Below are 56,137 nucleotides of genomic sequence, written 5' to 3'. Positions count from 1 at the left end.
ATAGGGCCGCCCACCGACAGCCCGCGGGGCGCGGGTGGCAGGTCGCCGGTCTCGTGCCGGGACGGCCCGCGCGGCGGACAATGGCCGGATGAGACGAGTGCTGGGCAACACGCGCAGCGGCGGGGCGCGCGCCACGGGAGCGCGGGCGACAGGCGCGGCAGCCACGGGAGCGCGGGCGGTGGGTTCGGCGGCGCTCGGGGCGCTGGCGGTGGGGGCGCTGGCCGGCGGGGCCGCCGCCGTTGGGGTGCTGGCGATCGGGCGGCTCGCGATCCGCCGGGCCGTCATCCGGGAGCTGCGCATCGGCAGGCTGGAGGTCGACGAGCTGGTGGTGCGCGACCGGTCGGCCGACGACGGATAGCGGACAGCGTCCACTGTGGCGTGCGCTCGCCCCGGCCCGCTACGAATAGGGGCATGACCCAGCGGACCGCGGCCCTGGCGCGTACAGTGGTGGCGCGCGTCGCCCCCGACGAGTTACCCGCCTTCGACCTGCTCTCCGCGCCGTACCTGACCGGCGTGGACACCTCCGTCGAGGGCGATCGGCTCCAGTTCGGCGTCCTGGAGGCCGTGGCCACGGTGACGCCGGTGGTCACCCTGGTCTGCGCGACCGTGACCGGCGCCCTGCTGCGCGGCGCCGAGGGTGAGCTGGAACAACTCGGCGGCCGGGCCACCCGGGGGTTGTTCGGGGCGTTGCGCCGCCGCCCGGCACCCGCCCCGCCGGCGAGTGCGGCCTGGACCCGCGAGCAGCTCGCGGCGGTACGCGAGGTCGCCGTCGCGCGGGCCGCCGCGCTGGGCGTCGAACCGGTCCTGGCCGGGGCGATCGCCGACGCCGTGGTGGGAGCCCTGCTGCTGGAGGAGCCGGAGGCCGGCCGGTGACGTCGCCGCGGGCGGCGCCCCCCGGCCGCCCCGCCGACACCGGCTTCCTGCTGCTGCCGCTCGCCGCGCTGGTGTTCAGCACGGCGGTGCTGCTGGGGGTGGTGTTCGGTCTGACGGTGCTGGCCCGCCCGGGCTGCGGGCTGGGCGACGTCCTCGGCTACCCGTGCAGCGAGATGCTCGTCCGGATGTCCAACTTCTTCAACCTGATCGCGGTGCCCGGGACGTACCTGTTCCTGTGGCAGTCCCGGCTGCACCGGCGGCAGACCCGGCCGCTGGACCGGGCGACCTTCCCCGCCGCCGCCACCGTTGTCGACGAGGTGCTCGCCTCGGTGCGGCTGCCCCGCGAGGTCGCCGTGGTGCTCGGGCCGCGACTGGGCCGGCGGGCGTTCACCGGGGGCACGGGTCGCAGGCCGTACGTGGCGCTCGGCCCCGAGCTGCTGATGCTGCCGACCAAGGGCGCGGCCGGCCGGGACGTCTTCGAGGCGGTGCTACGCCACGAGCTGGCCCACGTGCAGAACCACGACCTGCTGCGTCTGCAGTTCGCCACCGCGCTGCGCATCAGCACCCGCACGGCCGCGCTGCTCACCGCTGCGCTGCTGCTCGCCCTGCTGAACTGGTCGGCGGATCCGCCGGCGGCCGGCGCCGCGGTCGGTATCGTGCTCCGCGCCGGGCTGCTCGCGCTCGCCGCCGAGCTGGTGACCCGGGCCTTCCTCCGGGCCCGCGAGCACGAGGCGGACCTGCGGGCCGCCGGCGGCGGCCCGGCCGGGATCCGGGCCGCGCTGCACGGCGGCGTGTCCCGCCGGGCCGGCCCGGCGGAACGGCTGCTGGCCCGGCATCCGAGCGCCGCGGCCCGACTGGCCGGTCTCGACGACGGCGGCGCCGTGCTGGCCTTCCCGGTCGGTCAGGTGCTGGCCGGCGGCGTCTTCACCGCGGTCGCGCTCAGCAACGCCCAGCTCCTCGTCGGCCTGCTGCACCAGGACGGCGTGCTGGCGCCGCTCGCCGAGCACGACGTGCCGTGGGTCGAGCTGGGCGTGCTGGCGATGCCCGCCGTCGCGTCGGCGGTGTTCCTGGTACGCGGGCTCTGGCGCGACGTGCGGGGCCGGCTGGTCTCGGGCCGCCGCCCCCGTCCCGCCCTGGTCGGGGTGGTGTTCGCCCTCGGCCTGCTGGTCGGGCTGCCGCTCGCCCCCTATCCCGCGCTGCTCTACGGGGTCTTCCCACCCGGCCCGCCGCTGTCGACCGTCCCGGTGGCGCTCGGCGCGGGCCTGGTGGCGCTCTGCTGCTGGCTCGCGGCCCTGGCCCCCGGCGGGCCGGACACCGGCGAGGACACCGGCGAGGACACCGGCGGCCCCGCGCGGCCCGCCGCCGGGCGAGGGCCCGGAGGTGGGCCGCTGGCGTCCGCCCTGACGGTCACCGTCGGCCTGCTCCTGCTGTGCTGGCTCTTCGCCGGCTGGGCCGAGGCCAGGGCCGCCCGGTGCGCGGTCGTCGACTGCGCCGCCCTGGACAACCCGCGGGTGCTCCTCGTCCTGCTGGGCCAGCCCTGGGCGGCGGCCACGGTGGCGCTGGCCGGCGGCACCCTGCTGGCGGCCGGGCTGCGCCGCCCCCGCCGCCGGGCCGACCTGCGCCGGGCGGCACTGGTGGCCGGAGGTGGCGTCCTGGTCACGCTGCTGCTGCCGCGGCTGCCGATCGCCGGGGCGGTGACGGTGGACTGGTCGCCGCTGCACCCGGAGCTGGTCGGCGGGACGTTGGTGGTCACCCTCCAGGCCGCGCTGCTGGTGGCCGTGGCAACGGTCGCCGTGGTGTCCCGTTCGCTCGCCGGCCCGTTCGCCGCGGGTGGCGCGCTGCTGGTGGTCGTGGTCGGCCTGGCCGCCCGGCTGGTCGAGATCACCGGCTGGTCGACGGGGGCACGCGCCGAGGAGGTGCGCTGGGCCGCCCGGCTCTTCCTCGGGCAGGCGTACCCGCTGGCCCTGCTGGCCGGCGCGGCCGGCCTCGCGGTGCGGCTGCTCCTCGCCCGGGTGCGTACGCCCGGACGGTCGACGGCGGGCGCGGGCCCGGCGGCGGGCGGCGGGTCGGACCGGGCGGTCCCCGCCGGGCACGACGGGGCGGGTCGGGCCGGTCAGTCGGCGGGCGGGGCGTCCGCCGGGTAGCCGTAGAGGTCCAGCAGCCGGCCCCGGGCCGCGTGCAGGCGGTCCACCACGACGCCCATGAAGCGGGTGGTGAGCTGCCGGCCGAGCGCGTCGTCGGACTCCATCAGCCGGCGCACCCCGTCGGCGGTGAACTCCACCGCCGTGCTGCGCTGCGCGGCGACCGCCCCGAACTGCCAGCGGTACGGCGGGAAGAGCCACGACCAGCCCAACGTCGCGCCCGCGCCGATCGTCTCGATCTCCACGTCGCCCCGGCCGGGCACCGTGAGGTCCAGCGCCACCAGCCCGGAGCGGACCAGCCAGAAGCGCTCGGCCGGCTGGTCGGCCCGGAACAGCCGGTGCCCGGGATGCCAGACCACCGGCCGGGCGTGACCGGCCAGCCGGGGCAGCCACGGTTCCGGCAGCCCGACGAGGAACGGATGTGCGCGCAGCACGTCGAGAGTGGTCATGCGGTGCCCCTTTCGTCGGCCGAGCCGGCGGCGCCCGGGTGCCTTCGACGGTCCCCTGCCCATCCCAGCGCGTGACGGGCACGGGCGGCAGGGCCGTTGGTCCCGGCCCGGGAACCGTCCGGGCGGGTGGGCGGCGCCACTCGCGGCGTCGGCCCGGTACGCGGGACCAAGGTCCCGCAGGTGGGGGCGATCTGCTCTGGCCGGTAACGTGCGGACCGAGCAGGCTGAAGGCGTACGAAGGAGGAGTCAGTGACCATCAACACCGGTGCCCCCGTCATGGTGGGGGTGGACGGCTCGGCCGCCGCGCTGGACGCGGTCCGGGTGGCGGCGCGCGAGGCCGCACGGCGGCAGCGCCCGCTACGGGTCGTGCACGCCTTCATCTGGCCGCTGACCCGCGCGCCGCTGGGCGCCGCGGAGGGCGCACCGGCGGGCGCCGGCCTGCGCAACCAGGCCGAGCGGTTCGTCGCCGAGGCGATCGCCGAGGCGACCCGGGTCGCACCGGACGTGCCCGTGAGCGGTGTGGTGATCGACGGCGCGGCCACCCCGGTCATGCTCGACGCGTCCCGTGACGCCGCCCTGCTGGTGCTCGGCCATCGCGGCCTGGGCGGTTTCGCCGGGCTGCTGCTGGGCTCGGTCACCGTGCAGGTCTCCGCCAACGCGCAGGTCCCCGTCCTCGTGGTGCGCGGCGAGCAGCGCGCGGAGGGACCGGTCGTGGTGGGCGTCGACGGCTCCGAGTGCTCCCAGGAGGCGGTCGCGTTCGCCTTCGACGAGGCGAGCCGCCGGGGTGCCCCGCTCGTCGCGGTGCAGGCCTGGCTCTATCCCACGCCGGTCGGTCCGGGTGACATCCTGCCCCTGGCGTACGACCTGGACGCCCTCGCGGCCGATGAGGAGCGCGCACTCGCCGAGTCCCTCGCCGGTTTCGTCGAGCGCTACCCCGACGTGCCGGTACGGCACCGGCTGGTCCGTGGCTCCCCGGGCGGGGTGCTGGTCGAGGAGTCGAAGAAGGCCCAGGTGGTGGTCGTGGGCGCGCGCGGCCGGGGCGCGCTGGGCGGGCTGCTGCTCGGCTCGGTCAGCCACGCGGTGCTGCACCACGCGCACTGCCCGCTGGTGATCGTGCGGACCCCGAAGCGGGCCGCGGGCGCCTGACCCGGTCACCGCACCGCGGCGCCGTCGCGCCCGCCCGCTCCCCCGGGCCGGCGCGACGGCGTACCGGTAAATGCCGGTGGGTCGGCGGTACCGAGTCGACAATGACCTGATCGACCTCTGGGAGGGCTGATGAACCGACCCGTGGTGGTGGGTGTGGACGGATCGACGGCGAGCCTGGTGGCGGCGGAGCACGCCGCGCGGGCCGCCGTGCTGCGGTCGCGTCCGCTGCACCTGGTGCACGGCTACCTGCACCCGCTCGGCTACGGCGTGCCGATCAACCCGTACGACGTGGGGTTGCCGGCGCCGAGCGAGGAGGCGCAGAAGATGCTCGAACGCACGGCCGCCGACCTGGTCGGGCGCTGCCCGGGGCTGGCCGTCGAGGTCCGCCAGGTGGCCGGCGGGCCAGGTGCGACGATGGTCGAGGAGTCCCGGCGCGCCGAGCTGGTGGTGGTGGGCAGCCGGGGACTGGGCGGCTTCGCCGGGTTGCTGCTCGGCTCGGTCGGCACCCAGGTGGCCGCGCACGCGCACTGCCCGGTGCTGGTGGTGCGCCCCGTCGAGGAGCCCATCCCGGTCGCCGGGCCGGTGCTGGTCGGGCTGGACGGTTCGGAGCCCGCCGCGCTGGCGGTCGGCTGTGCCGCCGACGAGGCGGCCCGCCGCGGCGACGGGCTGGTGCTGGTGCACGTCCAGCCACCCGACGGCGGCCGTCGGGGGGCGGACGAGGTGACCGAGACCCAGGTCGCCGCGGACGCGGAGGCCGCCGAGCTGCTGGCGGTCGCCGCGGCCACGGTCCGCGAGCGCCACCCGGGGCTGGCCGTCGAGGGGCGGGTGCTGCGGGCGGCGAAGGCGGAGCAGGCCCTCGTGGAGGCCAGCCGGAACGCGGCGCTGATCGTGGTCGGCTCCCGGGGCCGGGGCGGGTTCGCCGGGTTGCTGCTCGGCTCGGTCAGTCAGGCCCTCGTGCAGCACGCGCACTGCCCGGTGCTGGTCGCCCACCCGGTCGGGCGCTGAGGCGCCCGGTCCCGCCGGCCCCGGGTGGGGGCCGGCGGGACCGGCGTTCAGCGGTCCCGGCCGCCGAGCAGCTCGTCGAAGCTGGTGGTGAGGGCGAACGGGTCGGCGGGGCCGGTGGACGGCGTGCGCCGGTGGATCTGGTCGGCCAGCTCGCCGCCGGCGCGGGTGACCCGCGCGCCCAGCGCGCCGTCGACGGTGCCGCCGGACCAGTCCTCGGCGGCGGCGAAGACCGCTGTGGGTACCACGACCGCCCGCAGGTAGGAGAACATCGGGCGGACGGCGTGCTCCAACGCCAGCGAGTGCCGGGCCGTTCCCCCGGTGGCCGCGGCCAGCACCGGCCGGTCCGCCAGCGCGCCGGGCTCGACCAGGTCGAAGAACGACTTGAACAGCCCGTTGTACGAGGCGTGGAAGATCGGCGTGACGGCGACCAGCCCGTCCGCGCCGGTGACCGTGTCGAGCACCTCCCGCAGCGCCGGCGACGGGAAGCCGGTCAGCAGGTGGTTGACGATGTCGTGGGCGTGCTCGCGCAGCTCGACCGGGCGAATGTCGACGTCGTCGCCGTGCCGGGCCAGCGCGTCGCGGGTGGCCGTGGCGAGTTGGTCGGCGAGCAGCCGGGTCGACGAGGGCTGCCCCAGCCCGGCCGAGACCACGGCGAGGGTACGGCGGGTCATCGGGCCGTCTCCGTCCCGGCGCGGTCGGCCGCGTCGCCGCGGCCGGCGGCGCCCCGGCTCGCGGTGTCGCCGGCGGCGGCGAGCAGGGCGGCGTGGGTGGGCGCGGCGGGCACGTGCGCCGGGCGCAGCGACTCGAACTCCTTGCGCAGCACGGGTACGACCTCCTCGCCGAGCAGGTCGAGCTGCTCCAGCACGGTCTTGAGCGGCAGGCCGGCGTGGTCCATGAGGAAGAGCTGGCGCTGGTAGTCGCCGACGTAGTCGCGGAAGCCGAGCGTGCGGTCGATGACCTGCTGCGGGCTGCCCACGGTCAGCGGGGTCTGCGCGGTGAACTCCTCCAGCGACGGGCCGTGGCCGTAGACGGGGGCGTTGTCGAAGTATGGCCGGAACTCCCGGACCGCGTCCTGCGAGTTGCGCCGCATGAACACCTGCCCGCCGAGGCCCACGATGGCCTGGTCGGCGGAGCCGTGACCGTAGTGCGCGAAGCGCTGCCGGTAGAGGGCGATCATCCGCTCGGTGTGCTCCTTGGGCCAGAAGATGTGGTTGGCGAAGAAGCCGTCGCCGTAGTAGGCGGCCTGCTCGGCGATCTCGGGGCTGCGGATCGAGCCGTGCCAGACGAACGGCGGCACGCCGTCGAGCGGACGCGGCGCCGACGTGAACGACTGCAGCGGGGTGCGGAAGCGGCCCTTCCAGTCGACGACGTCCTCGCGCCAGAGCCGGCGCAGCAGGTCGTAGTTCTCGATGGCAAGCGGGATGCCGTTGCGGATGTCCTGGCCGAACCACGGGTAGACCGGCCCGGTGTTGCCGCGGCCCATCATCAGGTCGACCCGGCCGTCGGCGAGGTGCTGGAGCATCGCGTAGTCCTCGGCGATCTTCACCGGGTCGTTGGTGGTGATCAGCGTCGTGGAGGTGGAGAGCAGCAGCCGCTCGGTGCGGGCCGCGATCCAGCCCAGCATGGTGGTCGGCGACGACGGCACGAACGGCGGGTTGTGGTGCTCACCGGTGGCGAAGACGTCCAGGCCGACCTCCTCGGCCTTGAGCGCGATGGCGACCATGGCCTTGATCCGCTCGTGCTCGGTCGGCGCGCGGCCGGTGGTCGGGTCGACCGTGACGTCGCCGACGGTGAAGACTCCGAACTGCATGACCGGCTCCTCGCGTTGTTCTCCGCCGGGGCCGCTGCGGCTCCCGGACGCCCGGCACAACATATTTGACGAGTCAACTATTCCGCCGTCCGGGGCGTCCCCGGGGGCCCGCCCCACCTCCCACCGGTCGCCACCGGTTGAGGCCGCCGGGGCTCCGGTGAATAATCTCCACCATGATCATCCGCGACCGCCGCCCGGCGGATCTCGGTCGTTGTGTCGAGGCGCTCGCCGTCGTGCACGATGCCGACGGTTACCCGCTGAACTGGCCGGCCGACCCGCCCGGCTGGCTGCGTCCCGCCGGGCAGTGGCACGCCTGGATCGCCGAGGACCCCGCCGGAACGCTCGCCGGCCACCTGGCCGTCGACCGGGTCGCCTCCGCCCCCTCCGCGCCGCCGACCAACCGGCCGACCGCCGAGGTCAGCCGGCTCTTCGTCGTGCCCGCGTACCGCCGGCGGGCTGTCGGCCGGCGACTGTTGGCGCGGGTGCGCACGTGGGCCGCGACCCGGGGACTGGACCTGATCCTGGAGGTCGTCGACGACGGCAGGCCCGGTGCCGTCGCCACGTACGAGGCCACCGGCTGGCAACTCACCCACCTCAGCCACGCGGACTGGAGGGGCCCCGGCGGCGAGCCGGTCCGGCTGCGCCACTACCGGCTTCCGCCGCCGGACGACAGCGGCGTCACGACCGCCGACGGGGGACGTGCCGGCGGTAGGCGCTGACCGTCGGGTCGCCCGCGATCCAGAAGCGCCACGGCACGTCGTGCGCGCCGGTCACGCCCACGCGGGGCCCGGCGGCGACCTGCTGGTCGTACACCGGCACATCGGCCGGGCGCAGCCGGAGCGGGCCCTCGCCGAGCAGGTGACGACCGTAGGCGTCGCGGTCGACGCCGAGCGCCGCGCAGAGCCGGGCGGGCCCGCGGGCGAGGTCGACGTCCCGGCGTACGGCGGGACGCCGCGCCCGGGCCACGTCGACGCCCTCGACGACCTCGCCGGCGCGCAGCAGCACCGCCGCGGCCTCCCCGTCGGGGCCCGTCACCACGTTCATGCACCAGTGCATGCCATAGGTGAAGTAGACGTAGGCGTGCCCCGCCGGCCCGAACATCACGGCGTTGCGCGGGGTACGGCCCCGGTGCGCGTGCGACGCGGGGTCCCCGGCCGTGCCGGCGTACGCCTCGACCTCGGTGATCCGGACGGTGACGTCGCCGGCGGTGAGCCGGCAGCCGAGCAGACCCCGGGCCGCCGGCACCACCGGGCCGGCGAGCAGGTCGGCCAGCCCCGCGAGGTCGGCGGGACGGCCCTCGGAGTACGCCACCACGGCGACGACCCTATCCGCCCGCGCGGCGGGCCGCCGGTCGGCGTCGGCACGACACGGCCCCACCTTTCAACGATTCGTTGACAACGGAGCGTTGAAGCGTTGGAATGGTGGCATGACCGACTCCTTCACCGCCCCCGACGCCGACGAGTCCCGGGCCCGCCGCACCTACGGCGCGCTGTACCGCATAGCCGAGCGGCACGCCGGCACCGAGGCACGACGCCGCCGGCACACCAACCCCTACCTGCCGGACGCCTACGAGGCGGTCGCGCTGGTCACCGCCCTCGCCGCCGGCGGGGCCGAGACCGAGCCCGGGGAGGACCCCGTCGACGACGCGGACCTGGTCGCGGCGCTCACCCTGATGCCGCACCTGCGCGCCGAGATCGACACGATGGAGGCGGGCCTGCTCACGCTGGCCCGCAACCGCGGGCTGACCTGGCAGCAGATCGCGTTCGGGCTCGGGCTCGGCAGCGCACAGGCCGCCAAGCAACGCTTCGAACGCCTCTGCACCCGCACCGCCGCCACCGACTGACACCGCGACGGATCAGACTGGGCACGGCCGCGGTGCGAGGAGGACGCGATGATGCGCTGGCGAAGCCCTGCCGTACCTCGGGCGCTTCGGCTGGAACAGCCTGCGCCTGGCCGGCGGCATCGCCGTGGAGGAGCTGACGGAGGCCGTCGACGCCTCGTACGACGCGGTGGTCGCCAAGCTGCCGAAGCGGGAACGCCCGACGGGCTGAGCCCCGCGCGGCACCGGCGGCGCCGCGCGGGGTAGCGGCGACCTCAGCGGGGCACGACGACCTCGGCGGCCCAGCCCCGCCAGCCGGCGAGCTGGTCGACGGCGGCGGCGAGCTGGTCGGCGACGGGTCCGGGGCCCGTCGAGCCGGGCGTGGTCCGGGCGGCGAGCGCCGAGCGGACCGAGAGCACGTCACGCACCGACGGGTCGAGGTGCTCGCTGACGGCCGACAGGTCGGCGTCGGAGACCTCGTCCAGCGCGCAGTCGCGGGCCACGCAGAGCGCCACCAACCGCCCGGTGATCTCGTGCGCGTCGCGGAACGGCACGTTGCGGCGCACCAGCCAGTCGGCCACCTCCGTCGCGAGGGAGTAGCCGACCGGCGCGGCGGCGACGAGACGGTCGACGCGTACCGTCATCGTGGAGATCATCCCCGCGAGCGCCGGCAGCAGCAGCTCCAGGGTGTCGACCGCGTCGAAGGCCGGTTCCTTGTCCTCCTGCATGTCCCGGTCGTACGTCATCGGCAGGCCCTTGAGCATGGTGAGCACGCTCATCAGCCCGCCGACGAGCCGGCCGGACTTGCCCCGGGCCAGCTCGGCGATGTCGGCGTTCTTCTTCTGCGGCATGATCGACGAGCCCGTCGCGAACCCGTCGTCCAGCTCCACCCAGCCGAACTCGTGCGACGTCCAGAGCACCACCTCCTCGCCCAGGCGGGACAGGTGCACCCCGATCAGCGCGGTGACGAAGAGGAACTCGGCGACGAAGTCCCGGTCGGCGACGGCGTCCATCGAGTTGGCGAAGGACGTGCGGAAGCCCAGCTCCTTCGCGACGGCCGCCGGATCCAGCGGCAGGCCGGAACCCGCCAGCGCGCCCGCGCCGAGCGGGCTGACGGCCGTGCGGTGGTCCCAGTCGCGCAGCCGTTCCAGGTCGCGCAGCAGCGGCTGCACGTGGGCCAGCAGCCAGTGCCCGAAGGTGACCGGCTGGGCGTGCTGCAGGTGCGTCATGCCCGGCGCGGCGGTCTCCACGTGCCGCTCGGCCTGCTCGACCAGCGCCTCGGCCAGCTCGACCAGCCGACCGGCCACGCCCCGGGCGTGGTCGCGCAGGTAGAGCCGCAGGTCGGTGGCGACCTGGTCGTTCCGCGACCGGCCGGCGCGCAGCTTGCCGCCGAGGCTGCCGAGGCGCTCCAGCAGGCCCCGCTCCAGGGCGGTGTGCACGTCCTCGTCGTCGATGGTCGGGCGGAACTGCCCGGAGGCGCAGGCCGCCTCCAGGTCGTCCAGGGCGGCGAGGATCCGGCCCAGTTCCTCCGGGTCGAGCAGGCCGGCCCCCGCGAGCACCCGGGCATGCGCCCGGGAACCCGCGATGTCGTACGGGGCCAGCCGCCAGTCGAACTGCACGCTCACCGACAGGCGGGCCAGGGCCTCGGCGGGGCCACCGGCGAACCGGCCACCCCACAGGCTGGTGCGGTTGGTGGCGGCGCTGTTCTCGGTCAGGCTCTTGTCGTCCACGCCACCCATTGTGGTCGCCATGCTCAGCACCCGCCCAGCCGGGCGTCGCGCGCGGCGGCCATCCTGCCGGGCAGGCCCCAGAGCTGCACGAAGCCCTTCGCCAGCGACTGGTCGAAGGTGTCGCCCGTGTCGTAGGTGGCCATGCCGAAGTCGTAGAGGCTGGCCTCGGAACGCCGCCCCGTGACGGTGGCCCGGCCGCCGTGCAGGGTCAGCCGCACCTCGCCGGTGACGTGCCGCTGCGCGTCGTCGATGAACGCGTCCAGCGAGCGCTTCAGCGGCGAGAACCAGAGGCCGTCGTAGACCAGCTCACCCCAGCGCTGGTCCACGCCACGCTTGAACCGGGCCAGGTCCCGTTCCACGGTCACCGCCTCCAGCTCCTGGTGGGCGGTGATCAGCGCGATCGCGCCGGGCGCCTCGTACACCTCGCGGCTCTTGATGCCGACGAGGCGGTCCTCGACCATGTCGAGCCGGCCGACGCCCTGGCCGCCCGCGCGCCGGTTGAGCTCCAGGATCGCCTGGTACGGGGTGACGGTCTCGCCGTCGATCGCGACCGGGACGCCGGCGTCGAAGGTGATCGTGACCTCGTCGGCGTCGCGCTCCTGCGCCGGGTCGGCGGTGTACGCGTACAGGTCCTCGACCGGGCCGTTCCAGATGTCCTCCAGGAAACCCGTCTCGACGGCGCGGCCCCACAGGTTCTGGTCGATGGAGTACGGCGACTTCGCCGACACGTCGATCGGCAGCCCCTTCTCCTCGGCGAAGGCGATGGCCTTGTCCCGGGTCCAGGCGAAGTCCCGGGCCGGCGCGACGATCCTCAGGTCGGGCGCGAGCGCGCCCAGCCCGACCTCGAAGCGGACCTGGTCGTTGCCCTTGCCGGTGCAGCCGTGCGACACGATGGTGCCGCCGTGCTTGCGGGCGGCGGCCACCAGGTGCTTGACGATCAGCGGCCGGGACAGCGCGGAGACCAGCGGATAGCGGTCCATGTAGAGCGCGTTGGCGCGGATCGCCGGCAGGCAGTAGTCGGCGGCGAACTCGTCGCGCGCGTCGACGACCTCCGACTCCACCGCGCCGCAGTCCAGGGCGCGCTGCCGGATGGCGTCGAGGTCCTCGCCGCCCTGCCCGACGTCGACCGCCACCGCGATGACCTCGGCGCCGGTCTCGTCGGCCAGGTACGGAATGGCCACGGAGGTGTCGAGCCCACCGGAGTAGGCCAGTACGACCCGCTCGGTCATGGTGTGGTGCTCCCTTCGACGTTCTCTCCCCGCCGGGCCCAGCCGGCGAGCTTGTCGCCGAGCGCGGCCCCGCCGGCGGCCTCGCGGGCCACGACGAGGATGGTGTCGTCCCCGGCGATGGTGCCGACGACCTCGGGCAGACCCGCCCGGTCCAACGCGCTGGCCAGGTACTGGGCCGCGCCCGGCGGCGTACGCAGCACGGCGATGTTGCCGCTGGCGTCGACGCCGTTGAGCAGTTCGTGCAGCAGCCGGACCAGCCGGGCCGGGGCCGCCTCGGCGTCGCGCAGCGGCCGGTGGCCGTCCTCGGGGATCAGGTAGACGGCCCGCCCGTCGCCGCCGCGCGCGGTGACGGCGCCCAACTCCTTGAGGTCCCGGGAGAGGGTGGCCTGGGTGACCTGGATGCCGTCGCCGGCGAGCAGGTCGGCCAGCTCGGTCTGGGAATGGATCGCCTCGGCGCGGATCAGCTCCACGATGCGGGCGTGGCGGGCGCCACGGGTCAGCGGGGCGCTCATCGGGCCTCCCCCGCCCCGATGCCGACCGTCGCCCCGGCCGGGCCGGCGGACGCGGCCTGCGGGCCGGTGGCCGGCGGGTCGGCGTAGGTGGCCTGCGGGTCGGCGGCGGGCGCGGCCTGCGGGGCGGCCCGCAGGAGGAACGTCAGCAGCGCCTTCTGGGCGTGCAGGCGGTTCTCCGCCTGGTCGAACACGACGCTCTGCGGGCCGTCGAGCACCTCGTCGGTGATCTCCTCGCCCCGGTGCGCGGGCAGGCAGTGCAGCACGACGGCGTCGGGCGCGGCGTGCCCGAGCAGCGCGGCGTTGACCTGGTAGGGCAGAAACGGGGTGATCCGGTCCAGCCCGTCGTCCTCCTGGCCCATCGACGTCCAGGTGTCCGTGGCGACCACGTGGGCGCCGGCCACCGCCGCGACGGGATCGGTAAGCACCCGCACCGAGCCCCCGGTGCCGGCGGCGATCTCCGCGGCCCGGGCGACGACCTGCGGGTCGGGACCGAACCCGGCCGGACCGGCGACCCGCACGTGCATCCCGGCGGTGGCACCGGCGAGCAGGTACGAGTGGGCGAGGTTGTTCGCCGCGTCACCGACGTAGGCCAGGATCCGCCCGGCGGTGCCGCCGCAGTGCTCGCGGACGGTGAGCAGGTCGGCCAGGAGCTGGCACGGGTGGAAGCCGTCGGTGAGCGCGTTGACCACCGGCACGGTGGCGCCCTCGGCGACCTCCGCGATCCGGTCGTCGCCGTGGGTACGCAGCACGATCGCCGCGACGTAGCGGGACAGCACCCGGCCGGCGTCGGCGAGGGTCTCGCCCCGCCCGAAGTGCGTCACGTGGGTGTCCACCACGAGGGGGTGCCCGCCCAGCTCGGCGATGCCGGTATCGAACGAGAACCGGGTACGCAGGCTCTGCTTGTCGAACAGCACCGCCACCGACCGCGGCCCGGCCAGCGGCCGGTGACCGAAGCGGTCGGCCTTCATCCGCGCCGCCAGGTCCAGCACGGCCGACTGCTCGGCGGGGGTCAGGTCGTCGTCCCGCAGGAAGTGCCGGATCATGCGCTCGTCTCCGTCGTACTCGCCGCCGGGCGTGGCGTCGTGGTCGTGGTCGACGCGGGCGACGCGGCGGGCGCAGGCAGCGCGGCGGGCGTCGAGATCTTGGTGGTTTCCGGCCCCCCTGGGAGCCGATTCGCGCCAAGATCCACGGCGGTGGCGGGGGCAGTTGTGGGGGTGATCGGGGACGCCGCGTCCAGGGCGGCCGGGAGGGCGGCGAGGAAGGCGTCGACCTGGTCGGCGGTGAGGATCAGCGGCGGCGCGAGGCGTACCACGCCGGCCTGCACCGGGTTGACCAGGAAGCCGGCCTGGAGCAGCGCCCCGGTGAGCGCCCTCGCCACGGGCGCGGTGAGCACGACGCCGAGCAGCAGGCCCGCGCCGCGTACGCCCTCGATGAGTGGATGGCCGAGCGCCTCGACGCCCCGGCGCAGCCGCTCGCCGACCCGCTGGACGTGGTCGAGCAGCCCCTCGCTGGCGATGGTCGACACCACCGCGAGGGCGGCGGCGCAGCTCACCGGGTTGCCGCCGAAGGTGGTGCCGTGCGAGCCGGGGGCGAGCAGGTCGGCGGCCCGGCCGAAGGCCAGGCACGCGCCGATGGGCAGCCCCCCGCCGAGCCCCTTGGCCAGGGTCACCACGTCGGGCTCGACCCCCTCGGCCTGGTGCGCGAACCAGTGCCCGGTACGCCCGACGCCGGTCTGCACCTCATCGAGCACCAGCAGCGCGCCGTGCCGGGCGGTGATCCGACGCGCGGCGGCCAGGTAGCCGACCGGCGGCACCACCACGCCGTTCTCCCCCTGCACCGGCTCCAGGATCACCATGGCGGTGGCGTCGGTGACCGCCGCCGCCAGCGCCGCGGCGTCGCCGTACTCGACGTGGGTCACCTCGCCGGGCAGCGGACGGAACGGGTCGGCCTTCGCCGGCTGACCGGTGAGGGCGAGCGCGCCCATGGTCCGCCCGTGGAACCCACCCCGGGTGGCGACCACGTGCGAGCGGCCGGTGAGCCGGGACAGCTTGAACGCCGCCTCGTTGGCCTCCGCGCCGGAGTTGGCGAAGAAGACCCGCCCGGGCCGCCCCACCAGGGCCAGCAGCAGCTCGGCGAGCGCCACCGGCGGCTCGGCGACGTAGAGGTTGGAGACGTGCCCGAGGGTCGCGACCTGCTTCGACACGGCGGACACCACGGCCGGATGGGCATGACCGAGGGAGTTGACCGCGATCCCGCCGACGAGGTCGACGTACTCCCGGCCGGCGTCGTCGACCACGACGGCGCCGGAGCCGGAGACGAGGGCCAGCGGCGGCGTGCCGTAGTTGTCCATCATGGACTGCGACCAGCGCTCGACGAGCGTGCTCATGACGCGACAGCACCTTCCTCGTTCACGACTGCGGGGCCTGGTCGCTCCGCTCCCGCACTCCTCGCGCTCACGACCATCGTTCCGAATCCTTCCGAGGTGAAGACCTCCAGCAGCGTGGAGTGGGCGACCCTGCCGTCCACGACGTGCGCGGCGGGCACCCCCTGCCGCACGGCCCGCAGGCAGGCTTCCATCTTGGGCACCATGCCGCTGGACAGCGAGGGCAGCAGCGCCGCCAACTCGTCGGTGGTGATCTCGCTGATCAGGCTGGAGGTGTCCGGCCAGTCGGCGTAGAGGCCCGGCACGTCCGTGAGCACGACCAGCTTGCGGGCCTCGAGGGCGACGGCCAGCGCGGCGGCGGCGGTGTCGGCGTTCAGGTTGTGCAGCACGCCGTCGGCGTCAGGCGCCACGGTGGAGATCACCGGGATCCGGCCGGCCCCGATCAGGTCGGTGACCGCCGAGACGTCGACGGACTCCACGTCGCCGACCTGCCCGACGTCGACCGGCTGCCCGTCCACGTACGCGGGACGCCGCACGGCGGTGAAGAGGCCGCCGTCCTCGCCGGAGAGGCCCACCGCGAACGGGCCGTGGGCGTTGACGAGGCCGACCAGTTCCCGGCCCACCTGCCCGACCAGGACCATCCGGACCACGTCCATCGCCTCCGGCGTGGTGACCCGCAGCCCGCCCCGGAACTCGCTGGCGATGCCCAGCCGCCCGAGCATCGCGGAGATCTGCGGGCCGCCCCCGTGCACCACGACCGGCCGCAGGCCGGCGTAGCGCAGGAAGACCATGTCGGCGGCGAAGGCCCGCCGCAGCTCGGGATCGACCATGGCGTTGCCGCCGTACTTGACCACGACGGTGGAGCCGGAGAAGCGGGCCAGCCAGGGCAGCGCCTCGATCAGCGTGGCCGCCTTGACCTGGGCGCCGGCGAGGTCGGTGGAGAGGCTCATGTCGAGTAGGCCGAGTTCTCGTGCACGTACGCGTGGGACAGGTCGTTGGTCCAGATGGTGGCCTCGGCGGCGCCGGCGTGCAGGTGGATCCGGATGGTGACGTCCCGCCCGGCCAGGTCGACCTTCGCGCGGTCCTCGGCGGCGGCACCGCCGCGGCACACCCAGACGCCGTTGACCGCGACGTCGATCCCGTCGGGCTCGAACGCGGCGGCCGTGGTGCCGACGGCGGCGAGGATCCGGCCCCAGTTCGGGTCGTTGCCGAACAACGCGGTCTTGACCAGGTTGTTGCGGGCCACGGCCCGCCCCACCTCGACGGCGTCGCCCTCGCTCGCCGCGCCCACCACGTCGATGGTGATCTGCTTCGTGGCGCCCTCGGCGTCGGCGACGAGCTGCTGGGCCAGGTCGTGGGCGGCGGCGGTGACCGCCGCCGCCAGCTCGGCCGGGGTCGGCGAGACGCCGCTCGCGCCGCTGGCCAGCAGCAGCACCGTGTCGTTGGTCGACAGGCAGCCGTCGGAGTCGATCCGGTCGAAGGTGACCCGGCACGCCTCACGCAGCGCGGTGTCGAGGGCCTCGGGACCGGCCACCGCGTCGGTGGTGAGCACACAGAGCATGGTGGCCATCGCCGGGGCGAGCATGCCGGCGCCCTTGGCCATGCCGCCGACGGTCCAGCCGCTGCCCCGGACCACGGTGGTCTTGGGCCGGGTGTCCGTGGTCATGATGGCCTCGGCGGCCGCCCGGCCGCCGTCGCGGGCCAGCCGGCGGATCGCCGCGCGTACGCCGGGGAGCAGCTTCTGCATCGGCAGCCGCTCGCCGATCAGGCCGGTCGAGCAGACCGCCACGTCGACGGCGCCGAGCATCAGCCGGGGACTGGCCGCGCTGAGCGCCGCGGCGGTGTGCTCGGCGGTGGCGTGGGTGTCCTGGAAGCCGGCCGGTCCCGTGCAGGCGTTGGCCCCACCGGAGTTGAGCACCACGGCGCGGGCGACGCCACCGCGTACCACCTGCTGGGTCCAACGCACCGGCGCGGCCTTGACCCGGTTGGCGGTGAACACGCCGGCGACACCGGCGTCCGGGCCGTCGTTGACGACCAGCGCGACGTCGCTCGCGCCGCTGCTCTTGAGCCCGGCGGCCACCCCGGCCGCCCGGAACCCCCGCGGGGTCGTGACGGTCACGCTTCGGTCCCTTCGTTCGTGACTGCGGGGCCGCGTCGCGGCGCGCTGCGCGCGTTCACGGAGCGATTCCCCAGATCGACAGGCCCGTCGTCTCCGGCAGGCCGCACATGAGGTTGGCGTTCTGCACGGCCTGGCCGGCGGCGCCCTTGCCGAGGTTGTCCAGCGCGCTCAGCACGATCATCCGGCGGGAGTCGACATCGACGCTGGCCTGTAGGTGACACGAGTTGGAGCCGAGGGTGGCGGCGGTGTGCGGCCAGGCACCCTCGGGCAGGACGTGCACGAAGGGCGTGTGGGCGTACGCCTCCGCGAGCACCGCCCGAGGGTCGACGCCCCGGGCCGGCACGGCGGTCACGGTGGCGAGGATCCCCCGGGGCATCGGCGCGAGGAGCGGGGTCAGCGACAGCCCGGTCGCGCCGGTGGCCTGCTTGATCTCCGGGACATGCTGGTGGGTGCCCACCCGGTAGGGCGACAGGTCGCCCATCACCTCGCTGCCGAGCAGGTGCGGCTTGGCCGCCTTGCCGGCGCCGGACGTTCCGGAGGCGGCGACGACCACCACGTCCGCCGGGGAGGCGGCGCCGGCGGCGATCAGCGGGGCGAGGGCCAGGATGATCGCGGCGGCGTAACAGCCGGTGTTCGCCACCCGGGTGGCACCGGCGATCAGCTCCCGCTGGCCGGGCAGCTCGGGCAGGCCGTAGGTCCACGGCCCGGCGTGCGTTCCGCCGTAGTAGTTGGCCCAGGCGTACGGGTCGGCGAGGCGGTGGTCGGCACCCAGGTCGACGACGCGGACCTCGGGCGGAAGCTGGGCCGCCAGGGCCGCCGACTGACCGTGCGGCAGGGCCAGGAAGACGAGGTCCGCGTCGGCCAGCGTCGCGGCGTCGGTCGCGCCGAGGACCATGTCCAGGCCGGCCAACTGCGGGTGTACGACGTCGAGCCGGTGCCCGGCCTGGCTGTGCGCGGTGGCGGCGACCAGGTCGAACTCCGGATGCCCCGCGACCAGGCGGATCAGCTCGCCCCCGGCGTAGCCGCTCGCCCCGGCGACCGCGACTCGGATACCCATTCCCACCTCCGCATGACTATGCAGCCAAGGCTAGCAAGACGAGATCCCTTACTGCAAGTTCATGCAGTGCCCTGCATGAGAATGAACTCGCCGCCGACGTGCCACGCGAGCGCGCCCGCACTTCTCTGGGGGTCGTCGGCCAAATTGCACGTCTTGCCCGTTGAGGGCGATTTGGCGTGCGCCACATGCGGCGCGCTGGACTCGCTGGCTGGCCTGTGCCGGACCAGCTCAGCCCGCCTCCGGCGCGCCGCGACGGAGGCCGTCGAACAGGATCGCGGTGATCTGCTGAGCCTCCTGTTGCCAGCCGTCGGTGGCGCGCATCTCGCAGATGCCACCCATCGCGCGCAGCAGCATACGCCCGGTGACGTCGCTGCGGACGGTGGTCGCCGCCACGCCGGCGGCGAGCAGTAGGTCGAGAGACTGCGCCATCCTCGTGCGGGCGTCGTCGAAGACCGGCGAGTCGGTCATCATGATGCTCTCCAGCGCTTCGGCCATGCCTTTCCCGATGGCAGCGTGGTCGACCAGTAACAACAGGAAGCGGCGCAGGGCATCGTCCGGGGCGTGCTCGTTGAGAAGCTCGGCCGCGCGGCGCACAACTCGTCGACCTCTTGACGGTAGACCGCCTCGATGAGGGCTTCCCGTGTGTCGAAGTGCCGGTAGAGCGTGCCGACCGAGACACCGGCCGCCGGACCGGGGTGATGCCACCCGGCCGGTCGCCGCCGGGGTGCGATCCGTCCCCGTGGTGGTCGACGACTGCCACGTGATCGCGCCCGGCCGGGTACGCGCCGGGCGTGCACGGGACACGGGCGTGCACGGGTGGGTCAGAGGCGGCCTTCGTGGACCGCCCGCGTCACCCACGGAATCACCTCGTCGAGCATCTCGTCGAGGGACGTGGTGGCCGTGAAGCCCAGCACCTCGCGGGACCGGGTCACGTCCGGTACCCGCTTCTGCACGTCGTAGCGGAAAGGCTCGTCGGAGACGTGGCGGAAGGGCACGTCCGGGCCCTTGATCTTGCGCCAGATCAGCTCGGCCAGCTCCAGTACGGTGGTCGACTCGGCCGTGGAGAGGTTGAAGTCCTCGTTGCGTGCCGCCGGGTGCTCGATGGCCGTGGCGATGCCCCGGGCCAGGTCGCCGCCGTAGGTGTAGTGGCGGACCTGGTTTCCCTCGCCGAGGATGCGCAGCGGGTCCTGCCCCTTGACGATCTTCTGCACCAGGTCGGGCACGACGTGCGACATGGCCAGCTTGACGTCGCCGGAGAGCACCTCGGCCTGGCCCAGCGCGCGCCCCTCCCCCACGCCGACGCAGTTGAACGGCCGCACGATCGTGTACGGGAGCTGGTACTGCTCCCAGGCCGCGCGGGCGTAGTACTCCACGGCGAGCTTCTGGAACCCGTACGACGACAGCGGCGGGGGGATCCGGCGCTCGTCGCCCTCCCGGCTCGGCCAGTGCCCGGTGGACTCGAAGACCATCGACGAGGAGAGGTAGGTGACCTTGGCCAGCCGGCCGTCGCGGTGGGCGCGGATCGCCGCGTCGCAGGTGGCCGCCATGATCCGCTCGTTGGTGGCGAGCAGGTCGTAGGCGTACGCGTGGAAGTAGGAGATACCGCCGATCATCGCCGCACCGGCGACCAGGTGCTCGCAGCCGTCCAGCAGCCCCGTGAGCAGGTCCACGTCCCGGGCGTCGCCCTCGACGAAACGGAACCGGGGATGCGCGTCGTAGCTGTGGGTGACGGGGCCGTACTTGGAGAAGTCGTCGACCCCGACGACCTCGTGCCCCCGGCCCAACAGCTCCGCGACGAGGTAGCCGCCGATGAAGCCGGCCGAGCCAGTAACCAGGATCTTCGCCACGTGCGCTCCTATGCCGTCTTCTCGAACTCGGTGCTGTCCTGTGGGGCATGCCGGGCGGGCACGGCGCCGGCCGCGGCGGCACGCCCGGCCAGTTTCTCCCGGCTCAGCCGTCGACCGTAGGCGAAGAGGTACCAGCGCAGGTACCCCGGCAGGAAGCGCCCCAGGTCGAAGTGGGACTCCCCCAGCGGCCGGTCCAGCCAGATGGTGGGGATCTCGGCCACCGGCAACCGCAGCCGGGTCGCCTTGGCGGTCAACTCCAGCCCGATCTCGAAGCCGGTGCGCGACTCGATCCCCACCGCGCGCACGAACGCGGTGTCGTACGCCTTGAAGCTGTTGGTGGCGTCCCGGGTGCCGACCCGGGCGAACGTGTAGAGGCTGCGGCCCGCCCAGCGCGACATCGCCCGCTTCAGCCGGGGCCCGCCGACCTGCTGGCCGCCCGGCATGTAGCGCGACGCGGCGGCGACCACGACCCCCCGGTCGACCAGCCGGGCCAGTTCGTCGATCTGGCGGGGGTCGTCACAGCCGTCGGCCATGGTCACCACCACCACCGGGGCGCGCGCCGCGTCGATGCCGAACCGGATCGCGTTGGCCGGGCCACGACCGTAGGTGTTGTGCACCGCCCGCACCCGCTGGTCCGTGCGGGCGACCTCCTGGACGTACGGCACGGTGGTGTCCTCGGGCATGTCGTGCACGATCAGCACCTCGGCGGGGAGCAGCATCTCCCGCAGCATGCGCTCCAGGCAGCGCACGATCGCCTCGCCCTCGTCGTAGACGGGAACGATCACCGACACCCGGGGCCTCACACCCGCACCCCCCGCCCGGTCAGGCCCCACATGTCGATCAGCGGCTGGTCGGTCTCCAGGCGGGCGTACTGCTCGTGCGGCGCGGCGATGACCAGCAGGTCGGCCCGGCGCAGCACCTCGGCCAGGTCGACGAACCGTTCGTCGGCCACGTAGGGGTCCGTGCAGAGCGTCTCGCGGGTCTTCAACGCCAGGATCTTGCGCAGCTTGTACGCCAGGCTCTCCCGGGGGTCGTCACTGCCGCCCTTGAAGGCCATGCCGAGGATGCCCACGGTCAACCCGGACAGGTCGAAGCGTTCCTCCAGGCGGGACACCAGGTAGAGCGGCAGCCCCTCGTTGATCAGCATGGCGGAGTGCCCGAGCACGAAGTTGTTCCGGTTGAACGCGGCCAGCTGCATGGTGTCCTTGAACAGGCACGGCCCGGCCGCGAACCCGGGCATCGGCAGGTCCGCCGCGCGCGGGTAGTCGTACGCCACGGCGTGCCTGATGCGCGCGAAGTCCAGCCCGAAGTCGTTGGCCATCATCCAGAACTGGTTGGCGGTGGCGAACTTGATGTAGCGCCACGTGTTGGTGAACAGCTTCGCCAGCTCGGCCTCCTCCGGCTCCAGCGGCACGATCTGCTCGGTGAGGTGCCGGAACAGCTTCTCGGCGCGGGCCAGCGCCCCCGGCGTACGGGCCGCGACGATCTGCGGCAGGGTGAACAGCTCCGTCATCGCCCGCCCCTCGGCGATGCGCTCCGGGCAGAACGCCACGTCGGCGCGGATGCCCCTGCCGGCGAGCAGTTTCTCGGTCAGCGCGGTGACTCCGGGATAGACGGTGCTGCGCAACACGACGAGCTGCCCGTCGCGCAGGTGCTCGGCACAGCGCTCCAGGGCCCGGGGCACCGCGCCCAGGTCCGGGTTGAGGTGCTCGTCGACCGGGGTGCCGACCACCACGACGAGGTGTTCGGCGGCCCCGACGCTGGCCGGGTCGGTGGTGGCGCGCAGCCGGCCGGTGGCGACGGCCTCCGCGAGCACGTCGGCCGCGCCGGGTTCGGCGAAGGGCAGGGTGGCCGCGTTGACCGTGGCGACCGCGTCGGCGTTGATGTCGTACAGCACCACGGAGAGGCCGCGCGAGGCGAAGGCGATGCCCAGCGGCAGCCCCACCCGGCCGCAGCCACCCACGATGCAGACATCCACGGCGTTCAACGGCGGATCCTCGGACATGACTGGACTCCCGTGGGGGTGGCGGGGTGTGACTCCGGCTACATTCGGAATCAAAGCAGGTTAGCCCCCCGATGTGACCCACGGGTAGCAAAAGTTCTCGGAGCCGCCGACCTTTCGCCGCCGCATCCCGACCGATCGCTCCACTTACCCCCTGCCGCATCGACTGACATAATTGCCGCGCGGTGGCACGGGCCGGGCGACCGGCCCACGGGGGCACAACGGAGGTTGTGTTGGAACTCAGGTTCCAGATACTCGGTCCGGTCCGGGTCTGCCGCGACGGCGGGCCGCTGCGCCTGCCCCCGGGGCGGCCCACCGCCATGCTGGCCACCCTGCTGCTGCACGCCGACGCCGCGGTGCCCATCGAGCGGCTGCGCGAGGAACTGTGGGCCCGGCGTGCCGCACGGCCACCGCCGGGCGGCACGCGTGCCGGTCCGGGCGGGACGGTCAGTCGGTGCGCGGCCGGGGGCGGACGAGCACGCCGAGCACATCGGACTCGGGGATGTAGCCGCACTCGCGGGAGTCGTAGCTGAACGACGGGTTGTCGCCGAGCACCACCAACTGCCCGGGTGGCACGAGCCGCTCGGGCCGCTGCCGCAGCAGCGGCACCCGGTCGACCGGCACCGGCTCGCCCGGCACCGCGTACGCCCGCTTGATCAGCAGGCCCGGGCCGGTGTCGCCCGGCCGGGTGGGGCGCCCGGCGGTCATCGCCGCCGGGGCCGCCACCACGACCACGTCACCGGGGCGGACCCGGGCCAGCGGCACCCGCCGGGCCAACACCCGGTCACCCGCGCGCAGCGTCGGCTCCATGCTGCGGCCCACCACGGAGACCAGCAGCAGGCGCCGGCGGGCCCAGAGCAGGCCGGCGGCGGCCGACGCGAGCACGCCGGCCACCACCACCCAGCCGAGCGGCGACACCGTCAGGCGCCGCGCAGCGCGGCGCCGACACGTTCCGCGGCGCGGGCCACCGCCGCGTCCCGGGCGGCCACCGCCTCCTCCACCGTCAGCGTCCGGTCCGGGGCCCGGAACGTGAGCTTGTACGCCAGCGACTTGCGGCCCGCCCCGAGCTGCTCCGAGGCGTACACGTCGAACAGGCGCGCCCCCTCCAGCAGCGGGCCGGCGCCCTCGACGAGGGCCTGGCGCACCTGCGCCGCCGGCACCGAGGAGTCCACCACCAGCGCCACGTCGATCAGCGCCGGAGGGAAGCCGGAGACGACCGGCGCGGACGCCACCGGTACGGCCGGCAACGCGTCCAGGTCGAGTTCCATGGCGCTGGTGCGCCGGGGCAGCTCCAGCGCCGCCAGCACCGCCGGGTGCAGCTCGCCGGCGTGCCCGACCACCACGCCGTCGACCAGCAGCTCGGCGCAGCGGCCGGGGTGCCAGGGCGCCTGCGCGGCGGCCCGGACCTCGACGCGCTGGGCGGGAATCTCCGCCGCGGCCAGCACGTCCCGGCCGGCCTGCACGGCGTCCGCCCAGCCCGCCGGGCGGCCCGCGCCCCACCAGCCGGCCGGCTCGATGTCGCCGGTCAGCACCACGGCGACGTGCCGGGGCTGGTCGGGCACCACCGCGTCGGCGGCGGCGAACTCCTCGTCGGTCGGTCGCCGGTCCACGCCCATCGCCGGCGGGCGGCCGGCGTCGGGACGCGGGTGGAACACCGCGCCGATCTCGTACAGGGCGAGGTCGCGCTGGCCCCGGCCCAGGTTGCGCTTCACGATGCCGAGCAGCGGGCCGAGCAGCGTGGTGCGCAGCAGCGGCTCCTCCTCCGACAGCGGGTTCGCCAGCCGTACCGCCCGCCGGCGCGGGTCGTCGGCGGGCAGGCCGAGCTGGTCGGCCAGCCCGGGGGCGACGAACGGGTGCGCCAGCACCTCCACGTACCCGCGCTCGGCGAGCGACCGGGCCACGGCCCGGCGGCGGCGCTGCTGCCAGGTCAGGCCGCGGCCGGCAGGCGCGGTCGGCAGCACCGACGGCACCCGGTCGTACCCGTCGAGGCGGACCACCTCCTCGACCAGGTCGGCCGGGTCGTTCAGGTCGGGCCGCCAGGTCGGCGGGGTGACGCTGAGCGCGCCGCCGGTGCCCGCGGCCACCGCGGCCTCGCCCGGGTCCTCGGCCAGCCGGTCGGCGCCCCGGGCGACCACGCAGCCCACCTGCTCCAGCAGGGCCACCACCCGCGCCGGCGGGTAGTCGACCCCGATCCGGCGGGTCGGCAGGTCGGCCGGCAGGACGATCGGGGTACGCGGCCGGACGTGGTCGACGTCGAGGATCTCGTCGCCGGCCGCGCCGCCGGCGTGCTCGGTGAGCAGCCGCACCGCCCGCGCGATGGCCACCAGCGGCAGGGCCGGGTCGACGCCCCGCTCCCACCGCTTCGCCGCCTCGCTGAACAGCTTGTGCCGGCGGGCGGTGCGCCCGACCATCACCGGGTCCCAGTGGGCGGCCTCGAAGAGCACGTTCGTCGTCGCCTCGACGACCTCGCTGGTCTCGCCACCCATCACCGCGGCCAGCGAGATCGGGACGCCGGCACCCTCGCCCGCGAGGGGGTTCGGAAGCCCGGTGTCGCAGATCACCATGTCCTCGGGCGCGAGGGCGCGGCTGACCCCGTCCAGGGTGGTGAGCTTCTCCCCCTCCTCGGCCCGGCGGACCACCAGCGGCCCGACGATCCGGTCGGCGTCGAAGGCGTGCATCGGCTGGCCGAGCTCGAGCATCACGTAGTTGGTGATGTCGACCGGCAGCGAGATGCTGCGGACACCGGCGACCGTGAGCCGCCGCCGCATCCAGTCCGGGGTCCGCGCCGCCGGGTCGACGCCGCGCACGAGGCGGGCGGCGAACCGGTCGCAGCCGACCGTGTCGCGCACCTCGACCGGGTACGCCGGGGTGTCGGTGCCGCCGGGCGCGGGCGCCAGGCCCGGGTCGCGCCACGGCACCCCGAGGGCGTGCGACAGCTCCCGGGCCAGGCCGCGCACGCTCATCGCGTACCCCCGGTCGGGGGTGATCTCCAGCTCGACCACGACGTCGTCGAGCCCGACGACGGGCCGCGCGTCGTCGCCCGGCGCGGCCGGCGTGCCCTCGGGCAGCACGATGATGCCCGAGTGGTCGTCGCCCAGGCCCAGCTCCATGGCCGAGCAGATCATGCCGTGGGAGTTGCGCCCGTACGTCTTGCGCGCGCCGATGGCGAAGCCGCCGGGCAGCACGCCGCCGGGCAGGATCACCACGACCCGGTCGCCGACGGCGAAGTTGCGCGCCCCGCAGACGATCTCCTGCGGCTCGCCGGTGCCGTTGGCGGCCCCGACGTCGACCCGGCAGAACCGGATCGGCTTCTTGAAGCCGGTCAGCTCCTCGATCTCGCGGACCTCACCGACCACGAGCGGGCCGGTGACGCTCGCCCGCAGGTCCACCACGGAGTCGACCTCGACGCCCAGGTCGACCAGGGCCCGCTCCAGGTCGGCGGTGGGCAGGTCGGCGGGGAGATCGACGTACTCGCGCAACCAACTGACAGAAACTCGCATGACTTCAGACCACCGTCTCCGTGACTCGTACCCGCATCGCCTACGCCCCGACCCCGAACGCGCGGGTGAACCGCGCGTCGCCCTCGGCCATGTCCCGCATGTCGCTGACGCCGTGCCGGAACATCACCGTCCGGTCGATGCCCATGCCGAACGCGAATCCGGAGTAGACCTCCGGGTCGATGCCGCAGGCGCGCAGCACCCGCGGGTTGACCATCCCGCAGCCGCCCCACTCGACCCAGCGCGGGCCGTCGCGGTGCTCCGGGAACCAGACGTCGAACTCGGCGGACGGCTCGGTGAACGGGAAGTAGTGCGGCCGGAAGCGGGTCCGCGCGCCCTCGCCGAACATGGCCCGGGCGAAGTGGTCCAGGGTGCCGCGCAGGTGCGCCATGGTGATGCCCCGGTCCACCACGAGGCCCTCCACCTGGTGGAAGACCGGCGCGTGGGTGGCGTCCAGCTCGTCGGTGCGGTAGACCCGGCCGGGCACGATCACGTAGATCGGCGGCTTGCGGGTCAGCATGGTGCGCGCCTGCACCGGCGAGGTGTGGGTGCGCAGCACGAGACCCGAACCCCCCGGATCGCCGGCGGGGGCGACGTGGAAGGTGTCCATCAGCCCGCGCGCCGGGTGGTCGACGGGGATGTTCAGGGCGTCGAAGTTGGTCCACTCCAGCTCGACCTCGGGCCCCTCGGCCACGTCGTAACCCATGCCGACGAAGAGATCGCTGACCTGCTCCATGAGGGTGCTGATCGGGTGCCGGGCGCCCCGGGGACGCCGGTCGTGGGGCAGCGTCACGTCGACGCGCTCCTGCACCAGCACCCGCTGCGCCTGCTCCCGGTCCAGGACCTCCTGCCGGGCGGCGTACGCGGCCTCGACGGCGCGGCGGGCCTCGTTGACCCGCTTGCCGGCCTCGGACTTGGCGGCCGGCGGCAGCGCGCCGATCTCACGGCGGGCCAGCGAGATCGGGGACCGGTCCCCGAGGTGCGCCGGGCGCAGCCCGGTCAACACGTCGGGGTCGGCCGCCTCGGCGAACGCCTTCTCGGCGGCGGCGACGGCCTCGGCCAGTGCGGCCGGGTCGAGCAGGGCGACCTGCTTCGGATCGTACGGATCGTTGCGGTAGCTCATGACGTACGGGCACTCCCTCACGGCGGCGCCGGCCCGCACCCGGGCGGCGAAGCGAGTCTACGGACGTGCGGCTGCGCCGCGGCCCGCCGGTGGGAGTTGTGCGGAGAGCAGGTCAGGCCCGCCGCCCGCCGACACCGGCGGGCTGGCTAAACGAACGCCGTGGCGCGTTCATGGGCGGACAGGCTCCCCTGCGGTCAGTGCCTCAGCCGGCCGGGTCAACCCCGCCGCTGTGCCTTCGCCGAAGCGTACAGGCAGACGGCGGCGGCCGCAGCCAGGTTCAGGCTCTCGGCGGGCCCGTGCAGGGGCACCCGGACCCGGGCGTCGGCGGCGGCGGTGAGCTCCGCTGGCAGGCCGTGCGCCTCCGAGCCGAAGAGCCACGCGGTGGGGGCGGCGAGCCGGCCGGCGTCGGCCAGGTCGTCGAGGTCCTCCTCGCCGTGGCCGGTGGTGGCGTACACGGTCAGCCCGGCGGCGCGCAGCGCGTCGACGACGGCCACCGGGTCGGGCGCGCGGACCACGTCGACGTGGAAGAGGCTGCCGGCCGACGCCCGCACGCACTTGCCGTTGTACGGGTCGACGGCCGCACCGGCGAAGACCACCGCGCCGGCCCCGGCGGCGTCGGCGGTGCGCAGCACGGTGCCGGCGTTGCCCGGGTCGCGGATCTCCGCGAGCACGGCCACCAGTCGGGGGCCACCGGACAGGGCCCCTTCCAGTGGCACGTCGAGGTGCCGGCAGACGGCGACGAGGCCCTGCGGTGCGACGGTCTCGGCCAGCGCGGCGAGCGCCTCGTCGGTGGCCTCCGACACGGGCACGTCGGCGGCGGCCGCGCGGGCGGCCAACTCCGGGTGCCGGTCCAGGGCGGCGGGCGTACCGAAGAGTTCGGTGACCACGCCCGGGCGGGCCAGGGCCTCGCGGACCGCCTGCGGCCCCTCGGCCAGGAAACGGCCGGCGGCCTCGCGGTCCCGGCGGCGCTGCAACCGGCGGGCGGCGACCACCCTGGGCGTACGCGGGGTGAACGGGCCGGAGACGGCGTCGAGGCGTCTCCCGCGCGATGATGACTGCATGGGAGACGCCTCGATCTGCTGGTGCGCGGAAATCAGGCGGCCTGGGCCGCCGCGCCGCCGGTGCCCTCGGCCGTGACCGCGGCCCGGGCCAGCTCGACGATCGCCGCGAAGGAGGCGGCGTCGTTGACGGCCATGTCGGCCAGGATCTTGCGGTCGACCTCGATGCCGGCCAGGCGCATGCCCTGGATCAGGCGGTTGTAGGTCATCCCGTTGGCACGGGCGCCCGCGTTGATCCGCTGGATCCACAGCTGCCGGAAGTCGCCCTTGCGGTCGCGACGGTCCCGGTAGGCGTACTGCATCGAGTGCAGTACCTGCTCCTTGGCCTTACGGTAGAGGCGCGAGCGCTGACCGCGGTATCCGCTCGCGGACTCCAGCAGCGTACGGCGCTTCTTCTGGGCGTTCACAGCCCGCTTGACGCGTGCCATCTCAACTCCTTCTTACGTCGGGTGGCGCGCGTCAGCGGCCGAGCAGCTTCTTGATGCGCTTGACATCGGCCTTGGCCAGCACGACGGTGCCGGTCAGTCGACGCGTCTGGGTGGAGGGCTTCTTCTCCAGGTTGTGCCGCAGGCCGGCCTGCTGGGCAACGATCTTGCCCTTGCCGGTCACCTTGACCCGCTTGCCCATTCCCGTGTGGCTCTTCATCTTCGGCATGTGGAACGTCTCTCCCCTGTTAGGCGCCGCTGGTGTCGGCGACCGTGCCGGTGTCACCGGCAACTGCGGGCTCGTCGACCGGTGCGCCCTCGGCGTCCCGCTCCCTCGCCCCGCCCCGGGTGGCCGTCGCGGCGACCGCGGCGGCCTTCGTGGCGCGGTGAGGCGCGAGCACCATGATCATGTTTCGGCCGTCCTGCTTGGGAGCGGCCTCGACGTACCCCAGCTCCGAGATCTCCGACTCGAGCCGGCGCAGGAGCCGGTAACCCAGCTCCGGGCGGCTCTGCTCGCGACCGCGGAACATGATCGTCACCTTGACCTTGTCGCCGGCCTTCAGGAACCGCACCACGTGACCCTTCTTGGTCTCGTAGTCGTGCGGGTCGATCTTGGGCCGGAGCTTCATCTCCTTGATGACGGTCTGCTGCTGGTTACGCCGCGCTTCGCGCGCCTTGAGTGCGCTCTCGTACTTGAACTTGCCGAAGTCCATGAGCTTGCACACCGGCGGGCGCGCCATCGGCGCAACCTCGACCAGGTCCAGGTCGACGTCCGCGGCCAGCTGAAGGGCGCGCTCCAGCGGGACGATGCCCACCTGCTCACCCTCGGGGCCGACCAGTCGGACCTCACGTGCCCGGATCTGCTCGTTCACGCGTGGTTCGACGCTGATGGGGCCTCCTCGAGTCAAAGTCTCCGTGTGGCCGACCCCGCGGCTCCCGGGTGGGAGCCGACCCGGAAAGCAGAAGGCCCCGGCACATGCCAGGGCCCGCTCGACCGGTCGGCACGATCACAGGATCGCGCACCCGGCACCGGGACATGCCCGGAACCGGTGACCGGACCCGGCCACCGTAGCGGCGACTCGGGTGGGAGCAGGCGCTCCTCTTTCATGGCCATCTACGTGCACGCACGGACAGCCTGGTCGACTACGCCACACTACACCCCCGCCTCACCGCCCTCAAACCGGGTGGGCAGGTCAGCGGCCGGAGGCGCCCTCGGCGAGCCGGGCCAGATGCGCCTGGTGCAGCCGGCGCAGGGCACGGACCCCCTCGACGGCCCGCTCCTTGTCGGCGGCCTGCAGGGCGATCATCGGCAGCAGGTCGTCGTCGTACAGCTCCAGGCTGGCCCACGGGGCGCCCCGGTCGAAGCGGACCCCCCGGACGACCTCCCACGGCAGCTCGTACGAGCCGACGAGGTTGCGCACCCGCACCCCGCGCACGTCCGCCTCCACCCGGGGGCGGGTGAAGATCAGCAGAACGAGCGCCCCGAGCGCGCCGAGGCCCACCATCGCGATCTGGTCGCCCCGCTGGAAACTGCCGTAGCCGTTGCCGGTCGCGCCGGTCAGCGAGGTCGCCACCAGGGCGAACACCACGAACAGGACAGCAGCGGAGGTCCAGCAGACCGCCCGGATGCGGTGCGGACGGAGCTGGACGAACTCGATGTCGCTCACCCGACCAGTCTGCCACCCGCTCCCGGCCGGTCCCGCTGCGCCACACGTTTCGCAGCGCCGGGGGCCGCCCGGGACCCCGCCGCCGGCGAACCCCGACCGGCGACGAGGGCGGCGGCCAGGGTGAGCAGCGCCCCGGCGAGCACCGGCAGCCGCAGGCCGGGGCCGCCCGGCAGCACCGCGTCCAGCAGCAGGGCGCCGCCCAACTGCCCGGAGACCAGGGCGAGCCCGGTCCGCAGCACCCCGACGACCGGAACCGCGACCAGCAGGGCCGCCACGATGACCACGCCGAGCAGCCCACCGACGTAGAGGTACCAGTCGGGGGGCCAGGTCGCGGCCGGTCCGGTGAACGCGCCGGCCAGCGCCGCGACCAGCAGCACGACCGGCGTCGCCGTGGCGAAGTTGACCACCATCCCCGCGGCGGCGGAACCGGCGGCGGCGACCCGCGCGTTCAGCGCGGACTGCAACGCGACGCCCAGCCCGCCGGCCACGGCCAGCAGGACCAGGCCGAGGGCGAGCTCCCCGACGGGCTGGCCGAGCTGGGCCAGCGCCACGGCGGCCACCCCGAGCAGCGCCCCGGCCACCCGGGCCCGGGTGAGTGCCAGCCGCCCGGTCGGGGCCAGCCCGGCCCGGTCCGCGGCCAGCCCGCCCAGGCTGCCCCCGGCGACCTGGGCGATGGTGAAGACCGCCACCCCGAGCACCGGCACGACGTACGCGCCGAGCAGCACGATGGCCGCGCCACCGAGCCCGCCCAGGTACGCCCACCAGGGCAGCCCGGCCCGGCGCAGCGCCCGCAGGCCCGTACGCGCCGACGGCAGCGCCAGCGCGCCGAGGCCCACCAGCAGCGCCCCGCCGAGGTTGTTGACCACCGCGCCCAGCGTGGCGTTGCCGGCCCGCTCACCCAGCTCCGCGTTGGCCGCGCCCTGCGCCGCCGAGGCGACGCCGGCGAGGGTGACCACGCCCAGCGCCACCCAGGGCGGCAGGCCGCGCCCTGCCGGGACCGGGGTGCCCGCCCCGGGCCGGTGGTTCACAACCGGCAGGCGTGGATGTTGGTGACGAGGATGGCGCGGGCGCCGAGGTCGTACAGCTCATCCATGATCCGGTGCACGTCGTCGCTGAGCACCATCGCCTGCACCGCCACCCAGCCCTCGCGGTGCAGCGGCGAGACGGTCGGCGACTCGATGCCGGGGGTCAGCGAGCTGGCCCGGTCGAGCAGGCCGGCCGGCACGTCGTAGGCGAGCATCACGTAGCGGCGGGCGACCAGCACGCCCTGCAGCCGACGCAGCAGCTGCGCGGCCCGTGGGTCGGCCGGGGCGGCGGCGCGACGGACCAGCACCGCCGAGGAGCGCAGCAGCGGCTCGCCGAAGACCACCAGCCCCGCCTGGCGCAGCGTGGTGCCGGTCTCGACGACGTCGGCGACGACGTCGGCGACACCGAGCCGGATGGCGTTCTCCACCGCGCCGTCGAGGCGGATCACCTCGGCCTCGACGCCCAGCTCAGCGAGGTGCCGCCGGACCAGCCCCGGGTACGCGGTGGCGATCCGGTGCCCGCCCAGCTCGCGTACGTCGTCGACGTCCTCGGGGCGGGCGGCGAAGCGGAAGGTGGCCCGCCCGAAGTCGAGGTCCACCACCTCCTCGGCCGGCGCCCCGGAGTCGATCAGCAGGTCACGGCCGGTGACGCCGATGTCGAGGTCGCCGGAGCCGACGTAGGTGGCGATGTCCTTCGGGCGCAGGTAGAAGAACTCGACGGCGTTGGACTCGTCCCGGCAGACCAGGTCCTTCGGATCGGTGCGCTGGCGGTAGCCCGCCTCGCGCAGCATCTGGGCGGCCTTCTCGGCCAGGGCCCCCTTGTTGGGTACGGCGACACGCAGCATGACGGAGTGCTCCTTCGATCGATTCTGATCAACGACGGGCGCACTCAGAGATGTCGGTAGACGTCCTTCAGGTCGAGACCGCTGGCGAGCATCAGCACCTGGATCTGGTAGAGCAGCTGGGAGATCTCCTCGGCGGTGCGCTCCGGCCCCTCGTGCTCGGCGGCCATCCACGACTCGGCCGCCTCCTCGACGACCTTCTTGCCGATGAAGTGCACGCCCTTCTCGAGCGCGGCGACCGTGCCCGAGCCGGGGGTGCCCGCGGCGGCCTTGGCCTGCAGCTCGGCGAACAACTCCTCGAACGTCTTCACGCCGCGATTGTTCCAGCCGCCCCGACGGCCCCCGTGCGCCGGGTCTGACTCGGCGCACGGGCCGGCCCGCAGGCCCCGGCGCGGGCGCGCGGGCCTGCGGGTCCGCGGGGCGGGCGCGGGCGCGCGGGCCTGCGGGTCCGCGGGGCGGGCGCGGGTGTGCGCGCGCCGGGTCAGCCGCCGAAGCCGACCCGCTGGGCGTTGCTGGCGAGGGCGCGGATGGCCAGGGCCGCGTCGAGGGCGGCGACGGTGGCCGACCAGCCCTTGTCCTCCGCCGAGCCCGGCAGCCCGGCGCGGTCCCGGGCCTGCGCGAGGGTGTCGACGGTGAGGACGCCGTGCGCGACGGGCTTGCCCTCGTCCAGCGCCACCCGGGTCAGCCCGTCGGTGACGGAGCGGCAGACGTAGTCGAAGTGGGCCGTGGACCCGCGGACCACCACGCCGAGCGCGACCACCACGTCGCAGCGCCGGGCGAGTGCCTGCGCCACCACGGGCAGCTCGACCGAGCCGGCCACCCGGGCGGTGACCGCCCGCGCCCCGCACGCCTCGGCGGCGGCGACCGCCCGGTCGAGCATGTGGTCGGTGAGTTCGCCGTGCCACCGCGCGGCGACCACGCCGACGGTCATCCCGGCGGCGTCGACCGCCGTCACGCCCGGTTCCCCGAAACCCGCCACGTCTACGCTCCGATCTCGTCGCCGGGGACCGGCCGGCCCATCGGGGCCTCGGTCACCTCGTCCAGGTCCTCCAGCAGGTGTCCCATCCGGTCCCGCTTGGTGCGCAGGTAGCGCACGTTCTCCGGGTGCGGGCGCACCGGCAGCCCCTCGCGGCCGGTGACGGTCAGCCCGTAGCCCTCCAGGCCGGCGCGCTTGGCCGGATTGTTGGTCAGCAGCCGCATCGAACGCACCCCGAGGTCGTAGAGGATCTGCGCGCCGGTGCCGTAGTCGCGGGCGTCGGCCGGCAGGCCCAGGTCGAGGTTCGCGTCGACCGTGTCGCGGCCCTCGTCCTGGAGCTGGTACGCCTGCAACTTGTGCAGCAGCCCGATGCCGCGTCCCTCGTGCCCGCGCACGTAGAGCACCACGCCGCGGCCCTCCCGGGCGACCCGGTCCAGCGCGGCGTCGAGCTGTGGGCCGCAGTCGCAGCGCACCGAGCCGAACACGTCCCCGGTGAGGCACTCGGAGTGCACCCGCACCAGCACGTCCCGCCCGTCGCCGATCTCACCCGCCACCAGGGCGATGTGTTCGGCCGAGTCGTGCTCACTGCGGTAGCCCAGCGCCCGGAACACGCCGTGGCGGGTGGGCATCCGGGTGTCGGCGACCCGCTCGACCTGCTTCTCGGTCCGCCGCCGGTACGCCACCAGGTCGGCGATGGTGATCAGGGTCAGCGAGTGCTCGGCGCAGAACTTCTCCAGGTCGGGCACCCGCATCATCGTGCCGTCGTCGTTGACCAGCTCGCAGAGCACGCCGGCGGGGCGCAGCCCCGCCAGCCGGGTCAGGTCGATCGCCGCCTCGGTGTGCCCGGGCCGGCGCAGCACGCCGCCCGCGCGGGCGCGCAGCGGCACCACGTGCCCGGGTCGGGCCAGGTCGGCCGGGCCGGTGCCGGGGTCGGCGAGCAGCCGGATGGTGTGCGCCCGGTCGGCGGCGGAGATGCCGGTGCTGATCCCCTCCCGGGCGTCCACGGTCACCGTGTAGGCGGTGCCGCGCCGGTCCTGGTTGGTGTGGTGCTGCGGCGGCAGGTCCAGCCGGTCGCACTCGCTCTCGGTCAGCGGCGCGCAGATGTAGCCGGACGTGTGCCGCACCATGAACGCGAGCAGCTCCGGCGTCGCCAGCGCGGCGGCGAAGATCAGGTCTCCCTCGTTCTCCCGGTCGGCGTCGTCGACCACGACGACGGGCCGGCCGGCGGCGATGTCCGCCACCGCCTGCTCGATGCTCGCGAAGGTGGTCACGCCGGCGCTCCGCTCCGCCGCGTGCCGCGCCTGCTGGTTCGCTCGCTCATGCCACGGCCTCCGAGTAGGTCGACGGGATCGGGGCGGGCGCCGGACGGGCGGCCCGCGAGGTGCGCCACCAGGCGGCGAGGCCCCAGGCGCAGAAGGCGCCGTAGACCAGGTACATGGCGGCCGAGGGATAGAACCCGCCGCGCAGCAGCAGCGGCACGCCGACCGCGTCGACGGCGATCCAGATCAGCCAGAAGTCCACCCAGCCACGGGCCATGCCGTAGGTGGCCAGCAGGCTGCCGGTGAGGATCCAGGCGTCCGGCAGCGGCCCCCAGGAGCCCAGGGCGGCGAGCACCGGGTACGCGGCGGCGGTGCCGAGCCCGGCCGCCACCAGCAGGCCGAGGCGTTCCCGCCCGGTGGCCCAGCGCGGCGCCACCGCCACCCCGTCGCCGTGGCGGCGCTGGCGCGACCAGCGCCACCAGCCGTAGACGCTGACCGAGAAGAAGAAGACCTGCCGGCCGGCCTGCCCGTAGAGGTCGTGCGCCTGCGGGGTGGCGAAGACGCCACCCAGGAAGACGGTGAACAGCAGCGCGTTGCCGACCATGCCGACGGGCCAGGCCCAGACGAGGCGGCGCACGCCGAACATGGCGGAGGCCAGCCCGAAGCCGTTGCCGACGACCTCCCGCAGGAGCACCGGCGAACCGGCGACGCTCACCTGGGCGTCGAGCAGCCAGCCGAGGGGGCCCATCAGGCCGCCTCCGTCGCGGCGGCGTCCGCAGGGCCCGCCTCCGGCGCTTGCCAGAGCGGGTCGGCGGGGTCGGCCCCCGGGTCGGCGAGCCGCGCGTCCAGCAGCCGCTCGACGTACTTGGCGAGCACGTCCACCTCCAGGTTGACGGGGTCGCCGACGCGCCGGGCGCCGAGGGTGGTCAGCTTCAGCGTGGTCGGGATCAGCCCCACCGCGAACCAGTCCTGGCCGACGCCGGAGACGGTCAGCGAGACGCCGTCGACGGTGATCGAGCCCTTCTGCACCACGTACCGGGCCAGGGCGGCGGGCAGCCGGAACCGGACGGTCTCCCACTGCGCGGCCGGCTCCCGGGCGAGCACCTCGCCGACGCCGTCGACGTGGCCCTGCACGAGGTGCCCGCCGAGGCGGCTGCCCAGGGTGGCGGCCCGCTCCAGGTTGACCGGGTCGCCGGCGCGCAGCGCGCCCAGCGCGCTGCGGCGCAGCGTCTCCCCCATCACGTCCGCGGTGAAGGTCCCGGCGGAGACGTCGACCACGGTCAGGCAGACGCCGTTGACCGCGATCGAGTCGCCGTGCCGGGCGTCGGAGGTGACCAGCGGGCCGCGGACCGCGACCAGCGCGGAGTCACCCGCCGTCTGCGTGATCCCGACGACCTCACCCAACTCCTCGACGATGCCGGTGAACATGTCAGCCCTCCCTCTTGCGGGGCAGCGCGGTGATCCGCAGGTCGGGGCCGACCTGCGTGACGTCGACGAACTCCAGGTCGATGGCCTCGGCGATGGTGCCCACCCCGGCGTCGAGCAGGGCGGTCGGGCCGGCGCCGAGCAGCCGGGGCGCGACGTAGCCGACGATCTTGTCGATCAGGCCGGCGGCCAGGAAGGCGCCGGCCAGTCTCGGGCCGCCCTCCAGCAGCGCGGCGCGCACCCCGCGCCCGTGCAGCGCGGCGAGCAGCGCCGGCAGGTCGACGCGGCCGTCGGGCCCGGCGCCGACCTCCGCCGCGGTGGCGATCCACGTGCGGGCCGCGCCGTCGCGGACCCGGGCCCCGGCCGGCGTACGCCCCGTCGAGTCCACCACCACGCGCAGCGGCTGCCGGATGGCGAGGGAGCCGTCACGCAGGTTGCGGGCGGTGAGCCGGGGGTCGTCGACGAGCACCGTGCCCACCCCGGCGAGCACCGCGTCGACGGTGCCGCGCAGCGCGTGCACGTCCATCCGGGCGGCCTCGGAGGTGATCCACATGCTGGTGCCGTCGGCCGCCGCCGACCGGCCGTCCAGGGTCGCCGCGAACTTCCAGATCACGTACGGCCAGCCCCGGCGCATCGAGGTGAGCCAGGCGATGTTGCCGGCCTCCGCCTCGCCCGCGCGTACCCCCGTGTCGACCTGGACCCCGGCGGCGCGCAGCGTGGCGGCGCCCCCGGTGGCGAGCGGGTTGGGGTCGGGCACGGCGATGACCACCCGGGCGACGCCGGCCCGGACGAGCGCGGTGCTGCACGGGCCGGTGCGGCCGGTGTGGTCGCAGGGCTCCAGGGTGACCACGGCGGTGCCGCCGCGGGCCCGCTCCCCCGCCTGGGCGAGCGCGACGATCTCGGCGTGCGGTCCGCCGGCGTAGGCGTGGAACCCCTCGCCAACCACCTGCCCGGCGGCGTCGAGCAGCACGCAGCCGACCACCGGGTTGGGGCTGGTCGTGCCGAGACCACGCGCGGCGAGTTCGACCGCGCGGCGCATCGCCTCGTCGACGGAGACGCCGGACATGCCCTGCCCTCTCACTCGCCGGTCGACGCGCGGCGGCACGGGAGGCAACGGCACAGGCCGCGAGCGGGCGGCGGCGGATGTCCGGGTACGGCACGGCCGCCCCCGGGGGCGCGCACGACACGCTGAAGCCAGCGGTCGGGCAGGGCCCTTCCGTCCCGCGCGCTGTCTCCCATCCGGACTGTCTGGGGGCGGGGTCTCCCGCTCCCAACCGTCGGCCCCGGATTCTCACCAGGTCCACCGGGCGGCACGAGGCCGACCGGGTCGCGGGCTTACCACGGTCACGCCGTGGATCACCGCCGGTTCGGAATTACACCGAGTCCCGCCAGCGCGTGGTGGGTACACGGGCAGTCTTACACGCCACACGGGGGGTGGCGCCAGCCGGGCGAGGTACTTCACAGCAACTGCGCACGAATCAGGTGACCCCGCGCCGCCGGTCCACCGCCACGTACGAGCCGGGTTGGCTCTTGGCCACCGTCTTCATCTCGGAGGCGACCGCGATCGCCTCCAGGGGGTCGGTGAAGCGCTTGCCGGAGTCGGAGAGGGAGACGCCGATCGAGAGGGTGACCAGGGCGGCCCGCCGGATGTTGCCCCGGCGGTCCTTCAGCTCCACGTAGCCGCGCGCGGCGTCGACCGGGTCGTAGAGCGAGTCGGCGGCCTTCTCGAAGTCCGCGGAGACCCGGGAGGTGAGCGGCCGGACCTGCTCCGGGGCGCAGACGATGACGAAGTCGTCGCCGCCGACGTGGCCCAGGAAGGCCGGCGGCAGCCCCACCGAGACCACCGCCCGGTGCAGGCTGCGGGCCAGGGCCGAGATGAAGTCGTCGCCGCGGACGAAGCCGTACCGGTCGTTGACGCTCTTGAACCGGTCGATGTCGATGTAGCCGACGGCGTAGTCGACGCCGTTGCGGACCCGGTCGGCGATCTCCCGCCGGATCCGGCTGTTGCCGGGCAGCCCGGTCAGCGGGGAGACCTCCCGGAACTCCTTGTTGCGCCGCAGCGTGGAGCTGACCCGGGCGACCAGCTCGGCGGTGTCGAAGGGCTTGACCAGGTAGTCGTCGGCGCCGGCGCTGAGCCCGTGCACCTTGTCGACGGTCATGCCCTTGGCGGTCAACATGATCACCGGCAGGGCCGAGGTCATCGGATCGGCGCGCAGCCGCCGGGTCAGCTCCAGCCCGTCGACGCGCGGCATCATCAGGTCGACCACCGCCAGGTCGGGCCGCTGCCGCTCGATCACCTCGAGCGCCTCCTGCCCGTCGCTGGCGTGGATCACGTCGAAACCGTGCAGGCGGAGGTTGAACCCGACGAAACGCGCGATGTCCTCGTCGTCGTCGACGACGAGAATGACGTCCTTGCGGTCGTCGGCCGGCTCCACGTCAGGCCCCGGGGGCGGCGCGCTCCGCGAGTGCCCGTAGCTTCCGGACGGCCTCGGCGGGGTCGTCGGCGCCGTAGACGGCGGTGCCGGCGACGAAGGCGTCGGCACCGGCCGCGGCGGCCTGCTCGATGGTGTCGGCGGCGATCCCGCCGTCGACCTCGATGCGCAGCTCGAGGTGGCCGGCGTTGACGTGCCGGCGGGCCGTACGCACCTTGTCCAGCAGCTGCGGGACGAACCGCTGCCCACCGAAACCGGCCTTGATGGTCATGATCAGCAACGTGTCGAAGCTCGGCAGCAGCTCCAGGTACGGCTCGATCGGGGTGTCCCGGTCGATCGCCAGCCCCGCCTTGGCCCCCGCGGAGCGCAGGTCCTTGGCCAGGGCCACCGGGTCGTCGCACGCCTCGGCGTGGAACGTGACGTTGTAGGCCCCGGCGTCGGCGTACCCGGGCGCCCACCGGCGCGGATCCTCGATCATCAGGTGCACGTCGAAGGGCAGTTCGGTGGCGGCCCGCAGGCTCTGCACCACGGGCAGCCCGATGGTCAGGTTGGGCACGAAGTGGTTGTCCATGACATCCACGTGCAACCAGTCCGCGGCGCCCTCGACGGCGCGGACTTCCTCGGCGAGTCGGGCGAAGTCGGCGGCGAGGATGCTGGGCGCGACGATCGGCGGCGGTACGGTCACGGTCACCGGGCCAGTGTACGAACGCGGACGGCGACCGCGGACGGCGGTGGTGTCGTATGCTGCCGCACCGGGTCCGGCTGCCGCCGCGCCGGCGGGACCGCCGCGCCGACAGCCCCGGGCGCGGCCCACGGACGGCGGGAGGTCGGGATGCGACGGTGGTTCACGGCGGCCACGGTGGGCGCGGTGACGGCCCTGGCGCTCGCCGGCTGCGGCGCCGCCCCGGCCGGCACCGACCGCGACCTGACCGACGACTGGCCGGCACCCGCCGCGCCGCGGGCCTTCGTCCCCGCTGCCGGGGTCTGCCACAGCACGGTGCAGGACGTCGGCTACCTCGCCGCCTACCAGCCCGTGGACTGCGCCCTGCCGCACCGCACGGAGACGGCGCACGTCGGCGTGCTGAGCGGAGCGGCGGCGCGACCTGGCACGCCCCCGCCCGCCGGTTCCGCCGGCATGCGCGCCGCCCGCGCCGAGTGCGACGCGAAGGTCGAGGAGACGCTGGGCGGCGACTGGCGTACCGGGCGTCTCGGGCTGGGCGTGGTGCTGCCGTCGCCGCGGGCGTGGGGCGGCGGCGCCCGCTGGTTCCGCTGCGACCTCAGCGAACAGACCAGCCTCGACGAGGCCGCCCCGAAGACCCGCACGGGCAGCCTGAAGGGCGCGCTGAGCGGCGCCGCCCCGCTCGCCCACCGCTGCTTCGACCCGCGGATGCGCTCCGACGACGTGCAGGACATGGTGCCGGTGGCCTGCACCAGCAGGCACCGCGCCGAGTTCGTCGGCGTCTGGCGGTCCCCCGACACCAGCTACGACACCTTCAGCCGTGACAACCGCAAGGTGCACCGGGCCTGCCGGACGCTGATCGCGAGGTACGCGAAGGTGCCGGACGACGGCAACCTCCAGTACCGGGCCGGCTCGATCTTCTACCACCCGTACGAGCGGGAGTGGCGCGACGGCAACCGGGGCGTGCAGTGCTTCCTCTGGGTCAGCGACCGACACCTCACGAGGTCGGTCAAGGGCGCCGGCACGAAGGGCCTGCCGGTCACCTGAGCGGGGCGGCCAGCACGGCTGACCGCCCCGACCCGGCTGGCGCCTAGCTGGCCTGCAGGGTGACGTCGTCGACGACGAAGCTGGTCTGCAACGAGGAGTCCTCCGTGCCGGTGAACGTCACCGTCACCGTCTGCCCCGCGTACCCCGCCACGTTGAACGAGCGCTGCGCGTAGCCCGCCGCCGCGTTCAGGTTCGAGTACGTCGCGAGCGTCGTCGTGCCCAGCTGCACCACGAGCCGGTCGTAGATCCGGCTCGACGTCGTCTCCGCCGTGTCGATGTGCAACCAGAACGACAGCGTGTAGGAGGCACAACCCGCCGGGATCGTCACCGACTGCGACAACGTCTCCGTACGCGTCGAGCCGTTGCCCGCCAGCCACGCCTTGTACGTGCCCGTGCGCGCCGGCTGGGCGCTGCTGTTGGTGATGACGCCCGTCGACGCCGTCCACGGCGCCGTCCCGCTCTCGAACCCACCGTTGCCGATCACCTGGCCGCCCGCGCAGCCGCCGGTCGAGCCGACGGTCAGCGTGTAGCTGGCGGAGCGCGACAGCCCGCCGGAGCCCGCGCCGGTGACCGTGACGGTGAAGGTGCCCACCGGGGCCGACGCCGACGCGCTCACCGTCATGGTGGCGGAGCCGCCGGAGGTGACCGACGACGGGCTGAACGACACGGTCACCCCGGCCGGCGCGCCGCTGGCCGACAGGCCGACCGTCTGGGCGGTGCCGCCGGTGGTGGCGGTGCTCACCGTCGCCGTGGTCGACGCGCCCCGCTGCACCGAGCCCGACGCGGGGCTCACCGCGACCGAGAAGTCGTTGGTGGCCGTGCCCACGGCGGTCTGCCAGATGGCGTACGCGATCCCGTCGGCGCTGCGGTTGAGCACCGTGGCGCTGACGTTCGAGGTGGTGTCGCAGGCCCGGTGGTAGCACGGGTCGTACGCCGAGCCGGACGTGCCGCCCCACTTGGTGGCCTGCGCCGCGGTCTTGCGGGCGCTGGCGCCCGAGGCGTACCCGGAGGTCTGGATGCCGGCCTGCGCGAACGGGTAGTCGTCGGAGCGGCCCTGGCCCTCGACGTTCTCCTCCGGCTGGATGTTCAGCGAGTCCCAGTACGCCTTCAGCGGCGCGGCGGTGGCCGAGGTGATCCGGTTGATGAAGTAGCCGCCGTTGACGGAGCCGATCATGTCGAAGTTGTAGTAGCCCTTGATGTAGCCCCGCTGGGCGGTGGTGAGGGAACGGACGTAGAAGTCCGAGCCGTTGAGGCCCTGCTCCTCGTCGGTCCACCAGGCGAAGCGGACCCGCTTGGACATGGTCGGGTTCTGCTGGGCCAGCACCAGCGCGTTCTCCAGCAGCGCCGACGAGCCGGAGGCGTTGTCGTTCATGCCCGGTCCGGCGGAGACGCCGTCGAGGTGCGAGCCGAACATGACGACCTGGTCGGCGGGGCCGCCCGGCCACTCGGCGATCAGGTTGTTCGACCGGTACGTGCAGTCGGTGCAGACCTGCTCGGTGACCGTGTACCCGGCGGCCTGGAGCTTCGTCTTGACGTACGCGACGGAGGCCGTGTAGCCGGCGCTGCCGGCCCGACGGTTGCCGCCGTTCTGGGTGGCGATGGTCTGCAGCTGCGTGAGGTGGCCCTGGACGTTCGCCACCGCGATGTCCGGCGCGGCCAGGGACTGCGCGGCCGGCGCGGGTGCGGCGGCGGACCCCGCCGGTGTGGCCGACGCCGGCACGCCGGCCAGCGTCGCCGCGCCGGTGAGCACGGCCAACGCGACGCCGGCGGTCAGGACTCTTCGTTTCATGGACGCTCCTCGATAAAGGGGGACGCCTGATGATGCCATCCAGGAACGCGAATGGGCGAGCACGAAGAGGATTCGATCTACGCCGGCGAGACGGTTCCGGCCGACGGCGCAGCGGGGCACCGGCCGCAGCGGCGACGCGTGCCGGGAAACGCTCAGGTGCGGCGGAGCATCGCCAGGAACATCGCGTCGGTGCCGTGCCGGTGCGGCCACAACTGCACCGTCGGCCCGTCGCCCAGACCTGGCATCCCCGCCGGCAGCAGCGGCCGGGCGTCGACGAAGTCGACCGGCACACCGGAGCGGCGGGCCGCCTCGGTCACCGTCACGTGCGTCTCCACGGTGTGCGGGGAGCACGTCACGTAGGCGACCAGCCCACCGGGACGGGTCGCGCGCAGCGCCGCGGCCAGCAGCTCGCGCTGCAGCCGGGTCAACGGCGGCAGGTCCGAGGGCTGCCGCCGCCAGCGGGACTCCGGTCGGCGGCGCAGCGACCCGAGCCCGGTGCAGGGCGCGTCGACGAGCACCCGGTCGAAGTGCGCCTCCGGCAGCTCCGGGTCGGCGCCGACGGTCCGGCCGTCGACGTTCAGCACGGTCACCGGCAGGCCCTGGGTGGCCTGGGCCACCAACCGGGCCCGGTGCTCGGAGACCTCCACGGCGGTCAACTGCGCGTCGCGCCCGGCGGCGAGGGCGCCGAGCAGTGCGGACTTGCCGCCCGGCCCGGCACACAGGTCGAGCCAGCGCCCGTCCGGGCCGTCGAGCGGGGCCACCGCCAGGGCGTTGGCCACCAGTTGGGAGCCCTCGTCCTGCACGTGGGCGCGGCCCTGCACGACCGCCGGCAGGTCGCCGGGCGCGCCGCCGGAGAGATAGACCGCGTACGGGGAGAAGGCCCCCGGCGCGCCGCCGACCTCGTCGGCCAGCTCCGGCGCGTCGGCACGCCCCGGCCGGGCGCACAGGTGCACCGGCGGGCGCTCGTTGTTCTCGATGAGCAGCCGGGTGGTCTCGCCCAGATCACCGCCGAGCGCCTCGGCGAAGGACCGCACGATCCACTGCGGATGGCTGTACGTCAGGGCGAGATGCCCGATCGGGTCGCTCTGCGCCGACGGGGCCAGCTTGGCCACCCAGGCGTCGGCGTCCCGGCCGGCGACCTCGCGCAGCACGGCGTTGGCGAAGCCCGTCGCACCGGCGGCCACCGTCCGCACCAGGTCGACGGTCGAGGAGACCGCGGCGTGCGGCGGCACCCGGGTGTGCAGGAGCTGGTACGCCCCGAGCCGCAGCGCGTCGCGTACCGGCGGGTCGATGCGCTGCACGTCGCGCCCGGCGGCGTCGCTGATGATCGCGTCGAGGGTGCCGAGGTGCCGCAGCGTGCCGTAGGTCAGCTCGGTGGCGAAGGCGGCGTCCCGGCCGAAGAGCCCGGCGTCGCGCAGGAGCAACGGGAGCACCAGGTTGCCGTACGCGTCGTCACGGTGCACCGCCGCGATCGCCTCGTAGGCCACCTGGCGGGGCAGGTCCGCCGCGGGGCGGGGAGCCGGACGGCCGTCGCGGCGGTCGCCGCCGCGCGCGCCCCACTGGCCGTCGCGGACCGGGCGGTCGCCACGCTGGCCGCCCGACGGGCGCCCGCCGAACCGGTCACCGCCGGACCGCTCGCCACCCGGCCGCTCAGCGCGCCCGCCGCGCTCGCCGGAGGGCGCACCGCGTCGCTCGGTGGTGGACCGGTCGCCCGAGGGTCGTTCCGAAGGGGCCGTCATGCGAGTTCCTCCCCGGCTGCGATCCGGACGCCGCGCGCCCAGTCGGTCGCCGTCATCGCCCGTTTGCCGGCCGCCCGGACCTCGCCGAGACGCACCGGAGTCGTTGCCGTGCCGACCAGTACCCGGGACTTCTCCACCAGCAGCTCGCCCGGTTTCAGCGTCGGGCCGTCGGGCACCGGGGTCACCGGGCCCAGCTTGACGCGCTCGCCCCGCAACGTCGTCCAGGGGCCGGGGGCCGGGGTGCAGGCCCGGATCCGCCGGTCCACCGCGAAGGCGGGATCGGACCAGCGCACCCGGGCGTCCTCCACGGTCAGCTTCGGCGCCAGCGACACCCCGTCGGCGGGCTGCGGCTCGGCCCGGGCGGTGCCGGCGTCGATCGCGTCGAGGACGGCCACCAGCAGGCCGGCACCGGAGTGCGCGAGCCGCTCCAGCAGGTCGCCGGAGGTGTCGGCCGGCCGGATCTCGTCGGTCAGCGTGCCGTAGACCGGGCCGGTGTCCAGCCCCTGCTCCAGCTGGAACACGCTGGCCCCGGTCAGCTCGTCGCCGTGCAGCACGGCGTGCTGCACGGGCGCGGCGCCGCGCCAGGCCGGCAGCAGCGAGAAGTGCAGGTTGATCCAGCCGTGGCGGGGGATCTCCAGGGCCACCGGCGGCACCAACGCGCCGTAGGCGACCACGGGGACACAGTCGGGGGCCAGCTCGCGCAGCCGGTCCAGGAACTCCGGCTCGCGGGGCCGGGCGGGGGTGAGCACCTCGACGCCGTGCTCGTCGGCCCACGCGCCCACCGGGGAGCGGAGCAGCCCGCGGCCACGACCGGCGGGGGCGTCCGGCCGGGTCACCACGGCGACCAGCTCGTGCCGGGAGGCCGCGACGGCGGCCAGGGCGGGAACGGCCACGGCCGGCGTGCCGGCGAAGATCACACGCACGGGCTCACCGACCCAGACCGAAGGGGCTGCTGGCGGCGTGCGGGTTGAGCTTCACCGTCGGCGGGGTGGCCGGGTCGTACCACTCCGCCTGGCGGATCGCCTTCATCGCCTCCTTGCGCCCGGCCGGGTCCAGCCGGTCGAGGAAGAGCACGCCGTCGAGGTGGTCGGTCTCATGCTGTACGCAGCGCGCCATCAGGCCGGTGCCGACGATCTGCACCGGGTCGCCGTAGCCGTTGAAGCCCCTGGCGATCACGTTCTGCCGGCGCGTGGTGTCGAAGTAGAGGCCGGGGATGGACAGGCAGCCCTCGGGGCCGTCCTGCTCCTCGGCGTCGGGAAACTCCAGCACCGGGTTGACCAGGTGACCGACCACGTCGTCGACGTCGAAGGTGAACACCCGCAGGCCCACCCCGAGCTGCGGCGCGGCGAGGCCGGCACCGTTCTGCTCACGCATCGTGTCGGTCAGGTCGGCGACGAGCTTGCGCAGCTCGACGTCGAAGTCGACCACCGCATCGGCCGGCGTGCGCAGCACCGGGTCCCCGAACAGACGGATGGGCTGGACGGTCACTCGGCATGGCTCCTTCGGCGGGCGGACTGATGCCGTACCAGTCTACGGAGTGCCGTCGGCCGCCCCGGCCGGCGTACCGCGATGCCGGGCGGGCGGTTGGGTGTCGATCGTCACCGGACCGGCCTCGTAGCCGTGCCGGACCAGCGGACGGTGGGTGCCGGCGGCGGGCGGTGGGTGCCGGTCGCCGCTGGTGGGCGGGCGGCTCAGCCGCCGGTGCCCGGCTCCCCGGCCAGGACCGCGCCGCCGCCGAGCAGGGCGTGCTCGGGCAGGGGCAGCTCGATCTTGTGGGCGGCCTCCCAGTCGTGGATCAGGCCGGGTCGGGCCTGGGCGGCGAAGTAGTCCACCGCGCTCATCCCGCCCACCACCGGCTCGTCCACCTCGGCGACGAGCTGGGCCGGCACCAGCCGGAAGCCGCTCTGCAGGGCGGCACTGAGCCGGCGGTGCCCGTCGACGACGAAGAAGTACTCGCCGGTGTAGCCGATACGCAGCGGCTCCAGCGCCTCGTCGCCGCCGGCGGCGACGTCGCCGACGAACCGCGAGTCCCACAGGTCACGCAGGTGGGCGATGTCCTCGGTCGGGTAGACCCGGGCCGGGTCGAGCAGCAGCAGCGGCGGGGCGTCGCGCAGCACGTCGGCGCACAACCGGCCCTCGTACGCATCGATGATGTGCTCGATGACCTCGGCGGCCTGGGCGCTGGTGGTGTCGCAGATCAGGTCGTAGTTGCGCAGCCGGGCCTTGTCCACCCCGTAGCGGACGATGAACCGGCCCCGCTCGCTCTCGCTGCGCTCCCGCAGCTTGGCCTTGGCCTCCTCCATCGAGGCGTAGCTCTCGGCCGGGCCGGAGGGACGGGCAAGCACCCGCCGGGCCGCCTCGCCCGGCTCGGTGATCATGTGCACCTTGAGCGCGTCGGTGAAGAAGTGCCAGGCGAGCCGGGAGTCCATGACCAGCCGCTCGCCGGAGGCGGCGATGTTGCGCTGGAGCTGGTCGACGTAGCCGTCCACGGCCTGGTCCAACTCGGCGTGCAGGTTGAGTTGCAGCGCGGTCATCTGCCGCTCCTGCGCCATCTGGCGGTAGAGATCGCCGACGCTGACCCGGCGCACGCCGAGCCGCTCGGCGATCTCCACGGATACGGTGCTCTTGCCGCTGCCGAGGTCACCATTGAAGACGATCGACTGACGAACGGTCACGACTGGTCCACCCCTGATCACCGGCTGTCTGTCATCATCGATGTCGCGCCGAACCGACGCGCTCCCGCCATCGTCGCGCGATCCGTGCGGCCGGGCATGACGGGCGATGCTACCACCCACCCGGCGACGTTCCGTGGGACACGGTGTGCGACGAGGGGCAGGTCGGCGGCCGGATCGGCGGGCGGAGCCCGCCCGCGCGGGACCGCCGGGGACCGCCGGGGGCCGTCGGCGCAGCCGGTCAGAAGAGTGCCAGCGGGTCGACCTGGAGGCGGACCGGGTCGGCGGCCTTGCGGGCCGTGCGCACCCCGGCCGCCGAGTGCAGCGCACCGGCCAGCGCGGCGGCCCGGGCCCGGGGCACCCGGACCAGCATCCGCTCCCGCTCCCCGTCGGCGGGCACCGGCCCGAGCAGCTCGGCCTCGGCCGGCAGCCGGGCCTCGGCCAGCAGGTCGGCCACCGCGGCCGGTGGACCGGTCACGCTGGCCATCCGCACCGCCGGGGGGAAGCCCAGCTCCCGCCGCTCGGCCAGCTCCCGGGCGGCGAACCAGCCGGCGTCCCAGCGCAGCAGCGCCTGCACGGGGGCGAGGGCGCCGTCGGCGACCACCACCACCCGGCCGCCCGCGGCAGCGGGGCGGGCCAGCGCGGCGGCGGCCAGCCAGCGGCGCAGCGTCTCCTCTCCCGCCCGCAGGTCGGCGCGGGTGAGCAGGGCCCACGAGTCGAGCAGCAGCACCGCGCCGAAGCCGCCCTCGGCGACCGGCTCGGCGCCGGGGGTGGCGATGACCAGGCCGGCGCCGCCCGGGACCCCGGCCAGCACCTCCTCGCGCCCCGAGGTGCGTACCGGCACGTCGGGGAAGGCCCGGCCCAGCTCCTCGGCGGTGCGCCGGGCGCCGGTGACGGAGGCGCGCAGCCGCCGCCCGCCGCACTCCGGGCAGGCGTACGCGGCGGCGATCCGCCCGCACCAGCGGCAGGCGGGGGTGCCCTCGGCCGAGGGCAGCGCGAGCGGCCCGGCGCAGTGCGGGCACCGGGCCGGGGTGCGGCACTCGGCGCAGGCCACCGAGGGCAGGTAGCCGCGGCGGGGCACCTGGACCAGCACCGGCAGGTCGGCCCGCAGCGCTTCCCGGGCGGTGCTCCAGGCCAGGCTGGGCAGCCGGGCGGTGGCCGCCCCCGGGTCCCGGGCCAGCTGCGGGTCGTCGCCGGTGGGCGCGATCGCCGGCATCCGGGCCCGCACGGTCGCCCGGTCGGCCACCATCTCGCGGGCCCACCCGGTCTCCACGAGCAGCTGCGCCTCGGCGGTGCGGGTGTACCCGCCCACCAGCGCGGCGGCGTCGCCGAGCTGGGCGCGGGTGAGCAGCACCTCCCGGGCGTGCGGGTAGGGGGCCCGGGGCTCGGCGTGCAGGTCGTCGCCGTCGTCCCAGATCGCCACCAGGCCGAGGCGGGCGACGGGGGCGAACATCGCGGCCCTGGTGCCGGCCACCACCGCGACGTCGCCCCGGCGGGCGGCGAGAAAGGCCCGGTAGCGCCGGGCGGGGCCGAGCGCGGCGGAGAGGCAGACGTGCCGCCCCGGCCCCAGGGCGGCGTGCAGGGCGGCGTCGAGGCGATCCAGGTCGCGGTTGTCGGCGACGACCACCACCGCGCCCCGGCCGCCGGCCACGGTCGCCGCGACCGCCTCCGCGTAACGGGCGGGCCAGTCCTCCCCCGGCAGCGCCGACCAGACCGCCCGGGGGGCCCGCCCGCCGGCGAGCGCCCGGAGCAGGGCCGGTCCCGCCGGATAGTCCCGCCAGGCCGCCGGGCCGGGAGCGGCCGGCCCGGCGGGGCCGTTGTCGGCGGCGGGGCCGTTGTCGGCGGCGGGGCCGTTGTCGGCGGCGGGGCCGTTGTCGGCGGCGGGGCCCGTCCCGGCCGCGGCGGCGCGGACGTCCTTCTCCACCCGGGCGTGCCGGGGCGGGACGGCGAGGCGCAGCACGTCGGCGAGGCCGCCGGCGTAGCGGTCGGCGACGGCCCGGGCCAGCCGGGCGACCTCCGGGGCGAGCACCGGCTCCGGCGAGACCACCTTCTCCAGGTACGCCAGCCGGCCGGTGTGCCCCGAGTCGTCGGCGCGCTCCAGCAGCCAGCCGTCGACGAGCTGCCCGGCGAAGCGGACCTTCACCCGCACGCCGGGCAGGGCGTCGGCGTCCAGCTCGGCCGGGACGAGATAGTCGAACGGCCGGTCCAGGTGGGCCAGCGGCACGTCGACGCAGACGCGCGCGACCGGCGACCCGTCCGCGGGTCGCCGGTCGCCGCGCCTGGTGCCGGTCAGGCTCCCGCGGCCGACTTGAGGTCGGCGGCCCGGTCGGTGCTCTCCCACGTCAGGTCCGGCAGTTCCCGGCCGAAGTGGCCGTAGGCGGCGGTCTGCCGGTAGATCGGGCGGAGCAGGTTGAGGTCCCGGATGATGGCGGCCGGGCGCAGGTCGAAGACCTCGGCGACGGCCTTCTCGATCGAGGCGACCGGCACGGTCTCGGTGCCGAACGTCTCGACGAAGAGGCTGACCGGGTGGGCCTTGCCGATCGCGTACGCGACCTGCACCTCGCACCGCTCGGCCAGGCCCGCGGCGACCACGTTCTTCGCCACCCACCGCATCGCGTACGCCGCCGAGCGGTCGACCTTCGACGGGTCCTTGCCGGAGAACGCGCCGCCGCCGTGCCGGGCGTAGCCGCCGTAGGTGTCGACGATGATCTTGCGACCGGTCAGGCCGGCGTCGCCCATCGGCCCGCCGATCTCGAACCGGCCGGTCGGGTTGACCAGCAGGCGGTAGCCCTCGGTGTCCAGCCCGAGGCTCTCCAGCTCAGGGGCGATGACGTGCTCGCGCACGTCGGGGGTGAGCAGCGAGTCCAGCGAGATGTCCGCGGCGTGCTGGCTGGAGACGACCACCGTGTTGAGCCGGACCGGGCGCAGCCCGTCGTACTCGATCGTGACCTGGGTCTTGCCGTCGGGGCGCAGGTACGGGATCGTGCCGTCCTTGCGGACCTGGGAGAGCCGCCGGGCCAGCCGGTGCGCCAGCGCGATCGGCAGCGGCATCAGCTCCGGCGTCTCGGAGCAGGCGAAGCCGAACATCATCCCCTGGTCGCCGGCGCCCTGCGCGTCCAGCGCGCTCTCCGACGCCCCGGTACGCAGTTCGAAGGCGTTGTCCACGCCCTGGGCGATGTCCTCGGACTGGGCGCCGATGGAGACGCTGACGCCGCAGGATGCGCCGTCGAAGCCCTTCTTCGACGAGTCGTAGCCGATGTCGAGGATCGTCCGGCGGACGATGGTCGGGATGTCGGCGTACGCCTTGGTGGTCACCTCGCCCGCGATGTGCACCTGGCCGGTGGTGATCATGGTCTCCACGGCGACGCGGCTGCGCGGGTCCTCGGTGAGCAGGGCGTCCAGAATGCCGTCGCTGATCTGGTCGGCGATCTTGTCCGGGTGGCCTTCCGTGACCGATTCGGAAGTGAAGAGGCGGCGTGTCACGGCACTCCTAATGTGTGGAAGTCGTTCCGCGGCAGTGTAGTCATCCGCGTACGGGCCCAACCCTCGGTCGGCCCGGGTTTCAACCGTCAGGAACAGCCGGGCAACCGGGCCACCACGAGATCCCAGACGGCGTCGGCGAGGTCCTCCTTGGACCGTTCGGGCAGCCGGCTGACCGTGCCGTCCGCGCCGATGACCGTCGCCGCGTTGGTGTCGGCGCCGAAGACCCGGTCGACGCCGACCTCGTTGATGACGACCAGGTCCGCCCGCTTACGGGCGAGCTTGGCCCGCCCGTTGGCCTCGGCGTCGCCGGTCTCGGCGGCGAACACCACCAGCACCTGCTCCGGGCGCCGGCCGCGGCCCAGCTCGGCCGCGATGTCCGGGTTGGTGACGAGCTCGATGGTGGGCGCGCTGCCGTCGTCCGACTTCTTGATTTTGCCAGGCGCGTAGGTCGCGGGCCGGAAATCGGCCGGGGCCGCCGCCATCACCACCGCGTCGGCGCCGACGGCGGCCGACAGCGTGGCGTCGCGCAGCTCGCCGGTGGTGCCGACCCGGACCAGGTCCACGCCGGCCGGGTCGGGCAGCGAGACGTTGGCCGAGATCAGGGTGACCCGGGCGCCCCGGGCCACCGCGCAGCGGGCGAAGGCGTAGCCCTGCTTGCCCGAGGAGCGGTTGCCCAGGAAGCGGACCGGGTCGAGGGGTTCGCGGGTGCCGCCCGCGGTCACCACCACGTGCCGCCCCGTCAGGTCGGCGGGGGCCCCGAGGCCCCGCGCGAGGGCCCGGCGGGCGACCGCGAAGATCTCCGCGGGATCGGGCAGCCGGCCCTTGCCGGTGTCCGCCCCGGTGAGGCGGCCGACGGCGGGCTCCACGACCCGCACGCCCCGGGAGCGCAGCGTCGCCACGTTGGCGACGGTGGCCGGGTGCTCCCACATCTCGGTGTGCATGGCCGGGGCCAGCACGACCGGGCAGCGGGCGGTCAGCAGCGTGTTGGTGAGCAGGTCGTCGGCGAGGCCGTGCGCGGCCTTGGCCAGCAGGTCGGCGGTGGCCGGCGCGACCACCACCAGGTCGGCCTGCTGGCCGAGCCGGACGTGTGGCACCTCGTGCACGTCGGCCCACACGTCGTCGGCGACCGGCTGGCCGGAGAGCGCCGCCCAGGTCGGGGCACCGACGAAGCGCAACGCCGACGCGGTCGGCACGACCCGGACCTGGTGGCCCGACTCGGTGAAGAGTCGGAGCAGCTCGCACGCCTTGTAGGCGGCGATGCCGCCGCCGACACCGAGGACGATCCGGGGAGACATCGACGCGTGACGAATTACGGCTGGTCGGTCGGCTCGGCGGTGAGCAGGCCCGCGTTGATCTCGCGCATGGCGATGGAGAGGGGCTTCTCCTGGGGGGTGGTCTCGACCAGCGGGCCGACGTATTCCAGCAGCCCTTCGCCGAGCTGGCTGTAGTAGGCGTTGACCTGGCGCGCGCGCTTGGCGGCGAAGATCACCAGCGCGTACTTCGAGGTCGTCTTCTCGAGGAGCTCGTCGATCGGCGGGTTGGTGATGCCTTCGGGGTTTGCGATGGATCCCACGAATTAACCTCTGCGTCTATCGCACCACACGCGGCGGTGCTGGCGCTCAACCGCGAACCTGCGGTGGCGCCGGAGCCAGGAAAGAAGAACCGGACAAGCCTACCAGTTCGTCGACCACCCGCCCGGTGCGGTCGTGCGGGAGGCGGTGCGCGAAGGCGGCCAGCGTGGCCTGCGCGGGGACGGCCCCCGGCGGGTGCAGCAGCACCAGTCGGGCGTCCGGCAGGGTCGCCCGGACCAGCAGCGCGCCGGCGAGGTCGAGGCCGAGCAGCACCGGCTGGCCGGCGGCGAGCCGGGACCGCAGCGGGTCGAGGGGCGTGCCGCGCCGGTGGGGCCCGGCCCGGCTCCACTCCAGCAGCTCCCCGGCGGCGATCATCCGGTCGAACTCGGCCGGGGCCAGGAAGAGCCGGTCGACGCCGTCCAGCTCGCGTTCCCGGCGTGGCCGGGTGGTGGCCGGCACCGGAACCCAGACGGACGGAGAACGCGCCCGGACACGCTCGACGACACTCTCCGTGCCGGAGCCCGAAGGCCCCGCCAGGACAGTGAGCCGAGCCGCCGGGCGCGCCTCGTCATCCGTGCTCACTGCTTGTTTCTACACGAGCCGGCCTCAGTTGGCGGCGAACTCTCCAAGCAGTGCCTTGCGCTGCTGCTCGCCGAGGCCACGCAGGCGACGGCTGTCGGCGATCTTGAGCTTCTCCATGATCTGGGTGGCCCGGATCTTGCCGATACCCGGCATCGCCTGCAGCACGGCAGAGACCTTGAGCTTGCCGACGACATCGTCGGACTCGGCACGCTCGAGGACGGCTCCGAGGGTGGTCTTGCCCTGCTTGAGCTGCTCCTTCAGCTCAGCACGGGCCTTGCGGATCTCCGCGGCCTTCTCCAGCGCGGCAGCACGCTGTTCGGGGGTCAGTGACGGGAGCGGCACCAGTTCTCCTCAGTGTCCCTATCGCGGCGGGCGGGTCGCACCGCCGCATCTGTGAAACGTGGTGTCGCTGTGAACCAAGGGGTCCGTGGTTCCCAGCGCGGGGAAAACTAGCGGTCGCCGACGCATTCGGCAACGTGGGCGCGCGACGATCTTCGCAAAGTGACCGAGCCGTCAGTCAGTCAGCTTGCGGCCAGGACCGCCCGGCAGTCCGCCAGCACGCGCTCCGTCGCGGCGCGCAACGCCTCCGGGTCCGGGCCCGCGCCCAGCACCTCGCGGGAGTACGAGGGGAGCACGGCGGGCAGGGCGGAGCCGAAGACGATGCGAAGGTCCGCCGCCGTGGCGCCCTGCGCCCCGAGGCCCGGGGCGAGCAGCGGGCCGTTCACCGCGGACAGATCGTGACCGGTGTCACCGATGGTCGCGCCGACCACCAGACCGATGCTGCCGAGTGGCTGCGCACCCGCGTTGAGCTGGGAAATCTCGTCAATCACGGTCTGCGCCACGGTGCGTCCGTCGGCGGTGCGGGCGCGCTGCACGGTGGCGCCCTCCGGATTGGAGGTGAGCGCCAGCACGAAGACCCCACCGCCGTGCTCGGCGGCCAGCTCGAACATCGGCGCGAGCGCGCCGACGCCGAGGTACGGGCTCGCGGTCAGGGCGTCCACATGGATCGGGCTGGATGGGTCGAGGTACGCCGAGGCGTACGCGGCGGCGGTCGAGCCGATGTCGCCGCGCTTGACGTCGAGGAGAACGAGCGCGCCGGCCTCGCGTAACTGTCGGATAGTTGACTCAAGGATCGCCGCACCCTTCGCCCCGAACCGCTCGAAGAAGGCGGACTGGGGCTTGACCACCGCGACCCGGTCACCGAGGGCCTCCGCGACCGTCCGGGCGAACCGGTCCAGCCCCCGGACGTCGTCGTCGAGCCCCCAGCGGGCCAGCAGCCCCGGGTGCGGGTCGATGCCGACGCAGAGCGGTCCCCGCTCGGTCACGGCCCGGTGCAGGCGGGCGCCGAAGCTGTCCATCCGGTTCTCTCCCTCTCTCGACGCCCGGGGCGTCCGCCGCCGGGCGCGCTGCCGAGGCGGGCGGCGCGCGCCGCCCGCGTACTCCCGCCCACCCCTGACCGGCGGGTCAGCCGGCCCGCACCGCGGCGGCGACCCCGGCGGCGATACGCGCCACGTCGGCGTCCCCGGTCACGTACGGCGGCATGGTGTAGACCAGGTCGCGAAACGGCCGCAGCCAGACGCCCTCGGCCACCGCGGCGGCGGTGGCGGCGGGCAGGTCCACCTCGTGGTCGAGCTGGACCACGCCGATCGCGCCCAGCACCCGCACGTCGGTCACCCCCGGCGCGGCGCGCAGCGGCTCCAGGCCGGCCCGCAGGCCCGCCTGCACCCGCGCCACCCGCCCCGCCCAGTCCCCGGCCCGCAGCAGGTCGAGGGAGGCGTTGGCGACCGCACACGCCAGCGGGTTGCCCATGAACGTCGGGCCGTGCGCCAGCACCCCGCCGGCGGAGATGCCCCGGGCCACCCGCGCCGTGCAGAGGGTGGCGGCCAGCGTCAGGTACCCGCCGGTGAGCGCCTTGCCCACGCACATCACGTCCGGCGCCACCCCGGCGTGCCCGGCGGCGAACATGGCGCCCGTGCGGCCGAAGCCCGTGGCGATCTCGTCGAAGATCAGCAGCACCCCGTGCGCCCGGGTCACCTCGCGCAGCACCCGCAGGTAGTGCGGGTGGTGAAAGCGCATCCCGCCGGCGCCCTGGACCACCGGCTCCACGATGACCGCCGCCAACTCGTGGGCGTGCCGCTCGACCGCCTCGACCAGGGCCGCCTCGTAGGCCGGATCGGGCGCGGTGTCGAAACCGCCGGGCGGCACCGGGGCGAAGACCTGCCGGGGCAGCACGTCGCCCCAGAGGTGGTGCATGCCGCCCTCCGGGTCGCAGACGCTCATCGGGTGGAACGTGTCGCCGTGGTAGCCGCCCCGCCAGGTGCCCAGCCGGCGGCGCTGCGGCCGGCCGGCGGCCCGCTGGTACTGCAGGCACATCTTGATCGCGACCTCGACGCCGACCGAGCCGGAGTCGGCCAGGAAGACGTGCTCCAGCCCGTCCGGGGCCAGCTCGACCAGGGTGGCGGCCAGGCGTACCGCGGGCTCGTGCGTGAGCCCGCCGAACATCACGTGGCTCATCCGGCCGAGCTGCTCGGTCACCGCCGCGTCGAGCACCGGGTGCCGGTAGCCGTGGATCGCCGCCCACCACGACGACATGCCGTCGACCAGCTCCCGACCGTCGGCCAACCGCAGCCGTACGCCCTCAGCGCCGTCCACCACGTAGGGCGGGGTCGCGGGCGGCAGGGCCGCGTACGGGTGCCAGACGTGCGCCCGGTCGGCGGCGAGGATCTCCTCGGGCGTCACGCCCCGCTCCCCGCGGCGCGGGCGGTGGCGCGGACCAGGGCCGGACCGTGGTAGATGAAGCCCGTGTAGAGCTGGACCAGGGCGGCGCCGGCGTCGAACATCCGGGCCGCGGCGTCCGGGTCCACGATGCCCCCGACGCCGATCACCGGCAGCCGGCCGCCCGCCTCCCGGTGCACGAAGGCGACCACCTCGCGGGCCCGGTCGGCGAGCGGGCGACCGGAGAGTCCGCCGGTCTGCGCGCCGCGCGCCCGGTCGGCCGGGGCCAGGCCGTCGCGGGCCAGCGTGGTGTTGGTGGCGATCACCCCGGCGGCGCCCCGGGCCAGGCAGACCTCCAGCAGCTCGGCGATCGCCGGCTCGGTGAGATCCGGGGCGATCTTCACCAGCACCGGCTTCTCCCCCACCAGCGCCGCCAGGATGGCGTCCAGGTGCGCCCGGTCCTGCAGGGAGCGCAGACCCGGGGTGTTCGGCGAGGAGACGTTGACCGCGAAGTAGTCGCCGTGCTCGCGCAGCGCCCGGTACGAGGCGAGGTAGTCCGCCACCGCCTCGTCCAGCGGGGTCACCTTGGACTTGCCCAGCGAGATGCCCAGCGGCACCCCGATCGGGCGGGGCAGCGCCGCGAGCCGGGCCGCGAGGGCCCCGGCGCCGGCGTTGTTGAAGCCCATCCGGTTCACCACGGCCTCGCTGTCGGGCAGCCGGAACAGCCGGGGCCGGGGGTTGCCCGGCTGCGGGTGCGCGGTGACCGTGCCGACCTCGACGAAGCCGAAGCCCAGCGCCGGCCAGGCCGGTAGCGCCACGCCGTCCTTGTCCATCCCGGCGGCCAGGCCGACCGGGTTGGGGAACTCGACGCCGAACACGGTGCGCGGCGCGCGGACGGCGTAGCGGGCCCGCAGCACGGCCAGGGCCGCCGGCCGCCCGGACAGCGCCGCCATCCGCCGCAGCGTCCACTCGTGCGCCGCCTCGGCGTCCCCGCCCCCGATCCGGAACAGCCCCGCCCGGACGACCCCCTCGAAGATCACGCCCGCCCCTCCCGCTCTCGTCGATCATGAAGTTGTCGCCCGCCGGATCGGCGTGTCGCGACAACAACTTCATGATCGACCCGGCTGGGGCCGGTCACTCGGCGGCCCGCAGGGCGGCGTGCAGCTCCTGCAGCGGGCGGACCTGCATGTCGCCCCGCATCCGCGCCTCGATGCCCATCACCGCCGCCGCCGCGCCCGGCACCGTGGTGACGCAGGGGATGTCCGCCGTGACGGCGGCGCTGCGGATCTCGTAGCCGTCGGAGCGGGCGCTGGCGCCCGAGCCCTGCGGAGTGTTGATCACCAACGCCACGTCGCCGCCGGCGATCAGCGACACCGCGTCCTCGCCCCCGCCGGACTCGTAGTGCTTACGGATCTGCTCGCAGGCGATGCCGTGCCGGAGCAGCACCTCCGCCGTGCCGGTGGTGGCGACGATCTCGAACCCGAGGTCCGCCAGGCGCTTGATCGGGAAGATCATGCCGCGCTTGTCCCGGTTGGCGACCGAGACGAAGATCTTCCCGCTGGTCGGCAGCGAACCGTACGCCGCCGACTGCGACTTGGCGAAGGCGTGCCCGAAGGAGGTGTCGATGCCCATCACCTCGCCGGTGGACTTCATCTCCGGGCCCAGCAGCGAATCAACGCCCTTGCCCGTGGGGGTGCGGAACCGCTTGAACGGCAGCACCGCCTCCTTGACCGCGATCGGGGCGCCCGCCGGCAGCGAGCCGCCGTCCCCGGTGGCCGGGAGCAGCCCCTCCGCGCGCAACTCCGCGATGGTGGCGCCCATCGCGATGCGGGCCGCCGCCTTCGCCAACGGCACCGCCGTGGCCTTCGAGACGAACGGCACCGTCCGGGACGCGCGGGGGTTCGCCTCCAGCACGTAGAGCATGTCGTCCTTCAGCGCGTACTGCACGTTGAGCAGGCCGCGTACGCCGACGCCCCGGGCGATCGCCTCGGTGTAGCGACGCACCTGCG

General features: G+C 74.7%; 56 protein-coding genes, 2 pseudogenes and 1 riboswitch (1 of these 59 cut by a window edge). Of the genes and pseudogenes, 8 read left to right on the top strand and 50 right to left on the bottom strand.

The annotated features are described in order from the left end of the window. The first annotated feature begins 88 nt into the window (after positions 1-88). From ACQ452_RS11095 to ACQ452_RS11085, 3 genes are read left to right on the top strand one after another with little or no spacing between them, the layout of a single operon-like run. Positions 89-358, top strand: coding sequence for a hypothetical protein (locus ACQ452_RS11095; RefSeq protein WP_433392873.1), 270 nt, complete (start codon positions 89-91; stop codon positions 356-358). A gap of 53 nt (positions 359-411) precedes the next feature. Then, on the top strand, positions 412-873 hold the full coding sequence (locus tag ACQ452_RS11090) for a hypothetical protein (RefSeq protein WP_433392871.1): 462 nt from the start codon (positions 412-414) through the stop codon (positions 871-873). Continuing rightward, complete coding sequence (locus tag ACQ452_RS11085; RefSeq protein ID WP_433392869.1) at positions 870-3,017, top strand: M48 family metalloprotease; 2,148 nt, start codon at positions 870-872, stop codon at positions 3,015-3,017. Before ACQ452_RS11090 ends, ACQ452_RS11085 begins: the two co-directional genes overlap by 4 nt. On the opposite strand, the gene ACQ452_RS11080 is transcribed toward ACQ452_RS11085, so the two are convergent. Continuing rightward, positions 2,987-3,463 carry a cyclic nucleotide-binding domain-containing protein gene (locus tag ACQ452_RS11080; protein WP_433392867.1) on the bottom strand — a complete coding sequence of 159 codons (477 nt, stop codon included), beginning with the start codon at positions 3,461-3,463 and terminating at the stop codon, positions 2,987-2,989. The two genes, ACQ452_RS11085 and ACQ452_RS11080, sit on opposite strands and share 31 nt — an antisense overlap. Before the next feature lie 249 nt (positions 3,464-3,712). On the opposite strand from ACQ452_RS11080, the gene ACQ452_RS11075 reads away from it, so the two are divergent. Both ACQ452_RS11075 and ACQ452_RS11070 read left to right on the top strand, forming a co-directional pair. Beyond that, positions 3,713-4,609 carry a universal stress protein gene (locus tag ACQ452_RS11075; protein WP_433392865.1) on the top strand — a complete coding sequence of 299 codons (897 nt, stop codon included), beginning with the start codon at positions 3,713-3,715 and terminating at the stop codon, positions 4,607-4,609. A gap of 129 nt (positions 4,610-4,738) precedes the next feature. Then, complete coding sequence (locus ACQ452_RS11070; RefSeq protein ID WP_433392863.1) at positions 4,739-5,614, top strand: universal stress protein; 876 nt, start codon at positions 4,739-4,741, stop codon at positions 5,612-5,614. Positions 5,615-5,661: 47 nt separating this feature from the next. Here the strand turns inward: ACQ452_RS11070 and ACQ452_RS11065 are convergent, their stop codons facing one another. Next, on the bottom strand, positions 5,662-6,285 hold the full coding sequence (locus tag ACQ452_RS11065) for an FMN reductase (RefSeq protein ID WP_433392861.1): 624 nt from the start codon (positions 6,283-6,285) through the stop codon (positions 5,662-5,664). Beyond that, a complete protein-coding gene (locus ACQ452_RS11060; RefSeq protein ID WP_433392859.1) occupies positions 6,282-7,424 on the bottom strand; it encodes an LLM class flavin-dependent oxidoreductase in 1,143 nt (380 codons plus the stop codon). The genes ACQ452_RS11065 and ACQ452_RS11060 overlap by 4 nt, the downstream gene beginning before the upstream one ends. Before the next feature lie 173 nt (positions 7,425-7,597). On the opposite strand from ACQ452_RS11060, the gene ACQ452_RS11055 reads away from it, so the two are divergent. Beyond that, complete coding sequence (locus ACQ452_RS11055) at positions 7,598-8,143, top strand: GNAT family N-acetyltransferase (RefSeq protein WP_433392857.1); 546 nt, start codon at positions 7,598-7,600, stop codon at positions 8,141-8,143. On the opposite strand, the gene ACQ452_RS11050 is transcribed toward ACQ452_RS11055, so the two are convergent. Continuing rightward, positions 8,103-8,738, bottom strand: coding sequence for a DNA-3-methyladenine glycosylase (locus tag ACQ452_RS11050; protein WP_433392855.1), 636 nt, complete (start codon positions 8,736-8,738; stop codon positions 8,103-8,105). The genes ACQ452_RS11055 and ACQ452_RS11050 overlap by 41 nt on opposite strands. 112 nt (positions 8,739-8,850) lie before the next feature. Here ACQ452_RS11050 and ACQ452_RS11045 point away from each other — a divergent pair, with 112 nt between their 5' ends. Further along, positions 8,851-9,267, top strand: coding sequence for a DNA-binding protein (locus tag ACQ452_RS11045; RefSeq protein WP_433392853.1), 417 nt, complete (start codon positions 8,851-8,853; stop codon positions 9,265-9,267). Between the two features lie 251 nt (positions 9,268-9,518). Here ACQ452_RS11045 and argH read toward each other — a convergent pair whose 3' ends face one another. From argH to rpe, 31 genes and pseudogenes are all read right to left on the bottom strand, one after another. Further along, positions 9,519-10,982, bottom strand: coding sequence for an argininosuccinate lyase (gene argH / locus ACQ452_RS11040; protein WP_433394093.1), 1,464 nt, complete (start codon positions 10,980-10,982; stop codon positions 9,519-9,521). Between the two features lie 14 nt (positions 10,983-10,996). After that, positions 10,997-12,202: an argininosuccinate synthase gene (locus ACQ452_RS11035; protein ID WP_433392852.1), complete on the bottom strand. Its 1,206-nt coding sequence runs from the start codon at positions 12,200-12,202 to the stop codon at positions 10,997-10,999. Beyond that, positions 12,199-12,714 (bottom strand): arginine repressor, encoded by a 516-nt coding sequence (locus ACQ452_RS11030; RefSeq protein WP_433392850.1) that lies wholly within the window; start codon positions 12,712-12,714, stop codon positions 12,199-12,201. The genes ACQ452_RS11035 and ACQ452_RS11030 overlap by 4 nt, the downstream gene beginning before the upstream one ends. A 122-nt stretch (positions 12,715-12,836) precedes the next feature. Then, positions 12,837-13,757: pseudogene (gene argF / locus ACQ452_RS11025) on the bottom strand (ornithine carbamoyltransferase); the annotation flags it as partial. Further along, the gene (locus ACQ452_RS11020) at positions 13,754-15,100 is read right to left on the bottom strand and encodes an acetylornithine transaminase (protein WP_433392848.1); all 1,347 of its coding nucleotides are present in this window, start codon (positions 15,098-15,100) and stop codon (positions 13,754-13,756) included. The gene ACQ452_RS11020 and the pseudogene argF, both read right to left, overlap by 4 nt. Continuing rightward, complete coding sequence (argB, locus tag ACQ452_RS11015; protein WP_433392846.1) at positions 15,097-16,047, bottom strand: acetylglutamate kinase; 951 nt, start codon at positions 16,045-16,047, stop codon at positions 15,097-15,099. Before argB ends, ACQ452_RS11020 begins: the two co-directional genes overlap by 4 nt. Then, positions 16,044-17,216: a bifunctional glutamate N-acetyltransferase/amino-acid acetyltransferase ArgJ gene (argJ, locus tag ACQ452_RS11010; protein ID WP_433392844.1), complete on the bottom strand. Its 1,173-nt coding sequence runs from the start codon at positions 17,214-17,216 to the stop codon at positions 16,044-16,046. The genes argB and argJ overlap by 4 nt, the downstream gene beginning before the upstream one ends. Before the next feature lie 55 nt (positions 17,217-17,271). Next, entirely contained in the window at positions 17,272-18,273 is a 1,002-nt protein-coding gene (gene argC, locus ACQ452_RS11005) for an N-acetyl-gamma-glutamyl-phosphate reductase (RefSeq protein WP_433392842.1), read from the bottom strand. 228 nt (positions 18,274-18,501) lie between these two features. Continuing rightward, entirely contained in the window at positions 18,502-18,867 is a 366-nt protein-coding gene (locus ACQ452_RS11000; protein WP_433392840.1) for a hypothetical protein, read from the bottom strand. A gap of 53 nt (positions 18,868-18,920) precedes the next feature. Beyond that, a pseudogene (locus ACQ452_RS10995) lies at positions 18,921-19,070 on the bottom strand (hypothetical protein); the annotation flags it as partial. Positions 19,071-19,094: 24 nt separating this feature from the next. Then, the gene (locus ACQ452_RS10990) at positions 19,095-20,120 is read right to left on the bottom strand and encodes an NAD-dependent epimerase/dehydratase family protein (RefSeq protein ID WP_433392838.1); all 1,026 of its coding nucleotides are present in this window, start codon (positions 20,118-20,120) and stop codon (positions 19,095-19,097) included. Positions 20,121-20,128: 8 nt separating this feature from the next. Beyond that, positions 20,129-20,911: a glycosyltransferase family 2 protein gene (locus ACQ452_RS10985; protein WP_433392836.1), complete on the bottom strand. Its 783-nt coding sequence runs from the start codon at positions 20,909-20,911 to the stop codon at positions 20,129-20,131. 8 nt (positions 20,912-20,919) lie between these two features. Beyond that, positions 20,920-22,125: a nucleotide sugar dehydrogenase gene (locus ACQ452_RS10980; protein ID WP_433392835.1), complete on the bottom strand. Its 1,206-nt coding sequence runs from the start codon at positions 22,123-22,125 to the stop codon at positions 20,920-20,922. Positions 22,126-22,569: 444 nt separating this feature from the next. Then, on the bottom strand, positions 22,570-23,040 hold the full coding sequence (locus tag ACQ452_RS10975) for a S26 family signal peptidase (RefSeq protein WP_433392833.1): 471 nt from the start codon (positions 23,038-23,040) through the stop codon (positions 22,570-22,572). 2 nt (positions 23,041-23,042) lie between these two features. Continuing rightward, on the bottom strand, positions 23,043-25,622 hold the full coding sequence (gene pheT, locus ACQ452_RS10970; RefSeq protein ID WP_433392831.1) for a phenylalanine--tRNA ligase subunit beta: 2,580 nt from the start codon (positions 25,620-25,622) through the stop codon (positions 23,043-23,045). A 40-nt stretch (positions 25,623-25,662) separates the two neighbouring features. Continuing rightward, complete coding sequence (gene pheS, locus ACQ452_RS10965) at positions 25,663-26,742, bottom strand: phenylalanine--tRNA ligase subunit alpha (RefSeq protein ID WP_433392829.1); 1,080 nt, start codon at positions 26,740-26,742, stop codon at positions 25,663-25,665. Between the two features lie 215 nt (positions 26,743-26,957). After that, positions 26,958-27,803 (bottom strand): TrmH family RNA methyltransferase, encoded by an 846-nt coding sequence (locus ACQ452_RS10960; RefSeq protein ID WP_433392827.1) that lies wholly within the window; start codon positions 27,801-27,803, stop codon positions 26,958-26,960. A 32-nt stretch (positions 27,804-27,835) separates the two neighbouring features. After that, on the bottom strand, positions 27,836-28,228 hold the full coding sequence (rplT, locus tag ACQ452_RS10955; protein ID WP_088947486.1) for a 50S ribosomal protein L20: 393 nt from the start codon (positions 28,226-28,228) through the stop codon (positions 27,836-27,838). Positions 28,229-28,259: 31 nt separating this feature from the next. After that, positions 28,260-28,454: a 50S ribosomal protein L35 gene (gene rpmI, locus ACQ452_RS10950; RefSeq protein WP_007458415.1), complete on the bottom strand. Its 195-nt coding sequence runs from the start codon at positions 28,452-28,454 to the stop codon at positions 28,260-28,262. Positions 28,455-28,473: 19 nt separating this feature from the next. Beyond that, a complete protein-coding gene (gene infC, locus ACQ452_RS10945; RefSeq protein ID WP_433392825.1) occupies positions 28,474-29,097 on the bottom strand; it encodes a translation initiation factor IF-3 in 624 nt (207 codons plus the stop codon). A 321-nt stretch (positions 29,098-29,418) separates the two neighbouring features. Further along, positions 29,419-29,892 (bottom strand): PH domain-containing protein, encoded by a 474-nt coding sequence (locus ACQ452_RS10940; protein ID WP_433392823.1) that lies wholly within the window; start codon positions 29,890-29,892, stop codon positions 29,419-29,421. Then, the gene (locus ACQ452_RS10935; protein ID WP_433392821.1) at positions 29,889-30,920 is read right to left on the bottom strand and encodes a DMT family transporter; all 1,032 of its coding nucleotides are present in this window, start codon (positions 30,918-30,920) and stop codon (positions 29,889-29,891) included. Before ACQ452_RS10935 ends, ACQ452_RS10940 begins: the two co-directional genes overlap by 4 nt. Beyond that, positions 30,917-31,762, bottom strand: a complete 846-nt coding sequence (gene hisG / locus ACQ452_RS10930; RefSeq protein WP_433392820.1) for an ATP phosphoribosyltransferase — start codon at positions 31,760-31,762, stop codon at positions 30,917-30,919. The genes ACQ452_RS10935 and hisG overlap by 4 nt, the downstream gene beginning before the upstream one ends. A 44-nt stretch (positions 31,763-31,806) precedes the next feature. After that, positions 31,807-32,070, bottom strand: a complete 264-nt coding sequence (locus tag ACQ452_RS10925; RefSeq protein WP_433392818.1) for a phosphoribosyl-ATP diphosphatase — start codon at positions 32,068-32,070, stop codon at positions 31,807-31,809. A gap of 170 nt (positions 32,071-32,240) precedes the next feature. Next, a complete protein-coding gene (ribH, locus tag ACQ452_RS10920) occupies positions 32,241-32,738 on the bottom strand; it encodes a 6,7-dimethyl-8-ribityllumazine synthase (protein ID WP_433392816.1) in 498 nt (165 codons plus the stop codon). Positions 32,739-32,740: 2 nt separating this feature from the next. Continuing rightward, complete coding sequence (locus tag ACQ452_RS10915; RefSeq protein WP_433392814.1) at positions 32,741-34,006, bottom strand: bifunctional 3,4-dihydroxy-2-butanone-4-phosphate synthase/GTP cyclohydrolase II; 1,266 nt, start codon at positions 34,004-34,006, stop codon at positions 32,741-32,743. A 46-nt stretch (positions 34,007-34,052) separates the two neighbouring features. Beyond that, positions 34,053-34,742: a nicotinamide riboside transporter PnuC gene (pnuC, locus tag ACQ452_RS10910; protein ID WP_433392812.1), complete on the bottom strand. Its 690-nt coding sequence runs from the start codon at positions 34,740-34,742 to the stop codon at positions 34,053-34,055. Next, entirely contained in the window at positions 34,742-35,422 is a 681-nt protein-coding gene (locus tag ACQ452_RS10905) for a riboflavin synthase (protein ID WP_433392810.1), read from the bottom strand. Before ACQ452_RS10905 ends, pnuC begins: the two co-directional genes overlap by 1 nt. A gap of 1 nt (position 35,423) precedes the next feature. Further along, positions 35,424-36,485 carry a bifunctional diaminohydroxyphosphoribosylaminopyrimidine deaminase/5-amino-6-(5-phosphoribosylamino)uracil reductase RibD gene (gene ribD, locus ACQ452_RS10900; RefSeq protein ID WP_433392808.1) on the bottom strand — a complete coding sequence of 354 codons (1,062 nt, stop codon included), beginning with the start codon at positions 36,483-36,485 and terminating at the stop codon, positions 35,424-35,426. 157 nt (positions 36,486-36,642) lie between these two features. Further along, positions 36,643-36,816: riboswitch (FMN riboswitch) on the bottom strand. 81 nt (positions 36,817-36,897) lie between these two features. Continuing rightward, positions 36,898-37,962 carry a GGDEF domain-containing response regulator gene (locus ACQ452_RS10895; RefSeq protein ID WP_433392806.1) on the bottom strand — a complete coding sequence of 355 codons (1,065 nt, stop codon included), beginning with the start codon at positions 37,960-37,962 and terminating at the stop codon, positions 36,898-36,900. After that, positions 37,856-38,536, bottom strand: coding sequence for a ribulose-phosphate 3-epimerase (gene rpe, locus ACQ452_RS10890; protein ID WP_433394091.1), 681 nt, complete (start codon positions 38,534-38,536; stop codon positions 37,856-37,858). The genes ACQ452_RS10895 and rpe overlap by 107 nt, the downstream gene beginning before the upstream one ends. A gap of 147 nt (positions 38,537-38,683) precedes the next feature. On the opposite strand from rpe, the gene ACQ452_RS10885 reads away from it, so the two are divergent. Continuing rightward, entirely contained in the window at positions 38,684-39,577 is an 894-nt protein-coding gene (locus ACQ452_RS10885) for a septum formation family protein (protein WP_433392805.1), read from the top strand. A 43-nt stretch (positions 39,578-39,620) separates the two neighbouring features. On the opposite strand, the gene ACQ452_RS10880 is transcribed toward ACQ452_RS10885, so the two are convergent. The 15 genes from ACQ452_RS10880 to carB all read right to left on the bottom strand — a co-directional run. Beyond that, entirely contained in the window at positions 39,621-41,366 is a 1,746-nt protein-coding gene (locus ACQ452_RS10880) for a M28 family peptidase (RefSeq protein WP_433392804.1), read from the bottom strand. A gap of 152 nt (positions 41,367-41,518) precedes the next feature. Continuing rightward, positions 41,519-43,105, bottom strand: coding sequence for a transcription antitermination factor NusB (locus tag ACQ452_RS10875; protein WP_433392802.1), 1,587 nt, complete (start codon positions 43,103-43,105; stop codon positions 41,519-41,521). After that, a complete protein-coding gene (gene fmt / locus ACQ452_RS10870; protein ID WP_433392800.1) occupies positions 43,102-44,028 on the bottom strand; it encodes a methionyl-tRNA formyltransferase in 927 nt (308 codons plus the stop codon). The genes ACQ452_RS10875 and fmt overlap by 4 nt, the downstream gene beginning before the upstream one ends. Positions 44,029-44,032: 4 nt before the next feature. After that, a complete protein-coding gene (gene def, locus ACQ452_RS10865) occupies positions 44,033-44,593 on the bottom strand; it encodes a peptide deformylase (protein WP_433392798.1) in 561 nt (186 codons plus the stop codon). A gap of 203 nt (positions 44,594-44,796) precedes the next feature. Next, the gene (locus ACQ452_RS10860; protein ID WP_433392796.1) at positions 44,797-45,780 is read right to left on the bottom strand and encodes an AAA family ATPase; all 984 of its coding nucleotides are present in this window, start codon (positions 45,778-45,780) and stop codon (positions 44,797-44,799) included. Positions 45,781-46,018: 238 nt separating this feature from the next. Then, positions 46,019-48,001 (bottom strand): primosomal protein N', encoded by a 1,983-nt coding sequence (locus ACQ452_RS10855; protein ID WP_433392794.1) that lies wholly within the window; start codon positions 47,999-48,001, stop codon positions 46,019-46,021. Between the two features lie 65 nt (positions 48,002-48,066). Further along, a complete protein-coding gene (gene metK / locus ACQ452_RS10850; protein WP_433392792.1) occupies positions 48,067-49,260 on the bottom strand; it encodes a methionine adenosyltransferase in 1,194 nt (397 codons plus the stop codon). A gap of 86 nt (positions 49,261-49,346) precedes the next feature. Next, the gene (gene coaBC, locus ACQ452_RS10845) at positions 49,347-50,555 is read right to left on the bottom strand and encodes a bifunctional phosphopantothenoylcysteine decarboxylase/phosphopantothenate--cysteine ligase CoaBC (RefSeq protein ID WP_433392790.1); all 1,209 of its coding nucleotides are present in this window, start codon (positions 50,553-50,555) and stop codon (positions 49,347-49,349) included. Positions 50,556-50,569: 14 nt separating this feature from the next. Beyond that, positions 50,570-50,833, bottom strand: coding sequence for a DNA-directed RNA polymerase subunit omega (rpoZ, locus tag ACQ452_RS10840; RefSeq protein ID WP_007075826.1), 264 nt, complete (start codon positions 50,831-50,833; stop codon positions 50,570-50,572). Positions 50,834-50,879: 46 nt separating this feature from the next. Next, complete coding sequence (locus tag ACQ452_RS10835; RefSeq protein WP_433392788.1) at positions 50,880-51,413, bottom strand: guanylate kinase; 534 nt, start codon at positions 51,411-51,413, stop codon at positions 50,880-50,882. Between the two features lie 24 nt (positions 51,414-51,437). Continuing rightward, entirely contained in the window at positions 51,438-51,755 is a 318-nt protein-coding gene (mihF, locus tag ACQ452_RS10830) for an integration host factor, actinobacterial type (protein ID WP_007458370.1), read from the bottom strand. Positions 51,756-51,934: 179 nt separating this feature from the next. Beyond that, a complete protein-coding gene (gene pyrF, locus ACQ452_RS10825; protein ID WP_433392786.1) occupies positions 51,935-52,771 on the bottom strand; it encodes an orotidine-5'-phosphate decarboxylase in 837 nt (278 codons plus the stop codon). Positions 52,772-52,877: 106 nt separating this feature from the next. Then, positions 52,878-54,152, bottom strand: a complete 1,275-nt coding sequence (locus tag ACQ452_RS10820; RefSeq protein ID WP_433392784.1) for an adenosylmethionine--8-amino-7-oxononanoate transaminase — start codon at positions 54,150-54,152, stop codon at positions 52,878-52,880. Continuing rightward, a complete protein-coding gene (locus ACQ452_RS10815; RefSeq protein ID WP_433392782.1) occupies positions 54,149-55,168 on the bottom strand; it encodes a quinone-dependent dihydroorotate dehydrogenase in 1,020 nt (339 codons plus the stop codon). The genes ACQ452_RS10820 and ACQ452_RS10815 overlap by 4 nt, the downstream gene beginning before the upstream one ends. Positions 55,169-55,262: 94 nt before the next feature. Beyond that, positions 55,263-56,137 carry the end of a carbamoyl-phosphate synthase large subunit gene (gene carB / locus ACQ452_RS10810; protein ID WP_433392781.1) on the bottom strand. The gene runs 2,533 nt beyond the window's last position, so only the last 875 of its 3,408 coding nucleotides appear in the window; its start codon lies off the right edge, out of view; its stop codon occupies positions 55,263-55,265.

Origin of the sequence: Micromonospora sp. KLBMP9576, assembly GCF_050941805.1 — a bacterium.
GTDB lineage: Bacteria > Actinomycetota > Actinomycetes > Mycobacteriales > Micromonosporaceae > Micromonospora.
This window is presented reverse-complemented; position numbering and strand designations above follow the sequence as displayed.

Coding starts and splice junctions, on each gene's coding strand:
- ACQ452_RS10875 (WP_433392802.1), bottom strand. CDS start 43,105: ATGACGGCCCCTTCGGAACGACCCTCGGGCGACCGGTCCACCACCGAG.
- ACQ452_RS11030 (WP_433392850.1), bottom strand. CDS start 12,714: ATGAGCGCCCCGCTGACCCGTGGCGCCCGCCACGCCCGCATCGTGGAG.
- ACQ452_RS11045 (WP_433392853.1), top strand. CDS start 8,851: ATGACCGACTCCTTCACCGCCCCCGACGCCGACGAGTCCCGGGCCCGC.
- ACQ452_RS10980 (WP_433392835.1), bottom strand. CDS start 22,125: ATGTCCGAGGATCCGCCGTTGAACGCCGTGGATGTCTGCATCGTGGGT.
- pheT (WP_433392831.1), bottom strand. CDS start 25,622: ATGCGAGTTTCTGTCAGTTGGTTGCGCGAGTACGTCGATCTCCCCGCC.
- argC (WP_433392842.1), bottom strand. CDS start 18,273: ATGGGTATCCGAGTCGCGGTCGCCGGGGCGAGCGGCTACGCCGGGGGC.
- pyrF (WP_433392786.1), bottom strand. CDS start 52,771: ATGGACAGCTTCGGCGCCCGCCTGCACCGGGCCGTGACCGAGCGGGGA.
- ACQ452_RS11090 (WP_433392871.1), top strand. CDS start 412: ATGACCCAGCGGACCGCGGCCCTGGCGCGTACAGTGGTGGCGCGCGTC.
- ACQ452_RS11070 (WP_433392863.1), top strand. CDS start 4,739: ATGAACCGACCCGTGGTGGTGGGTGTGGACGGATCGACGGCGAGCCTG.
- ACQ452_RS11020 (WP_433392848.1), bottom strand. CDS start 15,100: ATGAGCACGCTCGTCGAGCGCTGGTCGCAGTCCATGATGGACAACTAC.
- ACQ452_RS11080 (WP_433392867.1), bottom strand. CDS start 3,463: ATGACCACTCTCGACGTGCTGCGCGCACATCCGTTCCTCGTCGGGCTG.
- rpmI (WP_007458415.1), bottom strand. CDS start 28,454: ATGCCGAAGATGAAGAGCCACACGGGAATGGGCAAGCGGGTCAAGGTG.
- coaBC (WP_433392790.1), bottom strand. CDS start 50,555: ATGTCTCCCCGGATCGTCCTCGGTGTCGGCGGCGGCATCGCCGCCTAC.
- ACQ452_RS11095 (WP_433392873.1), top strand. CDS start 89: ATGAGACGAGTGCTGGGCAACACGCGCAGCGGCGGGGCGCGCGCCACG.
- ribD (WP_433392808.1), bottom strand. CDS start 36,485: ATGTCCGGCGTCTCCGTCGACGAGGCGATGCGCCGCGCGGTCGAACTC.
- pnuC (WP_433392812.1), bottom strand. CDS start 34,742: ATGGGCCCCCTCGGCTGGCTGCTCGACGCCCAGGTGAGCGTCGCCGGT.
- pheS (WP_433392829.1), bottom strand. CDS start 26,742: ATGAGCTACCGCAACGATCCGTACGATCCGAAGCAGGTCGCCCTGCTC.
- argB (WP_433392846.1), bottom strand. CDS start 16,047: ATGAGCCTCTCCACCGACCTCGCCGGCGCCCAGGTCAAGGCGGCCACG.
- ACQ452_RS11035 (WP_433392852.1), bottom strand. CDS start 12,202: ATGACCGAGCGGGTCGTACTGGCCTACTCCGGTGGGCTCGACACCTCC.
- argH (WP_433394093.1), bottom strand. CDS start 10,982: ATGGGTGGCGTGGACGACAAGAGCCTGACCGAGAACAGCGCCGCCACC.
- ACQ452_RS11055 (WP_433392857.1), top strand. CDS start 7,598: ATGATCATCCGCGACCGCCGCCCGGCGGATCTCGGTCGTTGTGTCGAG.
- ACQ452_RS11065 (WP_433392861.1), bottom strand. CDS start 6,285: ATGACCCGCCGTACCCTCGCCGTGGTCTCGGCCGGGCTGGGGCAGCCC.
- ACQ452_RS11060 (WP_433392859.1), bottom strand. CDS start 7,424: ATGCAGTTCGGAGTCTTCACCGTCGGCGACGTCACGGTCGACCCGACC.
- ACQ452_RS10880 (WP_433392804.1), bottom strand. CDS start 41,366: ATGAAACGAAGAGTCCTGACCGCCGGCGTCGCGTTGGCCGTGCTCACC.
- rplT (WP_088947486.1), bottom strand. CDS start 28,228: ATGGCACGCGTCAAGCGGGCTGTGAACGCCCAGAAGAAGCGCCGTACG.
- hisG (WP_433392820.1), bottom strand. CDS start 31,762: ATGCTGCGTGTCGCCGTACCCAACAAGGGGGCCCTGGCCGAGAAGGCC.
- ACQ452_RS10905 (WP_433392810.1), bottom strand. CDS start 35,422: ATGTTCACCGGCATCGTCGAGGAGTTGGGTGAGGTCGTCGGGATCACG.
- ACQ452_RS10885 (WP_433392805.1), top strand. CDS start 38,684: ATGCGACGGTGGTTCACGGCGGCCACGGTGGGCGCGGTGACGGCCCTG.
- ACQ452_RS10960 (WP_433392827.1), bottom strand. CDS start 27,803: ATGCAGTCATCATCGCGCGGGAGACGCCTCGACGCCGTCTCCGGCCCG.